Consider the following 56,683-nt stretch of genomic DNA (forward strand, 5'->3'; position numbering starts at 1 on the left):
CCCCCCCCCCCCCCCCCCCCCCCCCCCCCCCCCTGGGCCGGAGGCCCGAACAGCACGAAGGCCGGATACTCAGGAATTTCTTCCTACGTATCCGGCCTTCGAGAAACCTCAACTGAAGACAGCGTCAAGCCGTCAGCAATTTCGGGTGGCGATCCTTTTAGGGGATCAGATAGCGCGAACGCCTGTGGCCTGGGGGCCCTTCTGGCCCTGGCCGACCTCGAACTCCACGCGCTGACCCTCGTCGAGTGACTTGAAGCCAGTTCCCTGGATCTCCGAGTAGTGAACGAACACGTCAGGTCCGCCACCGTCCTGCTCGATGAAGCCGAAGCCCTTTTCGCCGTTGAACCACTTAACACTGCCCTGCGTCATACCGTAAACCTTCTGTAGCGAGCTGGACCTTCACGTCGAAGCTCCAATCTCATTTCCTGATCATGCCATCCAAACGCTCAATGCGATACGTCGGGGGCAAAAAAAATCGATAGCTCGGTTTTTCGGGCGGCGCGATAGCCTGTTCGAGGTGGATTCACATCATCACGACATCATCCGCCTCGCGTGGTCGCGGCGCCTCGGCCTGGAGGATTCGGCACTACGCCCCTCCCACCGCCACATCGAGATCGACGACAATGCGACGTCCGTCACATTCGTTCGTCTCGGCGACGCGAGCGCCCTCATCGGACCCGAAAGCGTGGTGTCCGCATCGCCGAACTCGTGGGCATCGAAGTACACGGACGACGAACTGTCCGAGCGCGGAGTACTCGGAGCGGTGGGCGCCGGACGCAGCCACGGCCCGATAATTCTGTACTTCGCCGGCGACATCGGCACGAGCATCGACCGTCACGACCCGCTGATCTCGCACGAACTGTCCCACGTGCTCGCGCTCGAAGCCCTGTGCGCTCCCGACGACGTCATTGCAGCCGAACTGACCCGCAAGCGATCGTGGTTCACGGTGCTCGGCGACGACGAACCAGCCGACACCGCTGCGCCGCTCGCGACCGCTGCCTACCTGGAATGGGAGGGCGTGCTCGCCGATCTCGGCGTGCTGACTGCGCCCGGTGCCCGACGGCAGGGCAACGGTCAGGTGGTCGCGCGCCTGGCCACCAACGACGCCTTCGACGAGGGCATGATTCCGCAGTGGCGCACCAACTCCGAGAACGGAACGTCCCGACGCCTCGCCGCACGGCTGGGTTACGAGGAATGGGGCGTGTTCGTGTCGGTCGAGCTCTCCGGTACGTAGGTTGAAGGTATGACGTATGTCGAGAACGGTGAGGAATTCACGCGCGACACCAACTACATCGAAACGCGCATCACCGCGGACGGTCGCGACGGCTATCCCGTCGAGCCCGGCCGCTACCGGCTGATCGCCGCGCGTGCGTGCCCGTGGGCGCATCGGTCGATCATCGTGCGGCGGCTACTCGGCCTGGAAAGTGCCATCTCACTGGGCATTCCGGGCCCGACCCACGACCCCCGCAGCTGGAACTTCGAGGAAGAACCGGGCGGAGTCGATGCGGTGCTGCAGATCCCGCGATTGCAGGACGCCTACTTCGCCCGCTTCCCCGACTATCCGCGCGGCATCACCGTGCCCGCGTTCGTCGAGATCGAGACGGGCAAGGTAGTCACCAACAACTACCCACAGATGACGCTCGACATGTCGACCGAGTGGACGCAGTACCACCGCGACGGCGCTCCCGCCCTATACCCCGAAGCGCTGCGCGGAGAGATCGACGAGGTCGCGGAAAGAGTGTTCCGCGAGGTGAACAATGGCGTCTACCGATGCGGGTTCGCCGGATCACAGAAGGCATACGACGAGGCCTACGACCGTCTGTTCACTGCCATGGACTGGCTCGTCGAGCGACTCACGAACCAGCGCTATCTCGTCGGCGACACGATCACCGAGGCCGACGTGAGACTCTTCACGACGCTCGTGCGATTCGACGCCGTCTACCACGGCCATTTCAAATGCAACCGCAGCAAACTGACCGAGATCCCGGTGCTGTGGAACTACGCCCGCGACCTGTTTCAGACACCGGGCTTCGGCGACACCGTCGACTTCGAACACATCAAGCGGCACTACTACGAGGTCCACACCGACATCAACCCCACCGGCATCGTCCCCCAAGGTCCGGACCTGCACGGGTGGCTGGAACCGCACGGTCGGGAACTACTGGGCGGCCGACCGTTCGGCGACGGCACTCCCCCGCCTCCGCCGCGGGCCGACGAGCTCGTTCCCGCCGATCACTGGGTGCCTGCGTAGGTTCCGAAGCTCCAGTGGACTCCCTCGGCGTCTCGGCAGGTGAAGCCGCGACTGCCGTAGTCCTCCTCGCGTAGCCCCCGGGTGAGCCGTGCACCGGCGGCCACGACGCGATCGTGAAGGGCGTCGGGGTCGGCGGTGACGACGTAGACGCAGCCCACTCCGGCGGGCAGGCCTGCGATCGCGCTGTCGGGCCGGACGCTGCCGAGCATCACCCCGCCGCCCTCCGGCCAGCGCAACTCGGCGTGGTCGACCTGTGCACCCTCGCCGTGCACAGCCACCTCCTCGAAGCCGAGCACATCGACGATGAATCGGATCGCGGCGTGCGCGTCCGAGTAGCTCAAGCACGGCCAGATGTTCGTTCTCGTATCGTTCATGCCCGCAATGCTGCCCGCGTCACTCGACCTGGTCTTGGACGAATGGGAACTGCTCGTTTCGACGCCAGCGCGAAGGCGACAACCCGGCTAGATCACGCCACTCCCGAGCCATGTGCGCCTGGTCGTAGTACCCGCATTGCGCGGCGACGTCGGCGAGCGGTGGGATGTCCAGGCGTCTGAGCACCTGGTGTGACCTGTCGAATCGGGCGATCCGCGCCGAGTCCTTCGGCCCGACGCCGAACTCTGCGGTGAAGCGGTTGACCAGATGCCGGCGGCTCCACCCGATCTGCGACGCCACATCACCGACGCGGGCCGTTCCACCCGTGTGCACCAACAGCCTCCACACCTCGGCGAGAGTCGGATCGAGCTCGCGCTCACCGAGGGACCGACACAGAATGTCGTCGACGATGTCGAATCGGCCACTCCACGAATCCTCTGCGGAGATCCGATCCGTCAACTCCCGCGCGTCGGGCAGCACTTCGCCCAGGTCGACCATCCAGTCACCCAGCGCCGACGTCGGTATGCCGAACAGCGCCCGCGCGCCGGCGGGCGTGAAGGACAGTTGAATGCCGTGTTGGGTACCGTCGTGCGCTATGGTCACCGGTTCGACCGAGATCCCGCTCGCGAGCGATTCGAACGCACACGCTCCTTGACGGGGTGAATCCGCGATGTCCAGCTGCGAATCGACAGTCAGGATCACGGTCAGGTTCGGACTCGGCAGGCCAACGTGAATTCCAGGTTCGAACCCCGACAGCCGGTAGCCGTCGTACGACGTCACATACGGACGCAGGCGTGCGGTGGGCAACCGCCGGGCACCGTCGGAGTGACCCAGCTGGACCTTGTCAGCCATGATCGCAGCGTAGAACCGTGAGCGAACGGGTAGCAATGGCTTCGAGGGCTTCGAAAGCCGGTACGACGAAACGAACGGGGACGGCCGATGGCTAAGAACAAGAAGGACGAGGTCGAGGTCATCAAGGAGGGCGGGCGGCTGGAGAAATCACTCGTCGCCATACTCGACAACGCCAGCCGTCTGCAGGGGCCTGCCGTCGAGAAGTACGTCGCATACATGCGTCGGGCACACCCGAACGACACACCTGCTCAGCTGATCGAGCGGTTGGAGAACCGATTCATCCTCGCCGTGACGGGAAGCGGAAGTGCCGTCGGCGGTGCTGCCGCCATTCCTGGGCTCGGTACCGTCGCCTCCCTCGCTGCGGTCGGCGCCGAAACCGCGTTCTTCATCGAGTCCTCGGCCCTTCTCACGCTGTCGGTGGCGTCCGTGCACGGCATCCCGGTGCATGACCACCAGCAGCGCCGCGCGCTCGTCCTGGCGGTCGCGCTGGGCGAATCGGGGATGCAGATCGTGCAGAAGACCGTGGGCAGCTCAGCGAAGAATTGGGGACCGTTGGTCATGTCGCGGATACCCGGCGGCGCGATGACGAACATGAACAAGTCGCTGGTCAAGAAGTTCGTCCAGAAGTACCTCGCGAAACGCAGCGCACTTCTGTTCGGCAAACTCCTGCCCGCAGGAATCGGCGCCGTCATCGGCGGGGCGGGCAACCGAGTCATCGGCAAGGGCGTCGTCCGCAATTCACGGGAAGCGTTCGGACCCGCTCCGAGGTCGTGGCCCGAAAGCCGAATCATCGAACCCGATCCCGATGGAATTCTCGAGCAACGTCGAGACGTTGAGTGAAGCCATGACCACCGACACACCTGACCTCGGCACGTTCGGCATCTGGCGACACTTCTCGGGCATCCCACCCGAGCTGGCTCGTCTGATCGAAACCTCCGGTTACGGCACTATCTGGCTCGGAGGCTCACCCCCGGAAGATCTCACCTCGGTAGAAGAGGTGCTCGACGCGACCGAGTCCGTGGTCGTCGCTACCGGCATCGTCAACATCTGGTCGGCAGCGGCACCCGCGGTTGCCGAGTCGTTCCACCGCATCGACAAGAAGCATCCAGGCAGGTTCCTCCTCGGAATCGGCGCCGGACACCCCGAGGCGACGCAGGAATATCAGAAGCCGTACGACGCCCTGGTGAGCTACCTCGACGCATTGGACGACGGCGGTGTCCCCGTCGAACGACGCGTTCTCGCTGCCCTGGGACCGAAGGTGCTGAAGCTGTCCGCCGATCGCAGTGCAGGTGCACACCCGTATCTGACGACGCCCGAACACACCGCCGAAGCACACGCAATCCTCGGCCCTGACAAGATTCTGGCGCCCGAGCACAAGGTCGTCCTCGAATCGGATCCGGTGAAGGCCCGAGAAATCGGCCGTCCGCCGGTGAACAATCCGTACCTGCACTTGCGGAACTACACGAACAACTTGAAGCGCCTCGGCTACTCCGAAGAAGAGATCGCAGACGGTGGCAGCGACCGACTGATCGACGCCCTCGTCGCCCACGGCGACGCCGATTCCATCGCCCGCCGGCTTCGCCAGCATCTCGACGCGGGCGCTTCGCACGTGACGCTGCACTCGCTGCCCGACGGCGACGACCCGTCACGGACCTATCGAGAAGTCGCAGCGGCGCTCCACTAGCCCGACAACTTCGGCAAAGCCGTAATCTCGTACCGAGCCGGTTCATCCGGCTCGGTACGAGTCGACATTCACGGTCCGCGGGGGGAATCGCTCATATGACGTACGGCTTCGGCGGTCACGCACTCGAAACGCACGGTCTCACCAAAAGTTTCGGAACGGTGCGCGCGGTCTCGGACCTGACGTTCGCCGTTCCCCGCGGCTCGATCACCGGGTTCCTCGGGCCGAACGGTTCGGGCAAGACCACCACGCTGCGGTTGATTCTGGGGTTGGCCAAGCCCACTGCCGGCGTCGGGCTGATCGCGGGTGCCCCGTTCTCGGCGCTGACCCACCCTGCGCGCACAGTCGGCGCAGTCCTCGACTCGCGAAGTCTTCACCCCAAGCGAACCGCCATCGGACATCTCGGTATCTTCGCCTCGGCGATCGGCGTTCCGGATTCCCGCGCGGACGAAGTACTCGGCCTGGTCGGACTCGCCGACGCCGCGAGACGCCATGTCGGCGCGTTCTCGCTGGGCATGCGGCAACGCCTGGCCCTGGCGACCGCACTGCTCGGTGATCCCGAAATTCTGGTGCTCGACGAGCCCGCCAACGGCCTCGACCCGGAAGGCATCGCCTGGCTGCGCGACTTCCTGAAGTCGTTCGCTGCGGGCGGTCGGACCGTGTTGATCTCGAGCCACCTGCTTCGCGAGATCGAAGCAACCGTCGACAACCTCGTGATCGTGAGCGCCGGATCTCTCGTCTACCAGGGATCCATCGAGCAGCTCCGCGCGTCGCGTCCCAGCCGAATTCTCGTCACCGTGTCGGATCCGGCTGCACTCGCCCTGGCGCTGGCATCCAATGGGGTCACCAACAGTCAGCTTCTTCCCGACGGCCGACTCGGGGTCGCCGGCAGCGACGCCGACACCATTGCGCGCGTCGCGAAAGAAGCCGACGTAACCGTGTTCGGAACCAGCCACGAACACGTCGACCTCGAACAGGTCTTCCTGTCGATGACGGCCGGCCAGTTCGCGGCACCACCACCCGGCCAGATGAGGCCCGGCCCGGCCTATCCCGGTCCCGTCGGCCCGGGCCAGCCCTACGGCCCTCCCCCCGCATACGGACAGCCGAGTTACGGACAGGCGAGCTACGGACCCCCACCCGGGTACGCGCCGGCCCCCAACTACGGACAACCGAACTACGGCCCACCGCCCGGGTACGGGCCACCACCGAATTACGGTCCACCGCCGGGGTACGCACCGCAACCTGGACAATCGACGTGGGACGGAGATCGACGATGACCACGGTGCTGACGTCGGAAATCCGCAAAGTAACCACGTTGAAGTTCTGGTGGGCGCTGGCCCTGCCTCCCGTCTTCGTCGGTATCTGTGCGAGTGCCATCTCCTCGGCCGTTGCCACCGGTGCAGACGAGATCACCAACGGGGACGTCGACGAGATCGTCGTTGTCGGATTGTTCGTGGCTCTCGGCTTCGCCATGCTGTTCGCCGCGGTGTTCTCGGCCGTCAACACGGGTACCGAGTTCCGTCACGACACGATCACCACGTCGTTCTTGACCACGTCCGGTCGCGATCGGGTCATCGGAGCGAAAGTCCTCGTGACGGCATTGTTTGCTCTCGGCTACGGGTTGGTCGTCTCGATCTGCAGCATTGCGTGCCTACTCCTGTTCACGGCCGGAACATTTTCGCTCACCGGCGACACCATGGCCTACGTCGCGGCCGGTCTGTTCGCGGTGGTCCTGTGGTCGCTGATCGGCTCCGGCCTCGGGTTGCTCTTCGGATCTCCGACGTGGCCGTCGATCGTCATCGTCGCGTGGTTCCCAGTCGGCGAGCTGATCACGCTCGGCATCTTGTCCGGCCTGGGTTTCGAGGGTGCCTGGCACATCACCCCGGCGTCGTTGACCATGTCGGTCACGGCAGCCGGCAACCTCGACGACGCCGGCGCGTTCGCCACGTGGCCGTGGGCCCCGATCGGTCTGACGGCGTGGGCTGCGTCCGCGCTCGCGGCAGGCTGGCTCAGAACACGGGAACGCGACATCAACTGATTTCGTGTCGGTAGCGCGGACTACCGTGAAAAAACGATGGTGACCAACGGTAACGACCAACGCGCGGCGGGGTGGATCCGTCGACTCTTCGCTCAGTGTTGGGTGCATCGCCGGACGGCTTCGGGAGCGCTCGCGGTCACGATGATCGCCGCAGTCATCGACATCTCGTTCCCCCTCTTGACGCGCGTTGCCATCGACGATGCGTCGGCAGGTGAAAGTGGCGCGATCCTCACCGTCGCGGCGGCCATCGGCGCTCTCGCCATTGTTCGATTCGGATGCCAGTTCGGCCGTCGACTACTTGCGGGCAGGCTGTCCATCGATGTCCAGCACGACCTTCGGCTCGGGCTTCTAGGTTCTCTACAGCGGCTCGACGGTCGGCGTCAGGACGAGATAAGGACCGGTCAGGTCGTCTCTCGGTCCATCACCGACCTGCAGTTGGTGCAGGGTCTGTTGGCGATGGTTCCACTGTCTGCGGGCGCGCTGCTGCAGTTCGTGCTGGCACTCGGCGTCATGGCCTACCTGTCACCATTGCTCACCGTCGTCGCGCTGCTGATCGTTCCTGGTGTGTCCCTCGTGGTGTACCGCATCCGGCCGAAGCTGTACGCCGCCACGTGGTCCGCCCAGCAACGCGCGGCCGACCTGGCGCAACACGTCGAGGAGACCGTCACCGGAGTTCGCGTCGTCAAAGGATTCGGCCAGGAGTCACGAGTCGTCGACAGGCTGGAGTCGCTTGGCCGCACGCTGTTCTCGGAGCGCATGCGGGCAGCGAGAATCAACTCCCGGTTCGCGCCATCGATGGCCGTTATCCCTCAGCTCGGTCTCGTGGGAGTCATCGCATTGGGCGGCTACCTCGCGATGCACGGTCACATCACCGTCGGGACCTTCCTTGCCTTCGCCACCTACGTCGCGACGCTGTCGGCGCTCACCCGCACGTTGTCGTCCGTCGTCATCATGGCGCAGCTATCGCGTGCCGCGATCGAGCGTGTGTACGACGTCATCGACACCGATCCGTCGGTGCCGGAGCCGGCACACCCGCTTCATCTACCCGACGGGCCACTCGGCCTCGATCTCGCCGCGGTCACCTTCGGTTTCGAACCCGATCGCGACATACTGCGCTCGTTCGATCTGACTGTCGCGCCCGGGGAAAGCGTCGCGATAGTCGGCCATGCAGGCGCAGGCAAGACCGCCCTGTCCCTGCTCCTTCCGCGGTTCTACAGCGCGCGCGAAGGGTCGGTCGCACTCACCTCGGACGGACAGCGATTCGACGTCGACCGAGTGAGCGCCGAGCAGCTGCGTGAGGCCGTGGGCCTCGTGTTCGACGAACCGTTTCTGTTCTCCGACACCATCGCCGCCAATATCGCACTCGGGCGTCCCGATGCTACCGCCGAGGAGATCGCCGACGCTGCCACGCTCGCCGAGGCCGCCGAATTCATCCAGGCCCTTCCCGAGGGATACGACTCGATCGTCGGCGAGCGAGGACTCACGCTCTCGGGCGGTCAGCGGCAACGCATCGCCCTTGCCCGCGCCCTACTGACCGACCCCCGAGTTCTGGTCCTCGACGACGCCACCTCGGCCGTCGACGCCGAAACGGAAGCCAAGATCTTCGATGCGCTTCGTCGCCTCCGCGAACGCACGACCATCGTCCTCGCACATCGCCGTTCGACCTTGACTCTCGCGGATCGCGTTGCAGTACTCGACAACGGCAAGATCCTCGACATCGGAACGGTGGACGAACTCGACCGTCGATGTCCTCTGTTCAGGACATTGCTCGCAACGGGAGACGTCGACGAGCCCGTGAAGTCCGCCGGCCCGAGCGTCCCCGAACCTCCCGGCACGGCTCTGTGGCCGGACACCGAACAGCAGTCGGACGATCAGCGGTCTGCCCCGCAGGCGGCGGGGAGCGGCGGACCCGTCTCGGGGGCGCTCGGCAACGTGGCGTCGACGCCTCAGATGCGGGCAGCCGTGGCCGCGCTTCCGCTGGCCGACGAGGATCCCACGTTCTCGGGGCCCGCCCTCCGCGCCGCGGACCCCCAGTTCCGGCTTGTCCGCCTGCTTTCACCAGTCGCACCGTTGCTTCTTGCGGTCGTCGTCCTGCTTGCGCTCGATTCCCTCGCGTCGATCGCGTTCCCGTCGATCGTCCGCTACGCCGTCGACGACGGCGTCTCTCGGGGCGACGCCGGTGCACTGTGGACGGCCACGACCATCGGAGTCGTTCTCGCGGTGGCAGGGTGGTTCGTCATAGCGGCGACGACCACCATCACTGCCCGCGCAGGCGAACGGGTGCTGTTCGGCCTCCGGGTGAGGAGCTATGCGCACATCCAGCGGCTCGGACTCGACTACTACGAACGTGAACTGTCCGGCCGGATCATGACACGGATGACTACGGACGTCGACGCGTTGTCCTCGTTCATTCAGACCGGTGCCTCGACCGCGGTGATCAGTCTGATCACCGTTCTCGGCATCTCGGCGGCACTGCTGTGGACCGACTTCTCGCTCGGCCTCGTCGCACTCGCCGTCGTGCCACCGCTGATCGTCGCAACCTTCGTGTTCAGAAGAATTTCCTCCGCCGCGTACTCGGAGTCGCGGGAACGAATATCGGCGGTCAATGCGGACTTCCAGGAGAACATCGCCGGGCTTCGGTCGGCACAGGCGTATCGGCGCGAGCAGTTCGCCGCAGATCGATTCGCCGAACGCGCAGACCGCTACCGAGTCAGCCGAATGCGGTCACAACGCGCGATCTCGGTGTTCTTCCCCTTCATCACGTTCCTGTCCGACCTCGCCCTGGCGCTCGTCGTCTTCGTCGGCGCCCATCAGGTCGCGGGCGGATCGACCTCGGCGGGAACCCTCGTCGCCTTCGTGCTGTATCTCGGTTTGTTGTTCGGCCCGATCCAGCAGCTCTCGCAGGTGTTCGACGGCTATCAGCAGGCGAGGGTGGGAGTAAGCCGAATCGGCGACCTGCTCCGCACACCGAGTTCGATCGAGGTGGCCTCGAATTCAGACACCGTGACGATCCCCGACGGTCATCTCCGGGGCGACGTTCGCTTCGAACGTGTCGGGTTTCGTTATGCCGGATCCGACACCGATGCGCTCAGTGAGGTCAATCTCACAATCCCCAGCGGCACTACCGTCGCCCTCGTCGGACAAACCGGTGCGGGCAAGTCCACGGTCGTGAAGCTGCTTGCGCGTTTCTACGATCCGACGTCCGGATCCGTGCGTGTCGACGGCACCGATCTTCGCGATTACCGACTGTCGGACTATCGCCGACGACTCGGTGTCGTGCCGCAGGAGGCCCACTTGTTCACCGGCGATATCGCCTCCAACATCGCCTTCGGAAAACCCGATGCGTCGCGCTCCGAGATCGAGGCTGCAGCGCGCGCAGTCGGCGCATTGGAGACCATCGCTGCACTTCGGGGCGGTATGCGGCAACCGGTGGGTGAACGCGGGCAGGGTCTGTCCGCAGGTCAGCGACAGCTGATCGCGCTGGCGAGGGCCGAACTCGTCGACCCCGATCTATTGCTGCTCGACGAGGCAACCGCCACACTCGACCCCGCGACCGAACGCAAGGTACTCGCAGCGAGCGAGAGACTGCTGCGCACACGCACCGCCGTGGTCGTTGCACACCGGTTGGCAACCGCGGCCAACGCCGACATGATCGTCGTCGTCGATCACGGACGTATCGTCGAAACCGGAACTCACGACGAATTGAGGGTCCGCGGCGGCTACTACGCCCGGCTGTGGGATGCGGCCGAAACGCGCGGCGGGAATAATTCGATAGTCCAAGGAGTAGTCAGCAATGAGGCCGATAGTTACTCGTGAGTACATACCACAGTCACGTCCCGGACGATCGCACTCCCTGCCTGAGGTCTAGCCTGGGTGTGTACGCGCGTTTGATCGGGAACGAAGAGAAGAATCGAGGCGAACTACTGCCGTGAGCAGCAGCTCCACTACCCAATTCGGACAAAATCAATGGCTGGTCGACGAGATGTACCAGCGTTTCAAGGTCGACCCGTCATCGGTCGATGCCAGCTGGCACGAATTCCTCACCGACTACAACCCGGACGCGCCGGCGGGTGACGAGACCGCGTCCGTTCCGAACGGCAGTACGCCTCCTTCCAACGGGAATTCCGCGCCGAAGGCCGCTGCGCCGAAAGCTGCAGCTCCGAAGGCCGCTGCGCCGAAAGCTGCAGCTCCGAAGGCCGCTGAGCCCAAGGCTTCAGCTCCTAAGGCTGCCGAGTCGAAGGTCTCTGCACCGAAGCCCGCCGAGACCAAGCCAGCTGAGAAGCCGGCGCCTACGTCCAAGCCTGCGACATCGAAGGCCGCGGGTGCCAATCCGTCCGCAACGGCCGCGAAGCCCGCTGTCGCCGCGTCCGCTGCGGAGGAATCCACCAAGGTTCTGCGTGGCGCCGCTGCTGCCGTCGCGAAGAACATGTCGGCGTCGCTGCAGATTCCGACCGCAACGAGTGTTCGCGCGATCCCGGCCAAGCTCATGGTCGACAACCGGCTCGTGATCAACAACCATCTCGCTCGTACGCGTGGTGGCAAGATCTCGTTTACTCACTTGCTCGGTTATGCCATCGTGCAGGCCGTCAAGGCGTTCCCCAACATGAACCGCCACTTCGCCGAGATCGACGGCAAGCCGAACGCAGTTACACCGGCCGCCACGAACCTCGGCCTGGCCATCGACTTGAAGGGCAAGGACGGAAGCCGCAACCTCGTCGTCGCCGCGATCAAGAACACGCAGGACTACTCGTTCACGCAGTTCTACAACGCATACGAGGACATCGTTCGCCGCGCACGCGACGGCAAGCTGACCGGCGAGGATTTCCAGGGCGTCACGCTGTCACTGACCAACCCGGGCGGAATCGGCACGGTGCACTCGGTGCCCCGTCTGATGAACGGTCAGGGCGCCATCATCGGTGCAGGCGCCATGGAGTACCCGGCCGAGTTCCAGGGCGCGAGCGACGAGCGGCTCGCTGAACTGGGCGTCGGCAAACTCATGACGCTGACCTCGACGTACGACCACCGCATCATCCAGGGTGCCGAGTCGGGCGACTTCCTTCGCACGATCCACAACCTGCTGATCAGCGACGAGTTCTACGACGAGATCTTCCATTCGCTGAAGATTCCGTACGAGCCGATCAGATGGCGCAAGGATCTTCCCGAAGGCATCGTCGACAAGAACACCCGCGTCCTCGAACTCATCGCCGCGTACCGCAACCGCGGCCACCTGATGGCCGACACGGATCCGTTGCAGTTCACCAAGGACAAGTTCCGGATGCATCCGGACCTCGACGTGATCAGCCACGACCTGACGTTGTGGGATCTCGACCGCGAATTCAAGGTCGGCGGATTCCACGGCAAGGACAAGATGCGTCTGCGGGACGTGCTCAGCGTTCTCCGTGACTCGTACTGCCGCCACGTCGGCGTCGAGTACACCCACATTCTCGAGACCGATCAGGTCGCGTGGCTGCAGGAACGCGTCGAAGCCACTCACGTCAAACCGACTGTGGCACAGCAGAAGTACATCCTCAGCAAGCTCAATGCCGCTGAGGCGTTCGAGACGTTCTTGCAGACGAAGTACGTCGGCCAGAAGCGCTTCTCGCTCGAAGGCGCCGAGTCCGTCATCCCGATGATGGATGCCGTCATCGACCAGAGTGCCGAGCATGCGCTCGACGAGGTCGTCATCGGCATGCCGCACCGTGGTCGCCTGAACGTTCTGGCGAACATCGTCGGCAAGCCCTACTCGAAGATCTTCACCGAGTTCGAGGGCAACATGAACCCGGCTGCCGCACACGGCTCCGGCGACGTGAAGTACCACCTCGGGGCCGAAGGCACCTACATCCAGATGTTCGGCGAGAACGACATCGCAGTCTCGTTGACCGCGAACCCGTCGCATCTGGAAGCCGTCGATCCGGTCCTGGAGGGACTCGTTCGCGCGAAGCAGGATCTGCTCGACAAGGGTGCAGGCGAGGGCGGATTCTCCGTTCTGCCCCTGATGCTCCACGGTGACGCGGCATTCGCGGGCCAGGGCGTCGTCGCGGAAACGTTGAACCTCGCGCTGCTGCGCGGCTACCGCACTGGCGGCACCGTGCACATCGTGGTCAACAACCAGGTCGGTTTCACCACCGCGCCGGAGCATTCGCGCTCCTCGGAGTACTGCACCGACGTCGCCAAGATGATCGGCGCGCCGATCTTCCACGTCAACGGTGACGACCCGGAAGCATGCGTTCGCGTCGCTCAGCTCGCCGTCGACTTCCGTGAGAAGTTCAACAAGGACGTCGTCATCGACATGATCTGCTACCGCAGGCGTGGACACAACGAGGGCGACGACCCCTCGATGACGCAGCCGGCGATGTACGACGTCATCGACACCAAGCGCAGCGTCCGCAAGAGCTACACCGAGTCCCTCATCGGCCGCGGCGACATCTCCCTCAAAGAGGCAGAGGACGCTCTTCGCGACTACCAGGGACAGCTCGAACGGGTCTTCAACGAGGTGCGCGAGCTCGAGAAGTACACCCCGGAGCCCAGCGAGTCGGTCGAACTCGACCAGCAGCTGCCCGCCAAGCTCACCACGGCGGTCGACAAGTCGGTTCTACACCGCATCGGCGACGCCTTCCTCGAGGTTCCCGACGGCTTCAACGTGCACCCGCGCGTCAAGCCCGTTCTGGAAAAGCGTCGGGAAATGGCGTACGAGGGCAAGGTCGACTGGGCCTTCGGCGAGCTGCTCGCGCTCGGTTCCCTCGTGGACGAGGGACGCAATATCCGTTTCTCAGGGCAGGACACCCGCCGCGGCACGTTCACCCAGCGTCACTCGGTCATCATCGACCGCAAGACGGGCGCCGAGTACACGCCGTTGCACAACCTCGGCAGCAAGAACCCCGGCAAGTTCATGGTCTACGACTCCGCTTTGAGCGAGTTCGCGGCCGTCGGGTTCGAGTACGGCTACTCCGTGGGCAACCCGGACGCACTCGTGCTGTGGGAGGCGCAGTTCGGTGACTTCGTCAACGGTGCGCAGTCCATCATCGACGAGTTCATCTCGTCCGGTGAAGCGAAGTGGGGTCAGCTCTCCGATGTCGTGCTGCTGCTGCCACACGGCCACGAGGGCCAGGGACCGGATCACACGTCCGGGCGTATCGAGCGCTTCCTGACGCTGTGCGCCGAGGGTTCCATGACGGTTGCCCTTCCGTCGACTCCGGCGAACTACTTCCACCTGCTGCGTCGTCACGCACGCGATGGCATCCGCCGGCCGCTCATCGTCTTCACACCGAAGTCGATGCTGCGGAACAAGGCTGCGGTGTCCAACATCGAGGACTTCACCGATGGCAAGTTCCACTCGGTGTTCGACGAGCCGACCTACGACACCGGCACCGGTGACCGCAGCAAGGTCAAGCGTGTCCTGATGGTGAGCGGCAAGCTCTACTACGAGCTTCTTGCCCGCAAGCAGAAGGACAACCGCGAAGATGTTGCCATCGTGCGCATCGAGCAGCTGTACCCGATTCCGACCCGTCGGATCACCGAGGCGATCAACAGCTACCCGAACGCCACCGAGTTTCGCTGGGTCCAGGAGGAGCCGGCAAACCAGGGTGCGTGGCCGTTGTTCGGGCTGGCATTCCCGGAGCTCATGCCCGACGTCCTGAGCGGAATCAAGCGAGTCTCGCGTCGTGCGATGTCCGCTCCGTCCTCGGGCTCGAGCAAGGTCCACGCCGTCGAGCAGCTCGAAATCATCGACGAGGCGTTCTCCGGCGTCGGCGAGTAGTTACACCCGCCAATCTCTGCAGCGAACGGCGCATTCAGTCACCTCACGGGGTGATCGAATGCGCCGTTCGCTGTTTTTTGTGTGGCCCACCATCGCTTGAATGGTCCACCCATACGATCAGATAGCTAGCCGGTGACATTCAAGCGGACCGGGCGACCAGCGGACCGGGCGACCAGCGGACCGGGGCGGCCGACCTCAGTCCGCCGCTGCACCTGTCCCGAGGAGCCCCGCGATCATGCTCGGCGCGAGGGCCAGGGCGGGGAGGGCTCCGACGTTGAGTTCGATGAGATCGTCCCTGCTGATCTGAGGGTTGCGCAGCCACGAGATGGTGGCCTCCTCGACGAATGCGATCCAGCCTCGTACTGCTAGTTCCGTGGTTGGGTTGGCCTCGACGTTCAGCGTGTACAGGTTCGCGACGGTTCGGTCGGCCATGGTCGTGCGGGTCTGTTCGAATACCTGGCGCATGTCGGGGTCTCCCGTCGCCGATCCACGGAGCAGTGAGATGAACGTTTCACGATTTTCGGTGACGTAGTCGACGTAGTTCGCAATCGAATCCCGCAGAGTTTCGTAGGGTTCGAGGGTCATATCCGGTGCTGTGCGCTCGAGCATCGTCTTGCTTGCTTCGCGGACGATCGCGAGGTGAAAGTCCTGCTTCGACGAGAAGTAGTGGAACAGCAACCCACGCGAGACTCCGGCCTGATCGGCGATGTCTTCGACGGATACTTGCTCCAGTGGGCGGTCCGCCAGCATTTCCGTGCCGAGTTCGATCAGCTGGGCACGCCGCTCTTCCGGGCTCATCCGCGTTCGCTTGGCAGCTGGGTTGTTCACGATCGCCATGCAACCAGCTTACTGAATGTTAGTCAATAACTATTGACTCACACTCAGTAAGCTCCTATTCTCGTTTGCATGAGTCTTTCCGTAACAGATACTTCGGAGCGCGTGACGGCCCCGCGCCAGGTCGACACAATCATCATCGGCAGCGGTTTCGCCGGCCTCGGGGCAGCGATCAAGCTGACCCAGAAAGGCAAGAACAACTTCCTCGTACTCGAACGAGGCAGCGATGTCGGCGGAACGTGGCGCGACAACACGTACCCGGGCGCAGCGTGCGACGTGCCGTCTCACCTGTACTCGTATTCGTTCGCGCTCAACCCGGACTGGACTCGGTCGTTCTCGACTCAGCCGGAGATCCAGAAGTACATCTCCTCTGTTGCACGCAAGTACAACGTCCTGGGCAAGCACGTCTTCAACTCCGACGTCACGTCAGTGATCTGGGACGAGAACACGCACCGCTGGAACATCGTCGCGAGCACCGGCGAGTACACGGCCAAGGTCGTCGTCACCGCCGTCGGCGCTCTGTGCGAGCCGAACCTCCCCCCTATCAAGGGCATCGAAGGATTCGAAGGCGACGTCTTCCACTCTGCACAGTGGAACCACGATGTCTCACTTGCAGGCAAGCGTGTCGCGATCATCGGCACGGGTGCGTCGGCGATCCAGATCGTGCCCGCCATCGCGGACAAGGTGGAGCGTCTCGACGTGTACCAGCGCACCGCACCGTGGATCCTCCCCCGCTTCGATCGCGAATACACCGGCATCGAGAAGTTCGCCTTCAAGCGCATTCCCGGTTTCCAGCGACTGTCCCGCACCGCAATCTATGCGGCTCGCGAAACTCAGGTCGTCGGCCTGGCGAAGAAGCCCGCCCTGATGCGGATCTTCGAGGTCATCGCCAAGCAGCAGATCAGCAAGGGCATCAAGGACAAGTCGCTGCGCAAGAAGGTCACGCCGAACTTCCGCATCGGTTGCAAGCGCATGCTGATCTCGAATGCGTACTACCCCGCACTCGATCGATCCAACGTCGACCTCGTCACCGACGGCATCGCCGAGGTCAAGGCGAACTCCATCGTCTCCGCCGATGGCACCGAACGACAGATCGACGCACTCATCGTCGCCACCGGTTTCCACGTCACGGATTCGCCCGCTTACCAGGGCATTTACGGCAAGGGCGGAAAGACGCTCGCGCAGACCTTCGAAGAAGAAGGACAGCAGGGATACAAGGGCGCCGCAGTCGCGGGCTTCCCGAACATGTTCTTCCTCGTCGGGCCGAACACCGGACTCGGGCACACCTCGATGGTGTTCATGATCGAGTCGCAGCTCAACTACGTCATCGACGCCCTCGACACGATCGAGAAGCACGACATCGGCGTCATCGAGGTCCGCAAGGACGTTCAGGACGACTACAACGCCGACCTGCAGGATCGCATGGCGGACAGCGTCTGGATGAACGGCGGCTGCGCCAGCTGGTACCTCGACAAGCACGGAAACAACACCACCCTGTGGCCGGACTTCACGTTCCGATTCCGCAGCATCACCAGAAAGTTCGACCTCGCGGCGTACCGTAGCGTCGCAGCATCCGATCTACCCATCGCAGGCAGCGAAGTTGCTGCCCTTTCCGACAGCAAGGTCGTCGCCAAATGAACGCTTTCGCAGGCAAGGTTGCCGTAGTCACCGGCGCGGGCTCCGGTATCGGACGCGCCCTCGCGCTCAATCTCGCCGAACGCGGTGCCAAGCTGGCGCTGTCGGACGTCGACATGAACGGTCTGGAAGAAACTGTCCGCCAGGTCGAAGCACTCGGCGGTGAGGTTGCCTCACAGTTCCTCGACGTGTCGCAGCGCGAGACTGTCCTCGACTACGCGGACACGGTGAAGGCGCGGTTCGGCAAGATCAATCAGATCTACAACAATGCGGGCATCGCGTACCACGGCGACGTCGAGGCGTCCTCGTTCAAGGACATCGAGCGGATCGTCGACGTCGACTTCTGGGGAGTCGTCAACGGCACCAAGGCTTTCCTTCCGCACCTGCAGGAATCCGGCGACGGACACATCGTCAACATCTCCAGTCTCTTCGGACTGCTGGCGATGCCGTCGCAGGCTGCCTACAACGCTGCCAAGTTCGCCGTCCGCGGCTTCAGCGAGGCACTTCGGATGGAGCTGCTGATCTCGAAGGCCCCGGTCAAGATGACCGTCGTGCACCCCGGCGGCATCAAGACCGCCATTGCACGCAACGCCACCGTCGCCGAGAACTACGACCAGCAGTCGGTTGCCAAATTCTTCGACGCGAAGCTCGCCAAGACGACCCCTGATCAGGCTGCCAAGACAATCCTCAAGGGCGTCGAGAAGGGCAAGGGCCGCGTGCTCATCGGCTCCGACGCAATCGCACTCGACCTGTTTCAGCGCATCACCGGATCGAAGTACCAGCGCGTGATCGCAGTCGTCGCGAACCGCGTCATGCCGCGAAAGAAGTAGCGATGAAATCCTTCTACCTGCCACTTCCACTGGTCAGAACGGCTCTGAAGCCTTTCTACCGGTTCGCGCTCGATGCTCGGCTCCCCATCGGGGTTCAGCGCAAGATCCTCGACCTCGGCGCTCCGATCCAGACAATGCCGGACGGCGCGGTGGTTCAGTCGTTGACGTTGGCCGGACGTAGAGCGGAACGGGTCACCGTCGGTGCTACCGAACGAGACACCGCGGTGCTGTATCTGCACGGCGGTGCGTACACCATCGGATCGATGGCTACCCATCGCTCGCTGGCAGCGCATCTCGCCCGCGAATCTGCAAGCGCTGTATATGTTCTCGACTATCGACTGGCCCCCGAGAACCCGTACCCGGCCGGTTTGAACGACGCCGTCGCTGCCTACCGCGAACTGCTGAAGTTGCACGGCTACACCGCGGATCGTGTTGCAATCGCCGGTGATTCGGCGGGCGGAGGGCTCACGGTCGCAACCGCACGCCATCTCGTCGACGACGGCGTGAATCCTGCTGCACTCGGCTTGATCTCACCATGGGTGGATCCGGCCGCTCGGGACGCGATGTTCGATCGGGATCTCGTCGTCAACACTGCCTGGTCGTTCGCGGCGGCCGTTGCGTACCTCGGCGACGGCGATCCGCTGGACCAGGGGTACGCCCCGCTGCAGGGCGATCTCACCGGCTTGCCGCCGATCGTCATGCATGTCGGGACGTCCGAGGTTCTCTACCCGCAGATCGTGGCTTTTCACGACAAGCTGCTGCTGTCGAGCGTCGAGGTCGAGTACGTCGAATACGAAAAGCTCTGGCACGTAGCGCATCTGCAGGCTTCGATCCTGCGTGAAGCCGCCCAGGCCGTGCACCACATGGGGGCATTCCTCGGGGCGCGGGTCCGGACGTCAGAGGTTGTGCTCGCCGAGCCATCGAGCAGCGACATCGCCTGAGTTCTCACCACTGCGGACCTCGCCGATCATCTCGGCGAGGTCCGCAGTGGTCAGCTCACCTGCAACGACACTGAGCGTCGCGAACGCAGCATCGTCGAGCGCACCGTCGCGCATGAGCGGGACGACATTCTGCGCGGCAAATGCCGACTCGTCGTCGTCCAGGGTCGACAGGCCGGCTGCGAGTGGCCCGAACGACGCCGTCCTCAGCGCCAACGCATCGATTTCACCGGAGTCCAGACCGCTGACCGCCGATTCCGAGTCCGGGTAGACCATGAACTCCGTGAACGAACATCCGTACACGGGTCCCAGCCGCATTCCGATATCCAACGGCTCGGTGCCGGCCGACGCGTCGTTCGAGTTCTCGACGATTCCGACGACAGCATCGCTACAACTCGGCGCGAAGTCCGACAGTGACGACGCCTCCGCGAACGGTCCGCTGGGCGACACGGCGATGGCGATCCGGTCTTCGGCGAGTGCGTAGTCCCCCACCGACAGTCCCTCGGGCAGCGACCTGTTCAGGTCGACGAAGACGTCCTCGGCTTCGGTAGCACCGGACAGAGAGTCGAACGTGTGCAGAAGCTCCCCGGTGAAGTCCGGCACGAGCGATACCTCTCCGCCGTCGAGTGCGGCAAGGTAATCGCTGCGTTCGCCCAGATCTTCCTTCACTGCGACCGTGACTCCAGCAGAGCGAACCGCACCTGCGTAGATGTGCGCCAGCACTACCCCGGTGACGTTCTCGCCCGCCCCGACGACGACCGTCGCGCGCTCCTGGGTGTCCGCGGCACACCCGGCCAACGTCAGAGCAACGATCGCCGCTGTGAGCACTCTCGGCGCCGACCCGATCACAGAAACTCCATTCCACCTGCTCACGCAGCAGGTTTACCGATTGCGATCGCCGGGAACAGAAGCGAACGAGATAGTCATCGCACCAACCCTATGACTATGCTCGTAGACCCGGTTCGACCACACCCCAGCGAGCCCCGCCGGAAGGGATTCACTTGAACATCACCAGAACTGTGCGAGCCGTCGCTGCACTTTCCGTCACTGCAGTAGTCCTGACCGCGTGCGGCGGCAACAGTGATCCTCTGTCTTCCGGCGGCGGCGAGACCGACAGCGATCCCAATTCGATCGTGATCGGTTCGGCCAACTTCCCCGAATCCGAGACCGTGGCGAACATCTACGCCGAAGCCCTGCGCGCCAACGGCTTCGAGGTGAGCACCAAGCTCAACATCGGCAGCCGTGAAGCCTACATCCCGGCAGTGCGCGACGGATCGATCGACCTGATCCCCGACTACACCGGCAACCTCCTGCAGTACTTGGACGAGTCCGCGACCGCGACCTCCTCCGAGGACGTCCTCGCGGCACTGCCCGACGCACTCGGCTCGGATCTGACTGTCACGGCGCAAGCCCCCGGCGAGGACAAGGATGCCGTCGTCGTGACCAGGGCTACGGCAACCGACCGCAACCTGACCACTATCGGCGACCTCGCTCCCTTCTCCGCGGACGTCACCTTCGCGGGCACGCCGGAGTTCCAGGAGCGCGTCGGCGGACTCCCCGGATTGAAGGCCAAGTACGGCTTGGACATCGCCCCCGGAAACTACGTTCCGATCTCCGACGGTGGCGGGCCTGCCACTGTCGAGGCGCTGGTGTCCGGACAGGTTGTCGCCGCCGACATCTTCACCACTGCACCATCGATTGCAGCGAACGACCTCGTGGTGCTCGAAGATCCGGAGAACAACTTCGCCGCCCAGAACATCATCCCGGTGCTCAACACGTCCAAGCAGTCGGACAAGCTCACACAGGTTCTCGATGCGGTCTCCGCTCAGATCACCACCGAGGAATTGATCGCTCTCAACACTTCCGTGTCCGGTGACGCGAAGGTCGAACCAGCCGCAGCCGCCAAGGCCTGGGTGGCGGACAAGGGATTGGACCAACCGGTCAGCTGATGATCACATTCGACGGAGTCGGCAAGACCTATCCGGACGGCACCACCGCGGTCGACAGTCTGGACCTGGTGATCGAGCCCGAATCGTTCACCGTGTTCGTCGGGCCCTCCGGATGCGGCAAGACCACCTCGATGCGCATGATCAATCGGATGATCACCCCCACCTCGGGAGTGATCACCGTCGACGGCCGCAACATCGCCGAGACCGACGCCGTGAAGCTGCGGCGCGGAATCGGCTACGTCATTCAAAGTGCGGGGCTGTTGCCTCACCGCACCGTCGTGGACAACGTCGCGACGGTGCCGGTGCTGCGTGGCGAATCCAGGCGCGCCGCACGCAAAGCCGCGCTCGGCGTACTCGAAAGAGTCGGACTCGATCCGGCATTCGCATCGCGGTATCCGGCGCAGCTGTCGGGCGGCCAACAGCAGCGGGTCGGGGTTGCGCGCGCTCTCGCTGCCGATCCGCCGATCTTGTTGATGGACGAGCCGTTCAGCGCAGTCGATCCGGTGGTTCGTGAGGACCTGCAGACCGAGATGCTTCGTCTGCAAGCAGATTTGAAGAAGACCATCGTATTCGTCACCCACGACATCGACGAAGCCGTCCGTCTCGGAGACAACATCGCCGTCTTCGGACCTCAGGGACGCCTACAGCAGTACGACAAGCCTGCAACGATACTCTCTGCTCCCGCAACATCTTTCGTGGCTTCGTTCGTCGGCCGTGACCGAGGCTATCGAGGGCTGTCGTTCCGCTCGGCCCACTCGGTCACGATGCATCCGATCGACACGGCAACGGAAAGCGACGTCCGCAGTCTTCGCCTGGAACAGAGACAATGGGTCCTCGTGGTCGATTCCGAGCGTCGTCCACTCGGCTGGATCGACGCCACCGGGGTCGAGAAGGTCCGAGACGGTCGCCCCCTCGACGACAGCACCGCAGCGGGTGGTTCGCTCTTCACTGAAGGTGGCGACCTACGCCAAGCACTCGACTCGGCCATCTCGTCTCCGTCGGGAATCGGTGTCGCGATCGATTCCACCGGAGCCGCCGTCGGAGGCGTCGACGCCGCAGAGATTCTCGAACACCTTGCCGTGCAACGTAGATCCGAGGACGAAGAGCGCAATCGGCATCACTTCAGCAACGAGGACACCCCACAGTGACGTGGCTCGTCGACAATTTCGACGTCGTCCTCGGGTACACCAAGACACACCTGTACCTTTCGCTCGTTCCGTTGCTCATCGGACTGATCATCGCGATTCCGGTGGGCACCGTCATCCGAAATGCGCACTGGGTCCGAAAAGTCACGATGACGGTGGCCAGCATCGCGTTCACGATCCCGTCGCTGGCTCTGTTCGTCACCATTCCTGCTGTTGTCGGCCTACCGGTGCTCGATCCGCTCAACGTCGTCATCGCGCTGGCGGTGTACTCGACTGCGCTGCTCATCAGGGCTGTCCCCGAGGCGTTGGACTCGGTACCGTTCGCGGTCGTCGATTCCGCCGAGGCCATGGGGTATTCGTCGTTGCGTCGAGCCGTGGCCGTCGAACTGCCACTGTCGCTTCCGGTTCTGATCGCGAACATCAGAGTAGTCGCGGTCACCAACATCTCTCTCGTGTCGGTGGGTTCGGTGATCGGCATCGGCGGTCTCGGCCAGTTGTTCACGCAGGGATATCAGCGTGACTACCCCGATCAGATCGTCGCGGGCATCATCTCCATCGTCTTTCTGGCCCTGGTGTTCGACGCGGGCCTGTATCTGCTCGGCCGAAAGCTGACACCGTGGACTCGCCTGGGGACGGTCTCGACGAAGAAGGCGCGGGCATGAATCTGTTCTCGGAGGCGTTCTCCTACATCGTCGACGGCGCAAACTGGGCCGGGCCCACGGGAATCGGCGCCCGAATCATCGAACACGTCTGGTACAGCCTGCTCGCCATCGTGCTGTCGGCCATCATCGCGATTCCGATCGGGTTGCTCATCGGTCACCTGCGCAAAGGTGAAGCGGTCATCGTCGGGCTCGTCAATGCACTTCGATCGCTACCGACTCTCGGCATCCTGGTGTTTCTGGTGCTCGTCATCGGTCTCGGTCTCGTGCCCCCGATCATCGCATTGGTGCTCCTCGGCATTCCGCCTCTGCTCGCCGGGACTTACTCCGGCATCGCACACGTCGACGACAACGTGGTCGATGCCGCCAGGGCGATGGGAATGACCGAATTGCAAGTGCTCTTTCGCGTCGAGATTCCGAATGCGTTGCCACTGATAATCGGCGGATTGCGAAACACCACTCTGCAGATCATCGCCACTGCTACCGTCGCGGCGTACGTCAACCTCGGTGGCCTCGGTCGCTACATCTTCGACGGTCTCGCGCTGTACGACTACGGACGTGTGCTGGTCGGAGCGATCCTCGTTGCGCTGCTGACCCTGATCATCGACGGCCTACTCGCCCTTGCGGTCTGGGCCTCGGTCCCCGGCACTGGTCGGCTCAGGGCAAAGATCAAGGTGTAGTCGCTCCCGGACTGGAAACCCGAAACGCCCCGAACCACAGCCCGTTGAGGCTCAGGTTCGGGGCGGTTCTTTCCCTGTGTCCTACGCGACGCCCTCGGCTCGCGCTGCTGCCGCAACTGCGTCCGCAACGGCTGGGGCGACACGAGGATCGAGCGGGCTCGGCACAATTTTGTCCGCAGCCAGCTCATCGCCGAGAACCGAGAGGATCGCCTCGGCAGCGGCGAGTTTCATGCCTTCGGTGATGCGACGTGCGCCGGCGTCGAGTGCGCCTTTGAACACGCCGGGGAAGGCGAGAACATTGTTGATCTGATTGGGGAAGTCGCTTCGCCCGGTCGCCACGATCGATGCGTACTTGGCGGCCGCTTCCGGATGGATCTCGGGATCGGGATTCGAGAGCGCGAACACGATGGACTCGGGGGCCATCGACGCGATGTAGCTTTCGTCGATCTTGCCCGCTGACACGCCGAGGAACACGTCGGCCCCTGCAAGCGCGTCTACGGCACCGCCGGACAGTCCGCGAGGGTTGGTACGCGCAGCAAGTTCGATTTTGACGGAGTTGAGATCACCACGATCGGCGGAGACGATCCCCTTGGAATCGAGCACGACCACGTCCGGAATTCCGGCGGCGAGAAGAATGTTCGCGCACGCGACGCCTGCAGCTCCGGCACCGGAGATGACGACCTTCAGACCCGAGGTGCTCCGGCCTTGGAATTTCGCGGCGCCGTTGAGTGCGGCGAGTACGACGATGGCCGTCCCGTGCTGGTCGTCGTGCATGACCGGGCAGTCGAGTGCCTCGATGACGCGTCGTTCGATCTCGAAGCAACGCGGAGCCGAGATGTCCTCGAGGTTGACGGCTCCGAAGCTGTACCGCAGTCGCACGATCGTGTCCACGATCTCGTCGACATCATGTGTGTCCAGCACGATGGGAATCGAGTTGAGACCCGCGAAATTCTTGAAGAGTGCAGCTTTTCCTTCCATGACAGGAAGGGATGCGCGCGGGCCGATATCCCCGAGTCCGAGCACCGCCGAGCCGTCCGTGATGACTGCGACGAGCCGGTCGGTCCACGTGTACTGCTTGACGAGCGAAGCGTCCTGCGCGATAGCTCGGCTCACCTGTGCAACACCCGGCGTGTAGGCAATCGACAGATCACGCTGAGTTTCGAGTGGTGCTGTCAGCTCGACGGACAGCTTGCCACCGACGTGTCCGAGGAAGATCTCCTCGTCGGTGATGGCGGCCAGATCGGCGGTGTTATTTGTCGGTTCGGTCACGATTGTCACGTTATAGCCCCCAGGAAACATTCCGATGAAGCACCGGCAGGTAATTCGAAGAAGATGTCTCCGGAGCGCGCCCTTAGTGGCTGCGTCTGCCGTGAAACCACATGATCACGTGAGGCGGGTGAGCCGTCACATTCGAGCCTGGCGCTGTGGCGTCCGAGGCTGCACTGGTTGCTAAGTGTGCCACCGGAACAGCGAAACGCGCAAACCTCAACCCCACCATTGCGTCCACAACAGAACGCCGGCGACGACGACGACCGACAACGAGGCCAGCACCGACACTGCTCGACGCCGGTGGTCGGCGAAATGCTGGATCACGATCGCCACGATCGCAGCACCGAGGTGCGCGGCAACGGACACCGTCCCGGGTCCGGGGAAGCCGCGCTGGCTTCCGAGATACTGCGCCCCTGCAACGACGACAGCGAGTACGACGAGACCTGCGGTGACGGCCCCACTCAAACCCCGTAGCAAACCGTCAGCCTCCTGTGATGAATCCGCGGACGGAGTCCGCAATGAGCTGGACCGCAATCGCGGCCAGCAGTAGACCTGCGATCCGGGCAAGCAGCGTGATACCGCCTTCACCCAGGATGCGTATCAACACTGTCGAGAACCTGAGAACGAGAAAGAACACCAGGTGGATCGTCACGATCGCGAGTGCGACAGAGACGAGAGAACCCACGTTGCCGTCGGCCTGGCTCACGTAGACGATGACGGCAGCGATAGCGCCGGGGCCTGCCATCAGCGGCGTGCCGAGTGGAACGAGAGCGACGTTGACGTCTTCCGCCTCGGACCCACCACCGGCTCCGCGTCCCGTCAGCAACGACAGCGCGATGATGAGCAGCAGCAGTCCGCCCGCACCCTGCAGGGCGGGGATGCCGATGTGCAGGTAGTTCAGGATCGCCTGACCGCCGATCGCGAACACCGAGATGACCGTCAGGGATACCGCTGGCGCCTGCCAGGCGGCCCGGTTCCGCTCTTCCTTGCTCTTGCGTCCGACGAGCGAGAGGAACACCGGAATCGCGCCCGGCGGATCCATGATCACGAACAGCGTGATCAGGACGGTCAGGTACAGCGTCGTGTCGAAGCTCACGACAGGCTCGAAACAGCAGCCGGTACACCCGTCGCCGCGGCCAAGATCCGCTCGTACTGCTCGACGGCGGTGGTGTGCTCACCGAGCCGCAAGTTCTTGTTCCCGCCGTGGTAGTCCGAGGATCCGGTGGCGATCAGATCGAGTTCGTCGGCGAGCTCGCGCATGAATCGAGTGTCCGCAGGGTTGTGGTCGGCATGGTCGACTTCGACGCCGTTCAGACCGTGTCCGACGAGTTCGCGGATGTGCTGCGGGTCCAGCAGCCTGCCTCGGGTGCGAGCGCGAGCATGGGCGACGACGCTCACTCCACCGGCAGTGCGGATCATCTCGATCGCACGGTCGAGCGGGGTGTCCACCTTCGCCACGTAGTACGGGCTTTCCGTCGCCAGGTAACCATCGAACGCCTCCTGCACGCTGCCGACGGCACCGATCTCGACCAGCGCACGAGCGAGGTGCGGGCGTCCCGCGGACTCCCCCGTCGCGGCCAGGATCTCGTCGGGAACGATTTCCGGATGGTCGACCGCGAGCAACTCCGCCATCGATCGAATCCTTTCTGTCCGCTCGTCGCGCAGCCGCTCGAGTTCGACCGCGAACACCTCGTCCGTCGGGTCGAAGAGATACGCGAGCAGATGTACCGGCACCGGGTCACCGTCCACGCCGCGGCCTACGCACGACATCTCCATCCCTCGCACGACGGTGAGCCCTGCGGGAGCTGCTCGAACCGCGTCGTCCCATCCGGCTGTGGTGTCGTGATCGGTGATCGCCACGACGTCCAAGCCTGCTCGGTGAGCGGCACGCACCAACTCTGCCGGGCTGTCCGTGCCGTCGGAGACCGAGGAGTGGGTGTGGAGGTCGATGAGCACGAGAGCCAGTGTCTCAGGCTCACCGATGCGTTCGTATCGCAGGCGTACGATTCGCGCCATGCCGTCTCTGCCACCGAGGCCGTCGCTTCCGTCACTGCACTCTCTGCGACCGTCGAACCGCGGACACGCCGTCGGTCCGAAGGTCCCCGTCCCCACCGCTCGCGCCATCGTCGACTGTGCCGTCTACGTCGACGGGGTGAGACTGCCGGGCAAGTACACGCATTCGGCCGCGATCAGCGAGGTACGTAAGCGCGGCGAAGGATTCGTCTGGCTCGGACTGCATGCCCCGGACGAAGGTCAGATGAACGGGGTCGCCGAGTGCTACGGCCTGCACGAGCTGATGGTCGAGGACGCGGTGCACGCTCATCAGCGCCCGAAACTCGAACGGTACGACGATGTCGCATTCCTCGTCCTGAGGACCGTCAGTTACGTCGAGCACGAATCGGTGACAACGGCCAACGAAATCGTCGAGAGCGGCGAGATCATGGTGTTCCTCGCCCGCGACTTCGTCATCACCGTCCGACACGGCGAACACTCCGGCCTGGCGGGCGTGCGCCACCGTTTGGAGGCGAACACCGAACGCCTCGCCCTTGGTCCATCGGCGGTTCTGCATGCCGTCGCCGACCACGTCGTCGACGAATACCTGGCGGTGACGGGTTCGATCGAACGAGACGTCGACGTCATGGAGGAGGAGGTGTTCTCCCCCAACCACCACGTGCCGATCGAGAACATCTACCTGCTCAAGCGCGAAGTCGTCGAGCTTCGACGGTCGGTCACCCCGCTGTCGACGCCGCTGAACCAGTTGGTGCAGGGCGCCGACACCCCGATCCCCAAGGCCGTGCGGCGCTACCTACGGGACGTGCAGGACCATCACACGACGGTCGCCGAACGGGTTGCGGAGTTCGACGAAGTACTCAGCTCGCTCGTCGACGCAGCTCTGGCGCGCGTGACGATGCAGCAGAACATGGACATGAGGAAGATCTCGGCGTGGGTTGCGATCGCGGCAGTGCCGACGATGGTCGCGGGTATCTACGGAATGAACTTCGACAACATCCCCGAGCTGCACTGGCAGTACGGCTATTACATCGTGGTCGGGATCGTGGCTTCGGTGTGCATCGGCTTGTTCGCCACGTTCCGGCGCAACAACTGGCTCTAGAGGTTGACCGCGGACCTGCTCGGGTCCCTGACATCGATGCCGGCTTCGTTCCATGCGTCGCGGAGCGCGTCGGCACCGCGTAACCGTACCCAGGCCGCTTCGGTGCCCGTGATCGGCACGACCTGCAAGAACTTGACCGGGTCGGCCGGCTCGGGCAGCTGTAGATCAGGAATGTCACTGTCGCCGAGCAGCACAGCCGTGAACGGCGACCCCACCCACAGCGGCTCACCCAGATCGAGCAACGCATCAGTCACCAGAACGACACCTTCGACCGCAGGTGATGCAGCCAATACGGCCAATTTCGTGTGCACACCCGACGCGACTCCGGCGCCACCGCGCAGTGTCAGAATCAGCTCCGCGCGCGGTCCCCGGGACTGATCGGCCACCATCTCGTTGGGATCCGCCATCGGATGACGAGAACAGCCGAGTGTGACGTATCGGACCAGATCTTCCTCGCCCGCCGCGAATCGAAGCACGTCGAGCGGCTCGAGCCCGAGGAAAGTCACCGACGCCGACGAAGGGTTCTCGTCCCCGATCTCGGCGATCAGATGCGCCCGGACCCGAGCAATTACACTGCCGATGACACTGTCGCTCACGAAGTCCATCCAACACCACCGCCGCCCGGTAGCGTCGTCCGAGTGGTCTCTGTCCTTGCTGTTGCCGACGAAACGATCGAAAGCCTGTGGAGTTCCCAGGTCCGGTCCTTGGACGTGGACCTGATCCTCGGCGCGGGGGATCTTCCGTTCGATTACATCGAGTATCTGACGGATGCCCTGAACGCACCGTGCGTGTTCGTTCCTGGCAATCACGACGCGGACCTGACGGGCTATTCCGCCGGCCGTGCAGGATGGATGCGAGCCGGTCTACCGAGCACATGGCCCGGCCCGGTCGGTGCCGTCAACGCCGACCGCAAGATCGTGACCGCGGCCGGACTCAGGATCGCGGGTCTCGGCGGATCGATCCGGTACAACGATGGACCGAATCAGTGGACGCAACGGCAACAACGCCGACGCGCCCGCACGCTGACTCGAACCAAGAACTGGGCCGAGAAGGTTCGTGGCGACCGACGAGGCGTCGACGTGCTGTTGACGCACAGCCCTCCGTTCGGCGTCGGTGACGACACCGATCCGGCCCATATCGGGTTCGAGTGCCTCGACGACGTGGTCCGATCATTGAGCCCTCAGGTTCTCCTGCACGGTCACATCCATCCGCACGGCCGGACGCCGGAGGACTTCGAGTTGTACGGTTCGGCCATCATCAACACCGTCGGCTACACACTTCTCCAGATCGAACCCGGCGGAGGCGACCGGGACGTCACTGCTCCCACCATCCTGAGGCGACGCCATGGCACGTGACACCGGCTTTCCCGTAGCCGATGCGGAGAACGACTTCACCCGTCAGCGCCGGCGCGCAGACATCGCACGTCTCGTGGGCTGGCTCCGTCGCCAACCGGACGACGTCAACACGATCCTGCCCTTCGACGAGGTCGTGGCAGCCCTCGGCAAAGTCGGCGAGCGGCAGTTGGGAATTCAGGTGATCCGGGTCGAATCGATCGTCGGAAGCGTGGACCGCACAAGGGATTTCGACAGGTACTTCCGGCCCACATCGGCTCGTATCCGCGAACGGTGGCAGCGATTGGCAGCTGCACAGAGGCGAGGCGAGGCGATGCCGCCGATCCAGGTCTATCGCATCGGGTCGATGCATTTCGTGCTCGACGGCCACCACCGAGTGTCGATTGCTTTCGCGATGCATCGCGCGACGATCGACGCACTCGTCACCGAGATCATCACCCGAATCTCCCCCGAAGGAATCACCCGCAGGGGCGATCTGCTGATCAAGGATCATCGGCGGATATTCCTGTCCCGAGTCCCCCTCGTCGGCAAGGCTCGGGAAGCGGTCACGGTGACGGATCCGTTCGAGTACGCCGAGCTCAGCGAATGCGTCGAAGCATGGGGATTTCGGTTGATGCAGGAGTTGTGCGAGTTCGTCGATCGCGCAACGGTTGCCCGGCGCTGGTTCGGCGAGGAATTCCTGCCCGTCGTCAGGATGGTGCGCGCCGCCGACATCCTCGAAGGCCAGACCGACGCCGAGGCGTACCTGTGGATGATCCGCGAGCGCTATCGCCTTGTCCGCGAACATGTCTGGAACGACGAGATCGTCTCGGAACTGAGGGAAAGGGCCCGCGCTACACGACCTCGACGAACGTGACCTCGTGCTCGGCAGCGTCAGGAGCAGCGAACTTCGACATCCGACGGGCCTCCGCCGCGACGGACGCCTGATGCGCTTTCGACAACCGCCGGTACGGGACGACCGAGATCAGTGACCGAGCCCTCTCCCGCGTCAGCTTCACTTCGCCCGCCACTCGACCGTCGACGAGCACCACTGGTGGAAACACCCCGTTGCGGGTGAACAACTTCGCGCGGGAATCGACGGAGATCACTCTCGATCGATCGGCGTGCGACAGGAGCAGATTGTCGAACGCTGCCACGATCCGGACCGGCATCCGCATGTCCGGTTCTGGCCTCGGCGCGTCGGGCAGGTCGAACAGTTCAGCGCCCGACTCCGAGGTGAAAGTGACCAACTGCGGTCGTATCCGCTCCATCACCTCACCCAATCTCGTCAATCCGGACCAGCTTTGGGCGTCGGCGACCGAAGCGGGGCCGAACGCCGCGAGATAGCGCAGCAGCATCCTCTCCAGCGAGGGATTCGTCTCGACGCCGACTCCGGTCCACGTCTCCAGCGGCAGCAGGCGAACGTGTCCCGACTGTCCCCACACCGCTCTCGGTGGAACCTGCACCAGCGGAATCAGATTCCTGGCGGCATGAACGAGCGACGACGGTGAGGTGCCGGGAAATTCACGTGCGAGGCGCTCGCCGAGTTCGGAGTGCCACAGCGGACCGTCGGCGAACAATCCCCGTCCGATGGTGGCAACAGCTGCAGGGTCGACGCCTGCCAGCGCTTGCCGGTGCTGGGTGTTGGTTCGAAGATCCGTGTCCATGACCGGTTGCACCAGCGGGCGCAGGAATGCAGCGTCCGTTGCTGTCACCAGATGCACGGTTCCGCGCATGAGCACGATCCGCACAACGCGCGCATTTTCGATCGACTCGGCAAGTTCCTCGGCTCGAAACGCGGCGATCCGCGACCACAGCCCGAAGTACGGCGGGAACGGTGCCTGAGCCTGCATCCCGAGCAGATGACGGATCATCGACTCGGCGGGCATCTCCGCCCGTTCGAGCAAGTGTTGCCGAGCGAGGGTGGCGACGCCCACAGCGCGGTTCGTCAGTGCAGGTGAGCGTCCATTCACCACTCCGACCTTCCCCGATCGCCGGAAACCTGATAAGTACTTAGATGCATACATCAAATTTTTTGATTTCTTCGCTTTGAAATGTAACGAGGTTTTACCGAATGTCGACCCCCGCTCGCGCCGAAGAGCCCCGGCCCGGACGTTTGCTCCTACCCGGCCTCTGTTTCGTGGTCATGACCCTTGCCGTGCTGCAGACGATGGTCATCCCTATCGTCGGGACGATCGGGGCCCAACTCGAGGTCAGCACGACCGCCGCCGGCTGGGTACTCACTGCAAACCTTCTCGCCGCTGTCGTCGCGACGCCCGTCATCGGGCGGCTTGCGGACCTGCACGGTAAGCGACCGGTGCTGATTGCGGTACTCGTCGTCGTCCTCGTCGGATCCCTCCTCGCTGCGCTCACCCACTCGCTGCCGCTCTTGCTCGCGGGCCGGGTGTTGCAGGGTGTCTCCTATGCGTTGTTCCCTATCGCGCTGGCAATCCTTCGCGACGAATTGCCGCCGAGGAAGCTCGTCGGCGCGATGGCGATCCTGTCCGGCACGCTGGGCGTCGGCGGCGGTTTCGGGCTCGTCCTGACCGGATTGCTGACCGCCGACGGCGCCGACTACCACCGAGTGTTCTGGCTGACGGTGGCCTTCGTCCTGCTGGCGATGGCACTTGCGTGGTTCGGCGTTCCCCGGCGCCCGCGACACGTCGTCGGGTCGGTGGACTGGTGGGGCGCCGTACTGCTCGCAGTGGCACTGGTATTGCTGTTCCTCGCGCTGACGCAGGGCCGATCCTGGGGTTGGGGATCAGCGGCGACGCTCGGGTGCGCCCTCGTCGGGGCTGTGGTCCTCGCGATCTGGTGGATCTTCGAGAACCGGATCGAAGCTCCTCTCGTCGCACCGAGGATGCTCACTCATGGACCGCTGCTCGCCACCAATCTCGCAACCGTGTTCGTCGGGATCGGGATGTTCGTGAACTTTCTCGCGTGCTCGTATTTCGTACAGACACCCCGGGAAGTCGCGGGCTACGGCTTCGGTGCAGACGTTCTCTCCGCCAGTGTCGTGTACCTGCTGCCCGGTGCTGTGACAGGCGTCGTCGTGGCGACTCTGAGCGGCGGACTCATCCGGAGCTACGGCCCACGTCGAGTCCTGATCGCGGGTGGCGTCATCGGCGGCGCCGGTTTCGTGTTCTTCGCCTTCTTCCACGCCGTCACCTGGCAGGTGATCGTTGCTTCGGCGGTGATCAACATCTTCGTTTCGCTGGCCTTCGCCGCCATTCCCAATCTGCTGATCGCCGAGGTATCCGCCGCCGACACCGGCGTCGCGAACAGCGTCAATTCCATCGTGAGGACCGTCGGAACCTCGATTGCAAGCGCCGTTCTGACGACGATGCTCGCCACGTACACCATCGCCGGGACCTCCGTGCCCCGTGAGGTCGTGTACACCGCGGCCTTCGTGGTCGGAGCACTCGCCTGCGCGATAGTGACGTTGTCCGCCTTGGCAATTCGGGTACCCTTGCCGCCTGCCAGCACCCTCACAGGAGGCTCCACGGATCGGCCCACGTCGGTTCAGGCGAAACACCAAGAAAGCGCAGGTAGAGAGATGCTGGCAAACGACTGCTGAGGTTCTGGGAAGGTCTGCATTTGCCTTTCGCCGCGCTGATTACGTCCATAGGTTCGTGGATGTACACCAGTTACTTCGAAAGGGAAGAAAACAATGAACGCACGCAAGATCGTCACCCGCACTGCAGTCACGTGCGCTCTGGTTGCAGTTCCGCTCGTCGCCGTCGTCGGAACCGCCTCTGCGGACCCGATTCACGACAACAGAGGACCTCAGCAGAATCAGCCGAACTTTCAGAACCCGCAGTTCCAGCTGCCGAATTTCGGACCATCGCAGCCGGCACCGGCACCTCAGCCCGGGCCCGCGCCGACGACGTACCCGAACTACACGCCGAACTTCTTCCAGGGTCTCTCGACCGGTTCCGCCGGGTAGTCCCAGCGCCCCTCAGCGCTCAGTGGCTCAGCGCTCAGTGGCTCAGCGCTCAGTGGCTCAGCGCTCAGTGGCACGGTTGAGTGCATCGGAATGCACTCAACCGTGCCACTGGGCCGAAGGCCTACAGCGTCAGATTGTCGCCCGACGCCTGGTCGAACACCGAGATCTTCGCCGGATCGAACCACAACTCGACGTCGCTGCCTGCGGCCGCCTTGGACTCCGCAGCCAACCGTGCAACCACCTGGGCACCGGCTTCGCCCAGTCCGGCATCCGCTGCGAGTTCCTGTAGTTCCGCGGACTGCACCTTGTTGCCCTTGGACTCGAAGTAGACGTACTTGTCGCTACCCATCGACTCCATGACGTCGACCTTCGCAGTGAACGTTGCGCCGCTGAGCTTCTGGTACGAGTCGATGAGCGCGGCATCCTCGAAGTGCTCGGGGCGGATACCCACCACGACTTCGTTGCCCGGATTCTTCTTCTGAATCGCCGCTCGCCGCTCCCTCGGGAGTTCGAAGTTGCCGAGTTCGGTGGCAACGCCGTCTGCGGTCAAGGTTCCCGGCACGAAGTTCATCGACGGCGAACCGATGAAGCCCGCCACGAACAGGTTTCGCGGCTTGTCGTATAGCTCCTGCGGCGAACCGATCTGCTGCACGAGGCCGCCACGCAGCACCACCACTCGGTCACCGAGTGTCATCGCCTCGGTCTGATCGTGCGTCACGTACACGGTCGTCGTACCCAGTCGCTTCTGTAGCCGCGAGATCTCTGCGCGAGTCTGCACGCGCAGTTTGGCGTCGAGGTTGGACAGCGGCTCGTCCATCAGAAACGCCTTGGGTGTACGGACGATGGCTCGCCCCATGGCAACTCGCTGACGCTGACCACCGGACAGGTTCGCCGGTTTGCGATCGAGATGCTGAGTCAGGTCGAGGATCTTCGCAGCCTCCTCCACCTTCGCGTTGATCTCGTTCTTGCTGAGCTTCGCAAGCGTCAGCGGGAATGCGATGTTCTGTCGGACGGTCATGTGCGGGTACAGCGCGTACGACTGGAACACCATCGCGATGTCACGGTCCTTGGGGGCGCGCTCGTTGACGCGTTCACCCGCGATGCGCAGTTCTCCCGACGAGATGTCCTCCAACCCGGCGATCATGTTGAGCGTCGTGGACTTTCCGCATCCCGAGGGTCCGACGAGAATGATGAACTCGCCATCGGCGATGGTGATGTCCACGTTGCTGACCGCAGCAGCACCGTCGGGGTAGAGCTTGGTGACTTTGTCGAGAACGATTTCGGCCATGACGGTTATCCCTTCACTGCGCCGGACGTCAAGCCCGCCACGATGCGTCGTTGGAAGAAGAGCACGAAGATGATGATCGGAATGGTGATGACCACGGCGGCCGCGGCAATCGACCCAGTGGGCTCTTCGAATTGCGAACTGCCGGTGAACTGCGAGATCGCGGCAGGCACCGTGATCGACCGTTCCGTCGCCGTCAACGAGATGGCGAGCAGAAGGTCGTTCCAGGCGAAGATGAACACAAGAATCGCGGCGGTGACGATTCCGGGCGCCGCGAGCGGTGCGATCACCTTTCGGAATGCTTGTGCCGGTGTGGCGCCGTCCATCTTGGCCGCCTTTTCCAGCTCCCACGGAATCTCACGGAAGAAAGCCGACAGCGTGTAGATCGCCAGCGGTAGAGCGAACGTGATGTACGGGATGATCAGGCCGGGCCACGTGTCGAACAACCCGAGCTTGCGTTCGATGTCGAACAACGGTGTCACGAGCGAGATCTGCGGGAACATTGCAATCAGAAGAGCCGCTCCGACGAGCAATTTCTTGCCCGGGAAGTCCAGCCGTGCAACGGCATACGCCGCCATCGTGCCGATGACGACAGCGATGACCGTGGTGATCAGTCCGATACCGATCGAGTTGATCAGCGCCGAGGTGAACTGATTGGTGCTGAAGATGCCCTTGTAGTTGTCGAAGGTGATCGAACTCGGAATGAACTTGCCGTCGGCGATGGTAGCCGTCGATTTGAACGACAGGCTGATGATCCAGGCCAGCGGAACGAGCGCGTACAGCAGTACGAGCGCGTTGATGACGGTCCAACCGACCTTCTTGCGAGGCGTCACGGTCGTCATTACTTACGGCCTCCGTCGTCCGAGCCCGGCGCCGACGCACCGAACAGCTTGATGAACACGAACGCGATGATGGCGACGCAGAAGAAGATCAGAACGCTGATCGCCGAGCCGAGTCCGAGATTGAATGCGCCGAACAGGTTGTCGTAACCGAGGATCGACACCGAGCCAGTGCCGTTGCTGCCCTTGGTCAACACGTAGATGTTGTCGAAGATGCGGAACGCATCGAGGGTGCGGAAGAGAACCGCTACCAGAATTGCCGGCTTCATCAACGGAATCGTGATGCGTATCAGACGAGTCCAGGCACCTGCACCGTCGACCTGAGCTGCTTTGAGCAGGTCGTCCGGTACGAGAGCAAGTCCGGCAAGAAGCAGCAAAGCCATGAACGGGGTGGTCTTCCACACCTCGGCGAGCACGACGATAGCCAGCGACGGTATCTGCTCTGTCAGCGGAGCACTGCCGTCTGGAAGCAGATTGGCGAGATATCCTGTGCCTGGCGTCCACGCGTAGTACCAGCTGTAGGCGGCCGCGACGGTGACGATGCCGTACGGGATCAACACCACGGTGCGGACAAGTCCGCGGCCGAAGATGGTGCGATGCATGATGAGTGCAACGGCGAGGCCGAGTACGAACTCGATGATCACCGACACGATCGTGATTCCGAGGGTCACGGTGAAGGCCGTCCACCAGTAACTGTCGCTCAGCACCGTCACGTAGTTCGACAGTCCGACGAATTCACGATCGTCGGGGAACGCCAGATTGTATTTCTGCAAACTGAGCCAGAAGGCGTAGACGATTGGGTATCCGGTGACGGCAAGCATCATGATCGCGGCAGGAGTGATCAGGATCAACCCGAGTCTGCGTTCGGCTTTCTTGCCGTCGGACAGATTCTTCAGGACTGCCTCTTTGTCAGGCGTTTCGCTCATGGAATCAGCCCTTCGGAATTGACTGCCTTGGAAACGAGATCGGCGAGCTTGTCCACATCGGCGACCGGATCGATGTTCTGCGGTGGATTCAGCGCGTCCGCGAGAAGGATCGAAATGCTCTGGTACGCAGGCGAGACCGGTCGTACTGCGGCGTTCTCGATGGCGTCGAGCACACCCTCCCACGCGGGGTACACCGCTTGGAATTCAGGATCCCGGTAGAGCTGCGCGAGCACCGGCGGGACGCCGCCGTCGACTGCGTTGTTGCGCTGGTTGTCTTCGTTGGTCAAGCACGCGACAGCTTCCCACGCGAGATCTTCGTGTTTGGTGGTCTTCGCGACGCCGATGTTGAATCCGCCGATCGTGACCTTCGCCGGCGTATCGGGAATGACGGCCGGGTACGGCGCACTGCGGAACACCTCGGCGACGGCTGCATCCTGTTGATCCGCCGGAACGTTGGTGAGGTCCAGGAACGGAACTGCGCCGGCCGCCGCGTTCTCCTTGATACCGGGCAGCACGAACGGATAGTTCACCTGGAAGGCAGAGTTGCCTGCTTCCATACCCAAGCGGGCAGTCGCCTCGTCGGTCTGCGAGATCGACGGGTCATGACCGTCCGCGGTGGCGACGCGCTTCATGATTTCGAGCGTCTTCTCGGTGGCCGCACGGTGCTCGGGGGTGTCGTTCAGCTCGACGGTGGTGCCGTCCTCGCCGACGACTTGACCACCGGCACTGACGAGCAGGCTGTTGAACCAGACCATCAGGCCCTCGTATTGCTTGGCTTGAACGCCGATGTACGCCGGTTTTCCTTCGGCCGCGTTGGATTCGGCCATGTCGATCATTTCGTCCCACGTCTGCGGCGGTTGTCCGCCGGGGACCACGTCGGGGCGATACCACAGCAGCTGCGTGTTCGAGTTGAGCGGAACCGCGTAGAGCTGGTCTTGCCATTCCGCAGTCGCCAGTGGACCTTCGAGGGTCGACCCGTCCCGCAGCGACGCCGCCAGATCGTCCGGCACCGGCAACGCCCAACCCGCCTCGGCGAATTCGGCCGTCCAGACCACGTCCAGCGTCATGAGATCGAGTGAGTCGTCGTTGCCCGCCAGGCGACGTGCCAGCTGAAGTCGCTGATCGTTCGCACTCTTGGGAAGTGTTCTTTGTTCGACCTTGTAGCGGCCACCCGACGCGGCAGAGCAGGCTTCCGCAGCGGCGGCATACTGTTCCGCGCCGTCTGCCGCGGTATAGAAGCTCAGCACGGGTGTGCTGTCGTCGGATGATCCGCACGCCGCCAGCAACGGGCTGGCGACCAAGGCCGCGGCGGCCAACACACCTATCCTGGTTGCGTTTCTCGGCCTCGGACCTCTTTGTCTGGGCACTTTCAGCCTCCGTATTTTCGAGTACGTGCGCAGGGCTGCTTCATGACACTGCCCTACACGTGAAGAAACGTAACCGAACTACACGGACCAATGGGGATATTGGGACTAATCCGTAATGTGCACGAGCTCAGATCGACAACTTGGCGAGCATGTCGCGAGCCTTCTCTGCACTCTTCGGCTCGCAGAGGACGTCGTATCGACCGGCCACCAACTGCATGCTCGACGCGAAATCTCGCTGACCCTTCGTTGCCGCATACGGGATGGCCGCTGAGATGAGCCCGAAGATGACGCCGCCGATGATGCCGATGATCAGCGCGCCGAGAATGTTCCCGTTGGTGAAGATCCCCAGCACCAAACCGAGGAACAGGCCCAGCCATGCACCCGAAACAACGCCGCCACCAATGACTTTGGGCCATGTCAGCCGACCGAGCACGCGCTCGACCTGCATGAGGTCGACGCCGACGATCGTGACGTCCTGAACGGAGAACTCCTGATCGGACAGGTAGTCGACCGCCTTCTGCGCCTCGGCGTAAGTCGGGTAGGAGCCGATCGGCCAACCGGACGGCGGCGTCGGGAGCCCCTGGCCTGCGCGTCCGGGTTGCGAAAGTGGGTTCGTCATTTCTCTATTGTGCCCGGTTCCGCCCGTCAGGGAAACGGACAGCTGGTCGAACTCTTCGCCCAGTCAGCTCACGAACCGGTCCGGACCATTCCCGCTGCCCGCCCCTTGGCCGAGATGACCAACGCCATTTTCCGTGAGGCCTCGTCGATCATCTCCTCGCCCAGCATCACTGCACCCCGTGCGCCGCCGGCAGCAGAGGTGTGAAAGTCGTAGGCCTCCAGAATGTCCTCGGCCTTGTCGAAATCAGCCTGGCGAGGACTGAAGATCTCGTTGGCCGCATCGATCTGGGTGGGATGCAGTACCCATTTGCCGTCGAACCCGAGTCCGGCAGTGCGTCCCGCTGCGCGCCGAAAAGCATCGAGGTCGCGGATGTGCAAGTACGGACCGTCGATCGCCTGGAGTCCATGAGTGCGTGCAGCGAGAAGAATAGTCATCAGAATGTGGTGATAGGCGTCACCGGTGTCGTACCCCTCGGGCTGCTCGCCGACGACGAGGGTGCGCATGTTCACGCTCGCCATCAAGTCCGCTGGGCCGAACACGAGAGTCTGCACGCGTGCACTCGCAGTGGCGATCTCGTCGATGTTTCGCAGACTGCGCGCGCTCTCGATCTGCGGCTCGATTCCGATGGAGCCGACCTCGAGTCCGCTCGTCTTCTCGACCTGGGTCAGCAGAAGATCGAGCGCGCTCACGTGCGCGGCAGTCTCGACCTTCGGCAGCAGAATGGCATCGAGGTTCGCGCCGGCACCGGAGACCACGTCGATGACATCCCCATATGTCCAGGGCGTGGTCCAGTCGTTGACGCGGACCACCTTGAGCTGAGTACCCCACCCGCCCGAGTTGAGCGCTTCCACGATGCGCCCCCGCGCTTCGACCTTGGCGATCGGTGCGACGGCGTCCTCCAGATCGAGAAAGACGGCGTCCGCGGGAAGACCCTTGGCCTTGTCGATCATCTTCGCGGAACTGCCGGGAACGGCCAGCACCGATCGGCGGGGACGGCTGTGGTGCACCGAAGTCATGGGGGTCGTGTTCTCCTTCTCGCTTCGCTTGCCGGTCCAATTCTCTGATTGGTCCCCGCAGGCTCTAACCTTGCCATCATGGCAGCTCTGAGCAAGGTATTCGCGGCCAGGCTGGCTGGTCTGGTCGTCCTCGGGCCCGATGGCGAATCCATCGGCCGTGTCCGCGATCTCGTGGTGACGATGCGCGTTGGCCGCGCGCAACCCCGCGTCTTGGGCCTGGTCGTCGAACTTGCCACGCGCCGAAGGATTTTCGTGCCGATGCTGAGGGTGACGAGCATCGAGCCGAACTCGGTTCAGCTGACCACCGGCAACGTCAGTCTCAGGCGGTTCTCGCAGCGCGCAAACGAAATCCTGGTGTTCGCGCAGATACTCGACTCCAAGGTTCGCGTCGACGATCCGGAGCTCGAGGAGCTGCACGACGCCGACTCCGTCGTCGTCGACCTGGGCATCGAACTCACCCGCACTCGCGACTGGCTCGTTGTGCGCGTCGCGGTGCGTCGTCAACGCGGCAGGCTCGCCCGGCGCGGCGCAATTCACGTCGTCGACTGGCAGCACGTGCAGGGAATCACCCAGAACGAACTGTCGATGCCCGGGCAGGGCGTCGCACAGCTGTTGATGCAGTTCGAGGATCTCCGCGCAGCCGATGTGGCCAACGCTATGCGCGAACTTCCCGTCAAACGACGCATGGAGGTGGCACTGGCTCTCGATGACGAGCGGCTCGCCGACGTCGTCCAGGAACTGCCCGACGACGATCAGGTCGAGATGATGCACTACCTCGGCGTCGACCGAGGCGCCGATGTGCTCGAGGCCATGGATCCCGACGACGCTGCCGACCTTCTCGGGGAGCTCCCCGAGACGGAGGCCGAATCGCTGCTTCGCCTGATGGACCCCGAGGACTCCGCGCCGGTTCGTCGTCTGCTCGAACACTCCCCCGACACTGCGGGCGGTCTGATGACGACCGAACCCGTGGTTCTGAGCGCATCCACGACGGTCGCCGAAGCTCTCGCCCGCGCGCGCAACCCCGATCTGACGCCTGCCCTGGCGTCGCTGGTGTTCGTCGTCCGTCCACCCACTGCCACTCCGACCGGGGCGTACCTCGGCTGTGTCCACCTACAGCAGCTCCTTCGTGAACCGCCCGCCAGCCTGGTCGGCGGAATCATCGACAAGGCGTTGCCCAAGCTCGGCCCTGAGGACAGCCTGACGGCCGTGACCAGGTACTTCGCGACGTACAACCTCGTCTGCGGACCGGTCGTCGACGACGAGGAGCATCTCGTCGGCGCGGTGACGGTCGACGACGTGCTCGACCATCTTCTTCCCGAGGACTGGCGTGATCAGGAGGTGGCAGGACAGTGAAGGAATCAGCCCGTCAGCGCATGGACACCCCGCGGGGGTCACGGCTGGTCAACTTTCGCCTCGACGTCGACCTCGGCAGGTCCGGAGAACGCGCCGCCAGATTTCTCGGCACGGGCCGCTACTTGGCCATCCAGACGGGCATCGTCATCGTGTGGATCTTCATCAATGTCGCAGCGGTCAACCTGCGGTGGGATCCATACCCGTTCATCCTGCTCAACCTCGCGTTCTCGACGCAGGCTGCGTACGCGGCGCCGCTGATCCTGCTCGCGCAGAACCGTCAGGACGACCGTGACCGGGTCTCGCTCGAAGAGGACCGCGCGCGAGCACAGCAGACGAAAGCAGACACCGAGTTCCTCGCGCGCGAGCTCGCATCGCTACGTATTGCAGTCGGCGAAGTGGCAACGCGTGACTATCTGCGCCGCGAACTCGAAGAAATTCGCGAGATGATCGAGCAGCTCGGCGCCGATCCGACGACACCGCAGAAGAAGTCCCGAAAGAAGCAGCAGAGCCGCAAACGCGAAGAGCCCGCGGATACCGTCGAACCTGCGGTGAACGCCGAGGACGCGCCCTGACGTCATTCGGTCGAGGCGGCGGACCTGCCACACCCGATGTTCGGTGGAGTGTCGGCCGAACTTGATAACAGCCCGATAACAGAAGCGTCTCGAATCAGGTACCATCGACTGCGGATCATATACAAGCAGGAGGTATCAAGGCGTGGGACGTCACAGAAAAGCATCGAATTCCACTGTTCGCCGGAATTCGGTGATTGCTCTGACCGGTCTCGTGCCTGCCGGGCTCATCACCGCTACCAGCAGCGCGGGTGCGGCCGAGTACATCCCGTTCATGAACGCGAACTCGACATCCCAGGAAGCCGACCAGGTCATCGAGACGCCGGAGCCGTTGCCCGATGCAGGCGAAGCCCAGCCGGTCGCCGAGGCCGAAGCGCCGGTACCGCAGACTGCACCTGCGCCCGCTCCGGTGCCCGAGGTCCCAGCGACGCCGGAACTTCCCACCAACCTCGCGGCAAGCCCGATCGCGATTCCGACCGTCAACGTCTCCGCATACAAGAACGCAGAGAAGATCCTCGCCGAGGTGCAGCCTGCCTGCGGCATCAGCTGGACATTGATCGCCGGTATCGGTCGCGTCGAGTCCACCCACGCCAACAACGGCAAGGCCGACCCCCTCGGACAGCTGCTCGAGCCCATCCTCGGCCCGCGGCTCGACGGCAGCCTCGCGGGTAACAACGTCATTGCCGACACCGACGGCGGAGCACTCGACGGTGATCCGAACTTCGACCGCGCGGTCGGACCGATGCAGTTCCTCCCCGAAACCTGGAACCGCTACAAGGCCGACGGCAACGGCGACGGAATTTCCGATCCACAGAACCTCTACGACGCCGCCCTGGCCACCGGCGATTACCTGTGCGACGGAGGGTTGAACCTGCGCGACCTCGGTCAGACCACCAAGGCGATTCTGCGTTACAACAACTCGATGGCCTACGTCGCGAACGTGCTCGCCTGGTCCACCGGTTACGCCACCGGCATCGTCCCTACCTCCGACCAGCTTCCCCGCATTCACTGACCGTTTCGGCCTGCATCTAGCATGGGTACATGGCAGTACTGACGGAATCCGACGTTCGAAGCGCACTATCGAAGGTCATCGATCCGGAAATTCGCAAACCGATCACCGACCTGGGAATGGTCAAGAGCATCGGCATCGGTGACGACGGTTCCGTCGACGTAGGTATCTACCTCACCACGGCCGGATGCCCGATGAAGACCGAGATCAGCGACCGAGTCACCAAGGCCGTCGCCGACGTCGCTGGCGTAGGCGCTATCAGTGTCGAACTCGACGTCATGAACGACGAGCAGCGCACCGAGCTTCGCAAGTCCCTTCGTGGTGACTCCAGTGAGCCCATCATTCCGTTCGCCCAACCCGGTTCGCTGACGCGTGTGTACGCGGTCGCGTCGGGCAAGGGCGGCGTCGGCAAGTCGTCCGTCACGGTGAATCTCGCTGCCTCGCTGGCCAAACGTGGTCTGTCCGTCGGTGTGCTCGACGCCGACATCTACGGTCACTCCGTCCCGCGCATGCTCGGCAACGATGCGAAGCCGACGCAGGTCGAGAAGATGATCATGCCGCCGCAGGCGTACGGAGTGAAGTTCATCTCGATCGCTCAGTTCACGTCCGGCAATACCCCGGTCGTGTGGCGCGGACCGATGCTGCACCGTGCGCTTCAACAGTTCCTCGCCGACGTGTTCTGGGGCGACCTCGACGTCCTGCTCCTGGATCTGCCGCCCGGCACGGGCGACATCGCGATCTCCGTCGCACAGTTGATACCTGGCGCCGAAATCCTCGTCGTCACAACGCCGCAGCAGGCCGCAGCGGAGGTCGCCGAACGTGCAGGTGCGATTGCGCTGCAGACACGGCAGCGCATCGCGGGCGTCGTGGAGAACATGTCCTGGCTCGAACTCCCCGACGGCACGCGCATGGACATCTTCGGATCCGGTGGCGGCCAAGATGTCTCGGATCGGCTGACGAAGGCCGTGGGCGCGAGTGTCCCTCTGCTGGGCCAGATTCCGTTGGACACCGCGGTTCGTGAGGGCGGTGACGCCGGCACACCGATCGTGCTCAGCCATCCAGAAACCCCTGCAGCACAGGCTCTCGAGTCCGTGGCGCAGAAGTTGGCCGTTCGAGAACGTGGGCTGGTCGGTATGTCGCTCAGCATCGATACCACCCGGAGGTAAGTGTGTCGAGGGTTGGAGTCTTATGATTCGTCAAGAATCCTTCCCGTCGATAGAGAGTGGCCTGCATGACGAAGCCGCATCGGAGCAGGCCGGTACTCGTACCGATCCTGCTCGCACTGTTCGTAACCCTGCTGGGATCGATGCTGGGCCCAGCTCTGGCGTCCGCTCAACCGGCGCCGCCGGCCCAGAACTACTCCATCGCAACAGACACCACGTTCGCTCCGTTCGAATTTCAGGACGAAAGCGGCAATCTGGTCGGCATCGACATGGACTTGCTCGCTGCGATCGCGGTCGATCAGAACTTCGAGTACACCGTCGAACAGGTCGGATTCGACACCGCCCTGCAAGGCGTCACCAGTGGACAGTTCAACGGCATGATCGCCGGAATGTCCATCACGGACGCACGCAAGGCGACGTTCGATTTCTCGGATCCGTATTTCGATTCCGGTGTTCAGATGGCAATTCTGGACAGCAACAACGACATCGAAGGGTACGAGGATCTGCGCGGCAAGTCCGTTGCCGTCAAGAACGGCACCGAGGGCGCAACGTTCGCAGCGTCCATCGCCGACCAGTACGGCTTCACGATCCGCAGTTTCGACGACTCGGCGACGATGTTCGAGGAGGTCAAGACCGGCAACTCGGCCGCAGCCTTCGAGGACTATCCGGTGCTCGCCTACGGCATCAAGCAGGGCAACGGATTCAAGACCGTCACCGACAAAGAGTCCGGCGCCAGTTACGGTTTCGCCGTCGCGAAGGGCACCAACGCCCAGCTGCTGGATCAGTTCAACACCGGATTGGCAAACCTGCGTGCGAGCGGACAGTACGACGAGATTCTCGATACGTACCTCAGCGCCGATGCGTCGACGTCGGACACCTCGATCCCCGGCCTCATTGCCAGTAGCTGGCAGCTGCTGCTGAAGGGCCTATGGCTGACGATCGTGCTGACCGTCATCTCCATCGCGATCGCCCTCGTACTCGGTGCCATCTTCGGGCTCTTCCGAGTGTCGACCAACATCGTGCTTCGCGGCATCGGCACCACCTATGTCGACATCTTCCGTGGCACACCACTTCTGGTGCAGGCGTTCTTCATCTACTTCGGTGTTCCGGCGGCCCTCGGCTTCCAGATGTCCGCCTTCACAGCCGGCATCATCACGCTGTCGCTGAACGCGGGTGCGTACATGGCCGAGATCGTCCGAGGCGGCATCCTCGCCGTCGACAAGGGACAGATGGAGGCCTCACGCAGCCTCGGTATCAGCTATCTCAAGTCGATGCGACGCGTCGTCATGCCGCAGGCCATTCGTACAATGATCCCGTCGTACATCAACCAATTCGTCATCACGTTGAAGGACACGTCACTGCTGTCGGTCATCGGTCTCGCCGAACTGACCCAGACGGGTCGCCTGATCATTGCTCGCAACTTCGAGTCGTTCAACATGTGGCTGATCATCGGTGTCATGTACTTCATCATCATCATGGCTCTCACCAAACTGTCGAACCGGCTCGAGAAGAGGATCAACAAGTGAGCAGTCCAAGCACCGATACCAAGATTTCGATCAAGGCGCTCGAGAAGGCATTCGGCGACAATACGGTCCTCAAGGGCATCGACGCCGAGATCGCCAACGGTGAAGTCGTATGCGTCATCGGCCCTTCGGGATCCGGCAAGAGCACGTTCCTTCGCTGCCTCAACAAGCTCGAGGACATCACGGCCGGACATGTCGTCGTGGACGGTATCGACCTGACGGGCAAGAGCGTCGACCTCGACAAGGTTCGCCAGAACATCGGCATGGTGTTCCAGCACTTCAACCTCTTCCCGCACATGACGGCGCTGGAGAACGTCATGCTCGCCCCCGTCGAGACGAAGAAGATGTCGAAGGCGCAGGCGAAGGAGGCGGGGCTGAAGCTGCTCGAGCAGGTCGGCCTGTCCGACCGCGCGAACTACAAGCCCGCCAATCTGTCCGGTGGACAGAAGCAGCGTGTCGCCATCGCCCGGGCACTCGCAATGAACCCGTCGATCATGCTGTTCGACGAGGCAACATCTGCGCTCGACCCCGAGATGGTCGGCGAGGTACTGCAAGTATTGCGCGATCTCGCGAAGGGCGGCATGACGATGGTCGTCGTGACGCACGAGATGGGCTTCGCTCGCGAGGTGTCGGACCGCGTCATCTTCATGGCCGAGGGCGTCATCGTCGAAGAAGGAACACCGGACCAGCTGTTCGGCAATCCGCAGAACCCGCGGACTCAGGACTTCCTGAACAAGGTGCTGTAACCGCACTTCGCTTGGGTGGTCCGTTCATGCTGCTCGACCGTATGGACGGACCATCCAAGCGGTCCGACGAGTGCCTACGTCGCGTCGGAATCGATCGGCGGCGTCTGGCCGGCAGGTAGCTTCTTATCGAGCGACGGCTTGTTCGCCGACAGATTGTTCGACGATGGCCTGTTCGACGACGGCTTGTTGTCGAACGGCTTTCCGTCGAACGGCTTTCCGTCGAACGTGCTCTTGAACAACGAGTCGTCGCCGTCGAGGAGGTGCTTGGTGATCACCGCGCGCGGAGTCATTCCACGCAGCTGATTGAGATCGGCGAGCGGCTTACGCAGGTCCTCGAAGTCCGTGCCGAGCTCGTCCTTGAGTTGCTGGCTCGCGCCGTTGGCGTAGTCCTTGACCTGCCGAATCGACTTGGTGACCCAGGTTATGGCGCTGGGAAGCCGGTCAGGTCCGAGGATGACGAGTGCTGCTACCAGGAGAATAACGAGCTCTCCCCAGCCTATGTTGGCGAACACGTAGGCCAGCCTAGTCCGAAACCGGGGTGACGGAGACATCGACGAGTCGGCCCGATCGCACGAGCTGCACGGGCGTCGACTGTCCGATTTCACTCGACTGCACTGCGACGACGAGTTCGTCGGCGCTCGTCACCGTCCGGTCGCCGACTTTCGTGATCACGTCTCCCTCGACGATGCCTGCCGCCTGCGCCGGCCCGCCGGACCGCACGTTGGCCACCTCAGCACCGGAGGTGGCATCGTTGATCACCGAACGCGCGTTGATTCCGATGTCCGGATGCTTCATTTCGCCGGTGTTGATGAGGGATTGTGCGACCTCGGTGACGTCGTCGATCGGGATGGCGAATCCGAGACCGACGGATCCACCGCTTTCGCTTCGTATCGCAGAGTTGATGCCGATGACACGGCCTTCGGCGTCGATGAGCGGACCGCCCGAGTTGCCCGGGTTGATCGCGGCGTCGGTCTGCACCGCGTCGATGACAGCGTCGGTGTCGGTGCCCTCGCCGGACAAGCGAACGGGACGATCGAGTGCGCTGACGATGCCCCGCGTGACGGTCTTGCTCAGGCCGAGCGGTGAACCTACTGCGACGACGTCCTCGCCTACCTGCACGTCCGCCGAATTACCGAGTTGGGCTTCGGTGAGGTTGCCGACGTCGGTCTTCAACACCGCGAGATCGGTCTTTGTGTCGCGGCCGACGATGTCCGCGGGAACCTTGGTTCCGTCGGAGAACGTCACCTGCAGAGTCGCGGTGTCCGGGTTGGTCGCAGCCATCGAGATGACGTGGTTGTTGGTGACGATGTATCCGTCCCCGTCGAAGACGACTCCCGATCCGGTGCCCGCGTTGTCTCCGAGCGTGACCTGAATCGACACCACCGACGGCAGCACCGCATCGGCGACTCGCGCCACCTGCCCTTGGGGCAGATCCTCTCCCGTCGACTGAGTCAGTTTCACTTTCTGACTGGTCAAAGCACCAGAAAACTCGGCCGTCTCACGACCGATCAGCCCACCGACGAGCCCGATCGCCAATGCCAACGCACCGAGGACGACGAGAGTCTTGGGAGCGACCCGCTCACCGAACAGAACTTCCCGAACACCGAGCTTCGGGCCGACCGGAGGTATCGCGGGCACAGGTGTCTCGGCCGCCGCCGGACCGAGTCGTACGGTCGACGTCGGATCGCGCCACGGATCCTCGGGTTCGGGATCCGGCTCCGGTGGACCGGTCGGGGCGTCGGGATCACGCTGCAGCGATTCAGCAGCGTCGGAGGGCCTACCGAAGGCCTCGGCGAGGACTGGATCCGGAACACGTGAGGCGATGCCGGGCGACGGTTCGGCACGTTTCGCGGCCGGCGAGAACGAACCGTCCACGTCGCTAGGCCGACCGAATGCAGCAGCAGACGCGGGGTCGACGTCCGGCCGATACACGGGCCTCGGAGGCAGACGCGGTGCCTCAGGATCTGTAGAAGTGCTCACGTGTTCCCGGTACCCCTCGCTAACGTCGGTCACAGCGGCCAAGGTTACACAGCGCGTAACTACCGGCGCCGTCTGCGAAGGCTCGCGACCGACGTGACGATGACTCGTCGCCGACGTTCCGCGTCGTTCTTCGCCTCGCCCGGCGCACAGGCCGGGGGCTCGCACATCGGTATCTGGCTGAGAAGTCCGAGGAGGGAACCGGGCATCGACATCTCACCGGAATCCTTCAATGCGGTACGCGCTTGCTGCTGGGCGTCGACTTCGGCAGCGCACTCGGGGCACTCGGCGATATGGCGAGCGGCGCGGAGATACGCGGCCATTCGCAGTTCCCCGTCGGCGAAAGCTGCCACGGCCTCGCTGGCCAAGTGCTCGGTAGAGCTGAACCGCCGTGGCTCTTGCGCCTGCGCCATCCAACCCTCCTGGTAGCTACTGGACACGTTCGTGACCCGAGTCGACCTTCCCGCTAACTCGAAGGTACTCGCGAAGCGCCGCGCGTCCACGGTGGATCCGGCTACGAACCGTTCCCAACTTCACGCCCAGTGTGGCACCGATCTCCTCGTACGACAGTCCTTCGATGTCACACAGCACGATCGCCGCGCGAAACTCGGGCGCGAGCGAGTCGAGCGCGGACTGAAGATCGGGGTCGAGCCGTGCGTCGTGATAGATCTGCTCAGGGTTCGGCAGCTCGGAGGGGACACGGTCATAGTCCTCGGGAAGCGCTTCCATGCGGATGCGGTTGCGACGCCGAACCATGTCGAGAAAGAGGTTGGTCGTGATGCGGTGCAGCCAGCCTTCGAAAGTTCCCGGCTGGTAGTTCGACAGCGATCGGAAGACTCGAATGAATGTGTCCTGAGTCAGATCTTCGGCATCCTGCGCATTGCCGGAGAGTCGGTACGCCAGTCGGTACACACGATCGCCATGCTCGCGAACGAGCTCGTCCCAGGACGGCATCGTGTTCTGTTCGCCGGTGGCATCGAAGACTGCGGTGCCGCTCAAGTCCTCGGTCGCGGATTCAGGCAGCAGAGCGGTGTCGAGATCTCCGTTGATCTTGTAGATGGCTGGATCCTCCTGCTCAGGAACACGTGTCGGTGCGGCCCACGCTGCCGTGTTCAACCAACGGCACCGACGAGTTGTTCCTCTTCGTGTTGCTTGTCGATCAAGCGATCCCCCGTAGCTTCTCGTACCCGCGTGTGGCGGACGTGTGAATAAGCTGAGGCGCTGCTGAGAATGTGACGGGCAGCGAAGACCGCGTCGCTCCGCAGGCTTCGCTCGAGCCGCGATAACCTGCACTTGTGCCGACCAACGCCGAGAGATCACTGTCGTATGCCGAGGAGTCCGTTCAGGAGGACGAGGTGTTGGTCTCGGCCCGAGAGCGGGCCGAGGAATTGGGTGCTGCACCCATCCCTCCATCGGTCGGCGCGGTGCTCAGCATCTTCACCCAGATGCTCGGCGCCAAGACCGTCGTCGAAATCGGCACCGGAGCCGGAATCAGCGGACTGTGGTTGCTCGACGGGATGCGCGACGACGGGGTCCTCACGACAATCGATACCGAGCCCGAACACCAGCGCGCAGCCAAGGAAGCGTTTCGCTCCGGTGGTATCGCGCCGTCGCGGACGCGGTTGATCAACGGGTGGGCACTCGATGTGCTACCGCGTCTTGCCGACGACACCTACGACCTGGTGTTCATCGACGCGAGCCCCGTGGATCAGCTGCACTTCGTGCAGGAAAGCGTCCGCCTGCTGCGGCCGGGCGGCGTATTGGTCCTGCACAACGCGCTTCTCGGCGGTCGAGTCCCCGACAGCACGCAGCGCGACGCCACCACGGTGGCGGTCCGGGCAGCAGCGCGCGCGATCGCCGAGGACGAACGACTGACGACGGTTCTGCTCCCGCTGGGCGACGGCCTCATCTGCGCCTCGCGCAGCTGAGGCGCTCCGCGCCCAGTGGCGCGGTTGAGTGCACCGGAGTGCACTCAACCGTGCCACTGGCGGCGGAGCCGCCAAACCCACTGCGGCGGAACCGCTAGATCCACACGCCCTTGCCCACGGAGACGACGCCCCCGGCAGAGACGTTGAACCGCTCCTTGTCACGCTCGAGGTCGACCCCGATGATCTCACCGGGACCGACGACGACGTTCTTGTCCAGGATCGCGCGCCGAACCACGGCGCCCTTTCCGATCTTGACGCCCGGCATCAGCACACTGCCCTCGACGGTCGCTCCGTCGTCGATCATGACGTTCGACGACAACACGGAGTTACGGACGGTGGCGGCCGACAGGATGCAACCGGCGCCGACGACGGATTCTTGTGCGAGTCCACCCTGGACGAACTTGGCAGGGGGCAGATTCTCGGCGGCGCCGCGGATGGGCCAACGGCGGTTGTAGAGGTTGAAGATCGGGTGCACGGACACCAGATCCATGTGGGCGTCGTAGAACGCATCGATGGTGCCGACGTCACGCCAATACCCGCGGTCGCGTTCGGTCGCACCGGGCACCACGTTGTCGTTGAAGTCGTACACCGACGCGACTCCGGCCTTCACGAGAGCCGGGATGATGTCTCCACCCATGTCGTGATCGGAATCGGAGTTCTCCGCGTCCGCCTTGATCGCGTCGATCAGCACCTTCGTCGTGAAGACGTAGTTACCCATCGACGCATAGGTGACGTTCGGGTCATCCGGAGTGCCGGGCGGCTGTGCCGGCTTCTCCAGGAACTGAGTGATGTTGCCGTTCTCGTCGCTGTCGATGCAACCGAACGCGAAGGCCTCACTCCGCGGCACTCGGATACCGGCGACCGTGACGCCTGCACCGGAATCGATGTGCTGCTGCACCATCTGTTCCGGATCCATGCGGTACACGTGGTCGGCGCCGAACACCACGATGTACTCGGGGTCTTCGTCGTATACGAGGTTGAGCGATTGGAAGATGGCGTCGGCGCTGCCGGTGTACCAGCGCGGACCGAGTCGCTGCTGTGCCGGCACCGGAGTGATGTACTCCCCCGCGAACCCGGACAGGCGCCAGGTCTGCGAGATGTGCCGGTCGAGTGAGTGCGACTTGTACTGGGTCAACACGCAGAGCCGGAGGTAACCGGCATTGACGAGGTTGCTCAGAACGAAGTCGATCAGTCGATATGCGCCGCCGAATGGGACGGCAGGCTTAGCTCGATCCGCGGTCATCGGGTAAAGCCGCTTACCCTCACCGCCGGCAAGCACGATCCCTAGTACGTGCGGTTGTGTCCTCACGCAACCAACCTATCCGTAGCGGATGAACCTTGCTAGCAGTACACGCGTTTCGCCCGATGAATGTAAGTTGACAGGTGTGCGCGTTGCAATGATGACAAGGGAATATCCGCCTGAGGTCTACGGCGGGGCAGGTGTACACGTCACCGAATTGGCGGCGCAACTGAAAGCGCTGTGCGAGGTCGACATCCACTGTATGGGAGCGCCGCGAGACACTGCGCAGGTTCACGATCCCGACCCCGCCATTCGTGGAGCGAATGCCGCCCTGACCACTCTGTCAGCCGAGCTACGGATGGCCAACGCGGCTGCAGGTGCCGATGTCGTGCACTCGCACACCTGGTACACCGGACTCGCCGGGCACTTGGCCGCGGAGCTGTACGGCGTGCCGCACATCCTCACTGCCCACTCACTCGAACCTCGTCGACCGTGGAAGGCCGAACAGTTGGGCGGCGGCTATCGCATTTCGTCGTGGTCGGAGAAGAACGCCGTCGAGTACGCAGACGCCGTCATCGCGGTCAGCGAGGGCATGGCGAAAGATGTGCTCGACGCCTATCCCCGACTCGACCCGAGCCGAGTTCATGTGGTGCGCAATGGAATCGACACGGAGAACTGGCATGCCGGCCCCGCAGCCGATGCCAACGATTCGGCCCTCGACGCAATCGGTGTCGATCCGAACAGACCGATCGTCGCCTTCGTCGGACGCATCACCCGGCAGAAGGGCGTCGGACATCTGATTGCCGCGGCACACCATTTCGATCCGTCGATTCAACTCGTGCTGTGCGCGGGCGCACCGGACACACCGGAGATCGCCGCCGAAACCGAGCGCGCAGTCGAAGAGCTCCAACGGACTCGTTCCGGCGTATTCTGGGTCCGCGAAATGCTACCGACCGAGAAGATCCGCGAGATACTCTCTGCTGCACAAGTTTTCGTGTGCCCATCAGTGTACGAGCCCCTCGGCATCGTCAACCTCGAAGCGATGGCGACCGAGACCGCAGTGGTCGCATCCGACGTCGGAGGCATCCCCGAGGTTGTCGACGACGGTGTCACCGGACGCCTGGTTCACTACAACTCGTACGAGCCTGCAGCATTCGAGCGCACCCTGGCACAGACGGTGAACGAGGTGGCCCTCGATCCGCAGACGGCCGCGACGATGGGCACGGCAGGCAGAGCACGAGCCGTCGCCGAATTCTCCTGGGGTGCCATCGCTCAGCAGACGGTCGAGGTCTACGAGGCCGCACTCGCCCGGCGGGCATAAACTCCGACCACGACGGACACCGTCACCTCGACGATGTCCGGCAGGGCCGCGATCGACTCCCGCCGCGACGCGTGCGTCGTGTGGCGCGCCGAGGGGCCCATCGCAACGAGGCTTTCGACGTCGATGTGGCCCAGGTGCATTTGGTACTCGACGCTCCGGCGGTCGAGCAGATCGAATTTCCCGGCGAGTGAATCACCGAGCCGTCGGGCCTTGTCCTCGTCGACGCCGATGAGGCCGAGAGTGCCGATCAATTCCTGCTGATGCCGGGCCGTCGGGGTCACGACAACCAACACCCCGTCAGGTTCGAGTACCCGCCTGAGCTCCACCGCATTTCGTGGCGAGAAGACACAGGTGACTGCCCCTGTCGATCCCGTGCGCACTGGCAGCCCCTGCCATACATCGGCAACGACCGATCCGATCGCAGGGTGTGCTTGCGCGGCACGACGAGCCGCCGCCTTGGACACGTCGATGCCGACGCCTCGTCCACCGGTTCGCTCGAGTACCGATGCAAGATAGTGCCCGCTGCCGACGCCGACTTCGAGGACTGTCTCGCGCTGACCGACGGCGTCGACCACCGCCTCCGACACAGGAGCGAAGTGCCCGCCGTCGAGAAACTGCGATCGCGCAGCGATCATCTCCGCCGAGTCTCCGGCGATCTTGCCCGCACTCCCGGGCAGGAGACTGACGTATCCCTGCCTCGCGACGTCGAAGGTATGTCCCCGGTCGCACAGGACAGTGCGGTCCTCCAGGTCGAGGTCGGCACCGCAGTGGGGGCAGATCAGTACGTCTATTACGTCGGACAGCATGCACCCGACCCCATCACGAAGCCCCGCCTACCGGATCGGCAAGCGGGGCTAGGCACAGAAACAGACGAGCAGTTAACCGGTGACGCCTTTCAGCTCTTCACCGAGTGCGGCTGCTTCGTCAGGGGTGAGTTCGACGACAAGACGTCCACCACCTTCAAGCGGCACCCTCATCACGATCCCTCGTCCCTCTTTGGTTGCTTCGAGGGGACCGTCCCCGGTCCGGGGCTTCATCGCCGCCATCCTCTGCTCCCTCCAGATCTGCGCCATCCTGCTCTGCGCGTCGGTCAAAAAAGATGTTCTCGCCGTGAGCGGCGATGTTCTCGAGTCCTATTCTTCCCTATGCAGGGCCATACCGGGAACCGGAGTCGGTATTCGGCGGTGTCACGAGGCAATCGGACAGGTGATCGTCCACCATTCCGGTGGCCTGCATCAACGCGTAGGCCGTCGTCGGCCCGAAGAATCGCAGCCCGCGGCGCTTGAGTTCCTTGGCCATCGACGTCGATTCCTCGGTCACTGCCGGCACATCCGATGCCGAAACGAGACGTCGAGGTCGGGGCGGTGGCGCGAAAGACCACAGTAACGAGTCCAAGTCGGTGTCGCGTAGATCGAGAATGACTCTGGCATTGCCGATGGCCGCCACGATCTTCGCGCGGTTCCGCACAATCGATCGGTCGGTCATCAATCGTTCGACGTGGTCCGCTCCGAACGAGGCGACCTTCTCGACGTCGAATCCCTCGAAGGCCGCACGGAAGTTCTCCCGCTTGCGCAGAATCGTGATCCAGGAGAGCCCCGATTGAAATGCCTCCAAGCACAACCGCTCGTAGAGTGCGTCACGGCCATGGAGCTCACGGCCCCATTCGGTGTCGTGATAGTCCCGGTACAGCTCGTCGTCGACGGCACCCCACGGGCATCGGAGTTTGCCGTCGGGTCCTTCGATCGCCGTCATCGTTCGTCGGCAGCGGCCGGCGCTTCGGCTGTGATCGGCGCTTCGGCTGTGATCGGCGCTTCGGCTGTGATCGGCGCTTCGATGGCGGCGAGCCTGGATCTGAGTAGGTCGATCTCAGCGCCCAATCTATCGAGCGCCCAATCGACCTCGCTCTGCTTGTATCCGCGCAGTGTCTGCTGAAATTTCAGCATCCGGACGTCATCCCCGGTCACCCCTTCGGCGGGCAGAACCGTCGCCGTCGTCCCTTCCGGGAGTGGCTCCAGTTCCTCACCGCGCCCGAATACGGCGCTCGCCGAGAAGAAGAGCAGGGCCGCGATGACGGCAATGATGACGACGTACATCAGGAGCGTCAGCATTGCTGAATGCTCTCATGCGGCCCTGCCCGTCACACGTGCAAGGTGTTGATGGCCGGTCGATCCGCCAGCGACACCTCGGTGGTGAACGGCACGAACGAGTCGCCGTCGACGCGGAACTGCATGAGACCGGCTCCCGAATCCACCATCCCGCACCGGTTCAGCATGGTCCCTACGATCTGTCGGCTCATCGCACCGAGTTCGACCAGAGGACGGTTGCGGTGCTTGCGTACACCGAGGTTGACCTGACCGATGGCGCTGAGGCCCAGCCGATCGTACGTGTCGAGCAGCAGCCCGATCTCCACGCCGTAGCCAGGCGCAAACGGTACCGAGGACAGCAATTCCCGCGTCCCGGCGTACTCGCCACCGAGAGGTTGGATGACGCCGGTCAGTTCGGGCCGGAGCGCGGCGAGCATCGGTCGCGCGACCAGCTCGGTGACTCGTCCTCCACCATTGGCGTCCTCGGTGCCGCTCGTGCGCAGCGGCCGGCGGTAATAGCCCTTCACGAGATGAATGCCGTCACGCATCAGAAGCGGACCCAGGAGCTTCGGTACGAACGCCGGATCCGGGTTGATGAGATCGGAGTCGACGAACGCAATGAGATCTCCGGTCGACGCCGCGACCGAACGCCACAGCACCTCGCCCTTTCCCCGGACCGGATCCAGCCCGGGAATTGCTTCCTCGCGGCTGATGACTCGCGCACCCGCCGCCGTTGCCCGCTCTGCGGTGGCATCGGTCGAACCGGAGTCCAGCACGATCAACTCGTCGACGAGACCGCCGAGCAGTGGATGGATCGTGTCCACCACCGCGGCGACGGTGTCTTCCTCGTTGAGCGCGGGCAACACGACCGAGACGGTGCGGCCAGCCTTGGCCGCCTCCAACTCCGCCAGCGACCACGACGGGGAATCCCAGCCGTTGGTGTCAGCCCACGATGTCGTCACGGTGGTTCGGTCGGCAAGCGTCATGCGAGACCCCTCACTGTCCGAGCCGGAATTCTCGTTCCCTGGATCGCCGCAACCATGTCTACGACTCTTCTGGTCGACGCAACCTCGTGCACCCGGAACATTCGGGCGCCGCCTGCTGCGGCCAATGCTGTCGCTGCCAATGTTCCCTCCAACCGGTCGGCGAGTTCTACACCTAGAGTCTCCCCGATGAAGTCCTTGTTGCTCAGCGCCATGAGCACAGGCCACCCGGTGTTTACAAGAACGTCCACGCGACGCAACAACTCGAGCCCGTGGAAGGTGTTTTTTCCGAAATCGTGCGTCGGATCGATCAGAATCGAGTCCTTCCGAACCCCCGCCGCGACAGCTTTTTCGGCCGCAGCCGCCACCTCTGAGACCACATCGGCAACCACATCGGTGTATCGAACACGATGGGGACGGGTTCTCGGCGTCGCGCCGCCGGTATGAGAACAGACGATGCCGACGCGTTCTTCGGCAGCAACGGCAACGAGGTCCGGATCGGCGCCCGCCCATGTGTCGTTGATCAGGTCGGCACCGACACCGCACGCGAGTCGAGCGACTTCGCTGCGCCACGTGTCGACGCTGATGAGCAGATCCGGGTACTCACCGCGGATCGCCTCGACGAACGGCACGACGCGTCGGATCTCCTCGGCGGCGTCCACTCCTGCACCGGGACCGGCTTTGACGCCTCCGATGTCGACCATGTCCGCGCCCTCTGCGACAGCCCGATGCACCGACGCCATCGCCGCGTCATCGGTGAAGTTCGCTCCCTTGTCGTAGAACGAGTCGGGAGTGCGGTTGACGATCGCCATGACCAGTGCGCGATCGTCGGGCACCGACTTGCCGCAGAGAAGGCTCATTCATCCATAGTGGCATTTCGGCGGATGTGCCCGAGTGCGATGGTGTCGGCTCCCACATTGGCCCAATGCCGGGCACCACGTCCGTCGTCGTCGAGTTCGATGACATGGAACTGCTCGATGGACACCGGTTCGCCGGAGGCGGGGACGCCGAACAGCGGCGAACCCGTGTGGGTGCCGCGCATCTCGACTCGCGCGGCGACGCGATCGCCTTCCCCGAACAGGTCTCCGATCGTGACGTCGAGGTCCGGCATCGCCGACCGGAACATCGCAATCGCCCCTTTCAGGTGTGCCGCCATGTTCGGTTCATCGGGGCCGAAGGCGTGCCGATCGACCGCAGTCGGCGCGAGAGCCGCGTCGACGGAAGAGAGATCACCCCGTCCGAATCCGTCCTCGAAAACACGACCCACTCGGGCTTTGGCCTGCTGAATATCCATGACGCCCCAATTCGTTCATGTGACACTCGGATGAATACGCATATACTCCGTCCGATGACCGAGAACGTCAAGAGGAACTACAACTCCGCGGTGCGACGGGAGCATGCCGAAGCCACTCGGTTACGCATCATCGAGGCGGCACGCACGCTCTTCCTCGCGAACG

General features: G+C 63.6%; 58 protein-coding genes (1 of these 58 cut by a window edge). 29 read left to right on the forward strand and 29 right to left on the reverse strand.

Annotated features, from left to right (window positions below; genetic code table 11):
• Positions 1–165: 165 nt before the first annotated feature.
• Positions 166–369, reverse strand: a complete 204-nt coding sequence (locus ACODSO_RS22190; RefSeq protein ID WP_068369974.1) for a cold-shock protein — start codon at positions 367–369, stop codon at positions 166–168.
• A gap of 148 nt (positions 370–517) precedes the next feature.
• Between ACODSO_RS22190 and ACODSO_RS22195 the strand changes: the two genes are divergently transcribed.
• Together ACODSO_RS22195 and ACODSO_RS22200 are read left to right on the forward strand one after the other, a co-directional pair.
• Positions 518–1,234 carry a GNAT family N-acetyltransferase gene (locus tag ACODSO_RS22195; RefSeq protein WP_489038836.1) on the forward strand — a complete coding sequence of 239 codons (717 nt, stop codon included), beginning with the start codon at positions 518–520 and terminating at the stop codon, positions 1,232–1,234.
• A 9-nt stretch (positions 1,235–1,243) separates the two neighbouring features.
• Positions 1,244–2,251 carry a glutathione S-transferase family protein gene (locus tag ACODSO_RS22200; protein ID WP_489038837.1) on the forward strand — a complete coding sequence of 336 codons (1,008 nt, stop codon included), beginning with the start codon at positions 1,244–1,246 and terminating at the stop codon, positions 2,249–2,251.
• Here ACODSO_RS22200 and ACODSO_RS22205 read toward each other — a convergent pair.
• Together ACODSO_RS22205 and ACODSO_RS22210 are read right to left on the reverse strand one after the other, a co-directional pair.
• On the reverse strand, positions 2,233–2,625 hold the full coding sequence (locus ACODSO_RS22205; protein ID WP_489038838.1) for a VOC family protein: 393 nt from the start codon (positions 2,623–2,625) through the stop codon (positions 2,233–2,235). The two genes, ACODSO_RS22200 and ACODSO_RS22205, sit on opposite strands and share 19 nt — an antisense overlap.
• A gap of 19 nt (positions 2,626–2,644) precedes the next feature.
• Complete coding sequence (locus ACODSO_RS22210; protein ID WP_489038839.1) at positions 2,645–3,475, reverse strand: helix-turn-helix domain-containing protein; 831 nt, start codon at positions 3,473–3,475, stop codon at positions 2,645–2,647.
• An 87-nt stretch (positions 3,476–3,562) separates the two neighbouring features.
• Between ACODSO_RS22210 and ACODSO_RS22215 the strand changes: the two genes are divergently transcribed.
• The 6 genes from ACODSO_RS22215 to ACODSO_RS22240 all read left to right on the forward strand — a co-directional run bounded on the left by ACODSO_RS22215 (position 3,563) and on the right by ACODSO_RS22240 (position 14,950).
• Positions 3,563–4,315, forward strand: a complete 753-nt coding sequence (locus tag ACODSO_RS22215; RefSeq protein ID WP_068369987.1) for a hypothetical protein — start codon at positions 3,563–3,565, stop codon at positions 4,313–4,315.
• 4 nt (positions 4,316–4,319) lie between these two features.
• A complete protein-coding gene (locus ACODSO_RS22220; protein WP_489038840.1) occupies positions 4,320–5,159 on the forward strand; it encodes an LLM class F420-dependent oxidoreductase in 840 nt (279 codons plus the stop codon).
• Positions 5,160–5,254: 95 nt separating this feature from the next.
• Positions 5,255–6,433, forward strand: coding sequence for an ABC transporter ATP-binding protein (locus ACODSO_RS22225; protein WP_489038841.1), 1,179 nt, complete (start codon positions 5,255–5,257; stop codon positions 6,431–6,433).
• Positions 6,430–7,194 carry an ABC transporter permease gene (locus ACODSO_RS22230; protein ID WP_489038842.1) on the forward strand — a complete coding sequence of 255 codons (765 nt, stop codon included), beginning with the start codon at positions 6,430–6,432 and terminating at the stop codon, positions 7,192–7,194. The genes ACODSO_RS22225 and ACODSO_RS22230 overlap by 4 nt, the downstream gene beginning before the upstream one ends.
• A 36-nt stretch (positions 7,195–7,230) precedes the next feature.
• Positions 7,231–11,010 carry an ABC transporter ATP-binding protein gene (locus ACODSO_RS22235; protein ID WP_489038843.1) on the forward strand — a complete coding sequence of 1,260 codons (3,780 nt, stop codon included), beginning with the start codon at positions 7,231–7,233 and terminating at the stop codon, positions 11,008–11,010.
• Positions 11,011–11,122: 112 nt separating this feature from the next.
• Positions 11,123–14,950: a multifunctional oxoglutarate decarboxylase/oxoglutarate dehydrogenase thiamine pyrophosphate-binding subunit/dihydrolipoyllysine-residue succinyltransferase subunit gene (locus tag ACODSO_RS22240; RefSeq protein WP_489038844.1), complete on the forward strand. Its 3,828-nt coding sequence runs from the start codon at positions 11,123–11,125 to the stop codon at positions 14,948–14,950.
• A 195-nt stretch (positions 14,951–15,145) separates the two neighbouring features.
• On the opposite strand, the gene ACODSO_RS22245 is transcribed toward ACODSO_RS22240, so the two are convergent.
• Positions 15,146–15,787 carry a TetR/AcrR family transcriptional regulator gene (locus ACODSO_RS22245; RefSeq protein ID WP_489038845.1) on the reverse strand — a complete coding sequence of 214 codons (642 nt, stop codon included), beginning with the start codon at positions 15,785–15,787 and terminating at the stop codon, positions 15,146–15,148.
• A gap of 69 nt (positions 15,788–15,856) precedes the next feature.
• Here ACODSO_RS22245 and ACODSO_RS22250 point away from each other — a divergent pair, with 69 nt between their 5' ends.
• From ACODSO_RS22250 to ACODSO_RS22260, 3 genes are read left to right on the forward strand one after another with little or no spacing between them, the layout of a single operon-like run.
• Entirely contained in the window at positions 15,857–17,422 is a 1,566-nt protein-coding gene (locus ACODSO_RS22250; protein WP_489038846.1) for a flavin-containing monooxygenase, read from the forward strand.
• Positions 17,419–18,249 carry an SDR family NAD(P)-dependent oxidoreductase gene (locus ACODSO_RS22255; protein ID WP_489038847.1) on the forward strand — a complete coding sequence of 277 codons (831 nt, stop codon included), beginning with the start codon at positions 17,419–17,421 and terminating at the stop codon, positions 18,247–18,249. The genes ACODSO_RS22250 and ACODSO_RS22255 overlap by 4 nt, the downstream gene beginning before the upstream one ends.
• Before the next feature lie 2 nt (positions 18,250–18,251).
• On the forward strand, positions 18,252–19,190 hold the full coding sequence (locus ACODSO_RS22260; RefSeq protein ID WP_489038848.1) for an alpha/beta hydrolase: 939 nt from the start codon (positions 18,252–18,254) through the stop codon (positions 19,188–19,190).
• Here ACODSO_RS22260 and ACODSO_RS22265 read toward each other — a convergent pair.
• The gene (locus ACODSO_RS22265) at positions 19,146–20,060 is read right to left on the reverse strand and encodes a glycine betaine ABC transporter substrate-binding protein (protein WP_489038849.1); all 915 of its coding nucleotides are present in this window, start codon (positions 20,058–20,060) and stop codon (positions 19,146–19,148) included. The two genes, ACODSO_RS22260 and ACODSO_RS22265, sit on opposite strands and share 45 nt — an antisense overlap.
• Positions 20,061–20,188: 128 nt before the next feature.
• Between ACODSO_RS22265 and ACODSO_RS22270 the strand changes: the two genes are divergently transcribed.
• From ACODSO_RS22270 to ACODSO_RS22285, 4 genes are read left to right on the forward strand one after another with little or no spacing between them, the layout of a single operon-like run.
• Entirely contained in the window at positions 20,189–21,136 is a 948-nt protein-coding gene (locus tag ACODSO_RS22270) for an ABC transporter substrate-binding protein (protein ID WP_489038850.1), read from the forward strand.
• On the forward strand, positions 21,136–22,284 hold the full coding sequence (locus ACODSO_RS22275) for an ABC transporter ATP-binding protein (RefSeq protein ID WP_489038851.1): 1,149 nt from the start codon (positions 21,136–21,138) through the stop codon (positions 22,282–22,284). The genes ACODSO_RS22270 and ACODSO_RS22275 overlap by 1 nt, the downstream gene beginning before the upstream one ends.
• Positions 22,281–22,943: an ABC transporter permease gene (locus tag ACODSO_RS22280; protein WP_489038852.1), complete on the forward strand. Its 663-nt coding sequence runs from the start codon at positions 22,281–22,283 to the stop codon at positions 22,941–22,943. Before ACODSO_RS22275 ends, ACODSO_RS22280 begins: the two co-directional genes overlap by 4 nt.
• A complete protein-coding gene (locus ACODSO_RS22285; protein ID WP_489038895.1) occupies positions 22,940–23,620 on the forward strand; it encodes an ABC transporter permease in 681 nt (226 codons plus the stop codon). Before ACODSO_RS22280 ends, ACODSO_RS22285 begins: the two co-directional genes overlap by 4 nt.
• A gap of 81 nt (positions 23,621–23,701) precedes the next feature.
• On the opposite strand, the gene ACODSO_RS22290 is transcribed toward ACODSO_RS22285, so the two are convergent.
• The 4 genes from ACODSO_RS22290 to ACODSO_RS22305 all read right to left on the reverse strand — a co-directional run bounded on the left by ACODSO_RS22290 (position 23,702) and on the right by ACODSO_RS22305 (position 26,845).
• Positions 23,702–24,898, reverse strand: a complete 1,197-nt coding sequence (locus ACODSO_RS22290; RefSeq protein ID WP_489038853.1) for an NAD(P)-dependent malic enzyme — start codon at positions 24,896–24,898, stop codon at positions 23,702–23,704.
• A 207-nt stretch (positions 24,899–25,105) separates the two neighbouring features.
• Positions 25,106–25,354, reverse strand: a complete 249-nt coding sequence (locus ACODSO_RS22295; RefSeq protein ID WP_489038854.1) for a hypothetical protein — start codon at positions 25,352–25,354, stop codon at positions 25,106–25,108.
• A gap of 16 nt (positions 25,355–25,370) precedes the next feature.
• Positions 25,371–25,985, reverse strand: coding sequence for a MarC family protein (locus tag ACODSO_RS22300; RefSeq protein WP_489038855.1), 615 nt, complete (start codon positions 25,983–25,985; stop codon positions 25,371–25,373).
• A complete protein-coding gene (locus ACODSO_RS22305) occupies positions 25,982–26,845 on the reverse strand; it encodes a PHP domain-containing protein (protein ID WP_489038896.1) in 864 nt (287 codons plus the stop codon). The genes ACODSO_RS22300 and ACODSO_RS22305 overlap by 4 nt, the downstream gene beginning before the upstream one ends.
• Before the next feature lie 58 nt (positions 26,846–26,903).
• Between ACODSO_RS22305 and ACODSO_RS22310 the strand changes: the two genes are divergently transcribed.
• Complete coding sequence (locus ACODSO_RS22310; RefSeq protein ID WP_068370043.1) at positions 26,904–28,001, forward strand: magnesium and cobalt transport protein CorA; 1,098 nt, start codon at positions 26,904–26,906, stop codon at positions 27,999–28,001.
• On the opposite strand, the gene ACODSO_RS22315 is transcribed toward ACODSO_RS22310, so the two are convergent.
• A complete protein-coding gene (locus ACODSO_RS22315) occupies positions 27,998–28,606 on the reverse strand; it encodes a suppressor of fused domain protein (protein ID WP_489038856.1) in 609 nt (202 codons plus the stop codon). The two genes, ACODSO_RS22310 and ACODSO_RS22315, sit on opposite strands and share 4 nt — an antisense overlap.
• Positions 28,607–28,639: 33 nt before the next feature.
• Between ACODSO_RS22315 and ACODSO_RS22320 the strand changes: the two genes are divergently transcribed.
• Positions 28,640–29,356: a metallophosphoesterase family protein gene (locus tag ACODSO_RS22320; protein WP_489038858.1), complete on the forward strand. Its 717-nt coding sequence runs from the start codon at positions 28,640–28,642 to the stop codon at positions 29,354–29,356.
• Complete coding sequence (locus ACODSO_RS22325; protein ID WP_489038859.1) at positions 29,346–30,209, forward strand: chromosome partitioning protein ParB; 864 nt, start codon at positions 29,346–29,348, stop codon at positions 30,207–30,209. Before ACODSO_RS22320 ends, ACODSO_RS22325 begins: the two co-directional genes overlap by 11 nt.
• Here the strand turns inward: ACODSO_RS22325 and ACODSO_RS22330 are convergent.
• Entirely contained in the window at positions 30,187–31,305 is a 1,119-nt protein-coding gene (locus tag ACODSO_RS22330) for a winged helix DNA-binding domain-containing protein (RefSeq protein ID WP_489038860.1), read from the reverse strand. The two genes, ACODSO_RS22325 and ACODSO_RS22330, sit on opposite strands and share 23 nt — an antisense overlap.
• 101 nt (positions 31,306–31,406) lie before the next feature.
• On the opposite strand from ACODSO_RS22330, the gene ACODSO_RS22335 reads away from it, so the two are divergent.
• Together ACODSO_RS22335 and ACODSO_RS22340 are read left to right on the forward strand one after the other, a co-directional pair.
• On the forward strand, positions 31,407–32,909 hold the full coding sequence (locus ACODSO_RS22335; RefSeq protein WP_489038861.1) for an MFS transporter: 1,503 nt from the start codon (positions 31,407–31,409) through the stop codon (positions 32,907–32,909).
• Positions 32,910–33,002: 93 nt separating this feature from the next.
• Entirely contained in the window at positions 33,003–33,278 is a 276-nt protein-coding gene (locus tag ACODSO_RS22340) for a hypothetical protein (protein WP_489038862.1), read from the forward strand.
• A gap of 121 nt (positions 33,279–33,399) precedes the next feature.
• Here ACODSO_RS22340 and ACODSO_RS22345 read toward each other — a convergent pair whose 3' ends face one another.
• From ACODSO_RS22345 to ACODSO_RS22370, 6 genes are all read right to left on the reverse strand, one after another.
• On the reverse strand, positions 33,400–34,566 hold the full coding sequence (locus ACODSO_RS22345; protein WP_489038863.1) for an ABC transporter ATP-binding protein: 1,167 nt from the start codon (positions 34,564–34,566) through the stop codon (positions 33,400–33,402).
• A gap of 5 nt (positions 34,567–34,571) precedes the next feature.
• Entirely contained in the window at positions 34,572–35,405 is an 834-nt protein-coding gene (locus ACODSO_RS22350; RefSeq protein WP_338886184.1) for a carbohydrate ABC transporter permease, read from the reverse strand.
• Entirely contained in the window at positions 35,405–36,328 is a 924-nt protein-coding gene (locus ACODSO_RS22355) for a carbohydrate ABC transporter permease (RefSeq protein WP_489038864.1), read from the reverse strand. The genes ACODSO_RS22350 and ACODSO_RS22355 overlap by 1 nt, the downstream gene beginning before the upstream one ends.
• Complete coding sequence (locus tag ACODSO_RS22360; RefSeq protein ID WP_489038865.1) at positions 36,325–37,647, reverse strand: ABC transporter substrate-binding protein; 1,323 nt, start codon at positions 37,645–37,647, stop codon at positions 36,325–36,327. Before ACODSO_RS22360 ends, ACODSO_RS22355 begins: the two co-directional genes overlap by 4 nt.
• A 175-nt stretch (positions 37,648–37,822) precedes the next feature.
• A complete protein-coding gene (locus ACODSO_RS22365) occupies positions 37,823–38,314 on the reverse strand; it encodes a YflT domain-containing protein (protein WP_068369769.1) in 492 nt (163 codons plus the stop codon).
• A 68-nt stretch (positions 38,315–38,382) separates the two neighbouring features.
• Positions 38,383–39,330 (reverse strand): HpcH/HpaI aldolase/citrate lyase family protein, encoded by a 948-nt coding sequence (locus ACODSO_RS22370; RefSeq protein WP_489038867.1) that lies wholly within the window; start codon positions 39,328–39,330, stop codon positions 38,383–38,385.
• Positions 39,331–39,408: 78 nt separating this feature from the next.
• Here ACODSO_RS22370 and ACODSO_RS22375 point away from each other — a divergent pair, with 78 nt between their 5' ends.
• The 6 genes from ACODSO_RS22375 to ACODSO_RS22400 all read left to right on the forward strand — a co-directional run bounded on the left by ACODSO_RS22375 (position 39,409) and on the right by ACODSO_RS22400 (position 45,693).
• A complete protein-coding gene (locus ACODSO_RS22375) occupies positions 39,409–40,683 on the forward strand; it encodes a magnesium transporter MgtE N-terminal domain-containing protein (RefSeq protein ID WP_489038868.1) in 1,275 nt (424 codons plus the stop codon).
• Positions 40,684–40,703: 20 nt separating this feature from the next.
• Positions 40,704–41,255, forward strand: coding sequence for a DUF1003 domain-containing protein (locus ACODSO_RS22380; protein ID WP_156520182.1), 552 nt, complete (start codon positions 40,704–40,706; stop codon positions 41,253–41,255).
• A gap of 142 nt (positions 41,256–41,397) precedes the next feature.
• Positions 41,398–42,264: a lytic transglycosylase domain-containing protein gene (locus ACODSO_RS22385; RefSeq protein WP_489038869.1), complete on the forward strand. Its 867-nt coding sequence runs from the start codon at positions 41,398–41,400 to the stop codon at positions 42,262–42,264.
• A gap of 29 nt (positions 42,265–42,293) precedes the next feature.
• On the forward strand, positions 42,294–43,427 hold the full coding sequence (locus ACODSO_RS22390; protein WP_068369789.1) for an Mrp/NBP35 family ATP-binding protein: 1,134 nt from the start codon (positions 42,294–42,296) through the stop codon (positions 43,425–43,427).
• Positions 43,428–43,492: 65 nt separating this feature from the next.
• Positions 43,493–44,950, forward strand: coding sequence for an amino acid ABC transporter substrate-binding protein/permease (locus tag ACODSO_RS22395; RefSeq protein WP_489038870.1), 1,458 nt, complete (start codon positions 43,493–43,495; stop codon positions 44,948–44,950).
• Positions 44,947–45,693, forward strand: coding sequence for an amino acid ABC transporter ATP-binding protein (locus ACODSO_RS22400; protein ID WP_489038871.1), 747 nt, complete (start codon positions 44,947–44,949; stop codon positions 45,691–45,693). The genes ACODSO_RS22395 and ACODSO_RS22400 overlap by 4 nt, the downstream gene beginning before the upstream one ends.
• Before the next feature lie 74 nt (positions 45,694–45,767).
• On the opposite strand, the gene tatB is transcribed toward ACODSO_RS22400, so the two are convergent.
• The 4 genes from tatB to sigE are packed head-to-tail and all read right to left on the reverse strand — an operon-like array spanning position 45,768 to position 48,729.
• The gene (gene tatB, locus ACODSO_RS22405; protein WP_489038872.1) at positions 45,768–46,205 is read right to left on the reverse strand and encodes a Sec-independent protein translocase protein TatB; all 438 of its coding nucleotides are present in this window, start codon (positions 46,203–46,205) and stop codon (positions 45,768–45,770) included.
• A 10-nt stretch (positions 46,206–46,215) separates the two neighbouring features.
• A complete protein-coding gene (locus ACODSO_RS22410; protein ID WP_489038873.1) occupies positions 46,216–47,673 on the reverse strand; it encodes a S1C family serine protease in 1,458 nt (485 codons plus the stop codon).
• Between the two features lie 59 nt (positions 47,674–47,732).
• Complete coding sequence (locus ACODSO_RS22415; protein ID WP_068369801.1) at positions 47,733–48,083, reverse strand: anti-sigma factor; 351 nt, start codon at positions 48,081–48,083, stop codon at positions 47,733–47,735.
• Between the two features lie 16 nt (positions 48,084–48,099).
• Positions 48,100–48,729, reverse strand: coding sequence for an RNA polymerase sigma factor SigE (gene sigE / locus ACODSO_RS22420; protein ID WP_422395835.1), 630 nt, complete (start codon positions 48,727–48,729; stop codon positions 48,100–48,102).
• 236 nt (positions 48,730–48,965) lie between these two features.
• Between sigE and ACODSO_RS22425 the strand changes: the two genes are divergently transcribed.
• The gene (locus ACODSO_RS22425; RefSeq protein ID WP_489038874.1) at positions 48,966–49,598 is read left to right on the forward strand and encodes an O-methyltransferase; all 633 of its coding nucleotides are present in this window, start codon (positions 48,966–48,968) and stop codon (positions 49,596–49,598) included.
• Between the two features lie 94 nt (positions 49,599–49,692).
• Here ACODSO_RS22425 and glgC read toward each other — a convergent pair whose 3' ends face one another.
• On the reverse strand, positions 49,693–50,907 hold the full coding sequence (glgC, locus tag ACODSO_RS22430; protein WP_068369807.1) for a glucose-1-phosphate adenylyltransferase: 1,215 nt from the start codon (positions 50,905–50,907) through the stop codon (positions 49,693–49,695).
• Between the two features lie 76 nt (positions 50,908–50,983).
• Here glgC and glgA point away from each other — a divergent pair, with 76 nt between their 5' ends.
• A complete protein-coding gene (gene glgA, locus ACODSO_RS22435) occupies positions 50,984–52,159 on the forward strand; it encodes a glycogen synthase (protein WP_489038875.1) in 1,176 nt (391 codons plus the stop codon).
• Here the strand turns inward: glgA and ACODSO_RS22440 are convergent.
• The 7 genes from ACODSO_RS22440 to ACODSO_RS22470 form a co-directional block, all read right to left on the reverse strand.
• A complete protein-coding gene (locus ACODSO_RS22440; protein WP_489038876.1) occupies positions 52,129–52,965 on the reverse strand; it encodes a putative RNA methyltransferase in 837 nt (278 codons plus the stop codon). The two genes, glgA and ACODSO_RS22440, sit on opposite strands and share 31 nt — an antisense overlap.
• A gap of 72 nt (positions 52,966–53,037) precedes the next feature.
• Positions 53,038–53,205 (reverse strand): DUF3117 domain-containing protein, encoded by a 168-nt coding sequence (locus ACODSO_RS22445; protein WP_068369835.1) that lies wholly within the window; start codon positions 53,203–53,205, stop codon positions 53,038–53,040.
• 97 nt (positions 53,206–53,302) lie between these two features.
• The gene (locus ACODSO_RS22450; RefSeq protein WP_489038877.1) at positions 53,303–53,911 is read right to left on the reverse strand and encodes a DNA-3-methyladenine glycosylase I; all 609 of its coding nucleotides are present in this window, start codon (positions 53,909–53,911) and stop codon (positions 53,303–53,305) included.
• On the reverse strand, positions 53,908–54,267 hold the full coding sequence (locus ACODSO_RS22455; RefSeq protein ID WP_489038878.1) for a DivIVA domain-containing protein: 360 nt from the start codon (positions 54,265–54,267) through the stop codon (positions 53,908–53,910). The genes ACODSO_RS22450 and ACODSO_RS22455 overlap by 4 nt, the downstream gene beginning before the upstream one ends.
• A 29-nt stretch (positions 54,268–54,296) precedes the next feature.
• Entirely contained in the window at positions 54,297–55,229 is a 933-nt protein-coding gene (locus ACODSO_RS22460) for a glucosyl-3-phosphoglycerate synthase (protein ID WP_489038879.1), read from the reverse strand.
• Complete coding sequence (folP, locus tag ACODSO_RS22465; RefSeq protein ID WP_489038880.1) at positions 55,226–56,086, reverse strand: dihydropteroate synthase; 861 nt, start codon at positions 56,084–56,086, stop codon at positions 55,226–55,228. Before folP ends, ACODSO_RS22460 begins: the two co-directional genes overlap by 4 nt.
• Complete coding sequence (locus ACODSO_RS22470) at positions 56,083–56,520, reverse strand: ester cyclase (protein WP_489038881.1); 438 nt, start codon at positions 56,518–56,520, stop codon at positions 56,083–56,085. Before ACODSO_RS22470 ends, folP begins: the two co-directional genes overlap by 4 nt.
• A 54-nt stretch (positions 56,521–56,574) precedes the next feature.
• On the opposite strand from ACODSO_RS22470, the gene ACODSO_RS22475 reads away from it, so the two are divergent.
• Positions 56,575–56,683: the 5' portion of a TetR/AcrR family transcriptional regulator gene (locus ACODSO_RS22475; RefSeq protein ID WP_489038882.1), read on the forward strand. The gene runs 536 nt beyond the window's last position; the window shows 109 of its 645 coding nt (coding positions 1–109); the start codon lies at positions 56,575–56,577; its stop codon lies beyond the right edge, outside the window.

It is taken from the genome of Rhodococcus sp. FG69 (genome assembly GCF_057808915.1).

What these genes read in the sequence shown, in the direction of transcription:
- ACODSO_RS22190 (WP_068369974.1), bottom strand. Translation starts at nt 369, where the DNA reads ATGACGCAGGGCAGTGTTAAGTGGTTCAACGGCGAAAAGGGCTTCGGC.
- ACODSO_RS22200 (WP_489038837.1), top strand. Translation starts at nt 1,244, where the DNA reads ATGACGTATGTCGAGAACGGTGAGGAATTCACGCGCGACACCAACTAC.
- ACODSO_RS22205 (WP_489038838.1), bottom strand. Translation starts at nt 2,625, where the DNA reads ATGAACGATACGAGAACGAACATCTGGCCGTGCTTGAGCTACTCGGAC.
- ACODSO_RS22210 (WP_489038839.1), bottom strand. Translation starts at nt 3,475, where the DNA reads ATGGCTGACAAGGTCCAGCTGGGTCACTCCGACGGTGCCCGGCGGTTG.
- ACODSO_RS22215 (WP_068369987.1), top strand. Translation starts at nt 3,563, where the DNA reads ATGGCTAAGAACAAGAAGGACGAGGTCGAGGTCATCAAGGAGGGCGGG.
- ACODSO_RS22220 (WP_489038840.1), top strand. Translation starts at nt 4,320, where the DNA reads ATGACCACCGACACACCTGACCTCGGCACGTTCGGCATCTGGCGACAC.
- ACODSO_RS22225 (WP_489038841.1), top strand. Translation starts at nt 5,255, where the DNA reads ATGACGTACGGCTTCGGCGGTCACGCACTCGAAACGCACGGTCTCACC.
- ACODSO_RS22230 (WP_489038842.1), top strand. Translation starts at nt 6,430, where the DNA reads ATGACCACGGTGCTGACGTCGGAAATCCGCAAAGTAACCACGTTGAAG.
- ACODSO_RS22235 (WP_489038843.1), top strand. Translation starts at nt 7,231, where the DNA reads ATGGTGACCAACGGTAACGACCAACGCGCGGCGGGGTGGATCCGTCGA.
- ACODSO_RS22245 (WP_489038845.1), bottom strand. Translation starts at nt 15,787, where the DNA reads ATGGCGATCGTGAACAACCCAGCTGCCAAGCGAACGCGGATGAGCCCG.
- ACODSO_RS22250 (WP_489038846.1), top strand. Translation starts at nt 15,857, where the DNA reads ATGAGTCTTTCCGTAACAGATACTTCGGAGCGCGTGACGGCCCCGCGC.
- ACODSO_RS22255 (WP_489038847.1), top strand. Translation starts at nt 17,419, where the DNA reads ATGAACGCTTTCGCAGGCAAGGTTGCCGTAGTCACCGGCGCGGGCTCC.
- ACODSO_RS22260 (WP_489038848.1), top strand. Translation starts at nt 18,252, where the DNA reads ATGAAATCCTTCTACCTGCCACTTCCACTGGTCAGAACGGCTCTGAAG.
- ACODSO_RS22275 (WP_489038851.1), top strand. Translation starts at nt 21,136, where the DNA reads ATGATCACATTCGACGGAGTCGGCAAGACCTATCCGGACGGCACCACC.
- ACODSO_RS22285 (WP_489038895.1), top strand. Translation starts at nt 22,940, where the DNA reads ATGAATCTGTTCTCGGAGGCGTTCTCCTACATCGTCGACGGCGCAAAC.
- ACODSO_RS22310 (WP_068370043.1), top strand. Translation starts at nt 26,904, where the DNA reads ATGCCGTCTCTGCCACCGAGGCCGTCGCTTCCGTCACTGCACTCTCTG.
- ACODSO_RS22315 (WP_489038856.1), bottom strand. Translation starts at nt 28,606, where the DNA reads ATGGACTTCGTGAGCGACAGTGTCATCGGCAGTGTAATTGCTCGGGTC.
- ACODSO_RS22325 (WP_489038859.1), top strand. Translation starts at nt 29,346, where the DNA reads ATGGCACGTGACACCGGCTTTCCCGTAGCCGATGCGGAGAACGACTTC.
- ACODSO_RS22335 (WP_489038861.1), top strand. Translation starts at nt 31,407, where the DNA reads ATGTCGACCCCCGCTCGCGCCGAAGAGCCCCGGCCCGGACGTTTGCTC.
- ACODSO_RS22340 (WP_489038862.1), top strand. Translation starts at nt 33,003, where the DNA reads ATGAACGCACGCAAGATCGTCACCCGCACTGCAGTCACGTGCGCTCTG.
- ACODSO_RS22345 (WP_489038863.1), bottom strand. Translation starts at nt 34,566, where the DNA reads ATGGCCGAAATCGTTCTCGACAAAGTCACCAAGCTCTACCCCGACGGT.
- ACODSO_RS22350 (WP_338886184.1), bottom strand. Translation starts at nt 35,405, where the DNA reads ATGACGACCGTGACGCCTCGCAAGAAGGTCGGTTGGACCGTCATCAAC.
- ACODSO_RS22355 (WP_489038864.1), bottom strand. Translation starts at nt 36,328, where the DNA reads ATGAGCGAAACGCCTGACAAAGAGGCAGTCCTGAAGAATCTGTCCGAC.
- ACODSO_RS22365 (WP_068369769.1), bottom strand. Translation starts at nt 38,314, where the DNA reads ATGACGAACCCACTTTCGCAACCCGGACGCGCAGGCCAGGGGCTCCCG.
- ACODSO_RS22370 (WP_489038867.1), bottom strand. Translation starts at nt 39,330, where the DNA reads ATGACTTCGGTGCACCACAGCCGTCCCCGCCGATCGGTGCTGGCCGTT.
- ACODSO_RS22375 (WP_489038868.1), top strand. Translation starts at nt 39,409, where the DNA reads ATGGCAGCTCTGAGCAAGGTATTCGCGGCCAGGCTGGCTGGTCTGGTC.
- ACODSO_RS22380 (WP_156520182.1), top strand. Translation starts at nt 40,704, where the DNA reads ATGGACACCCCGCGGGGGTCACGGCTGGTCAACTTTCGCCTCGACGTC.
- ACODSO_RS22390 (WP_068369789.1), top strand. Translation starts at nt 42,294, where the DNA reads ATGGCAGTACTGACGGAATCCGACGTTCGAAGCGCACTATCGAAGGTC.
- ACODSO_RS22395 (WP_489038870.1), top strand. Translation starts at nt 43,493, where the DNA reads ATGACGAAGCCGCATCGGAGCAGGCCGGTACTCGTACCGATCCTGCTC.
- ACODSO_RS22415 (WP_068369801.1), bottom strand. Translation starts at nt 48,083, where the DNA reads ATGGCGCAGGCGCAAGAGCCACGGCGGTTCAGCTCTACCGAGCACTTG.
- ACODSO_RS22440 (WP_489038876.1), bottom strand. Translation starts at nt 52,965, where the DNA reads ATGCTGTCCGACGTAATAGACGTACTGATCTGCCCCCACTGCGGTGCC.
- ACODSO_RS22445 (WP_068369835.1), bottom strand. Translation starts at nt 53,205, where the DNA reads ATGGCGGCGATGAAGCCCCGGACCGGGGACGGTCCCCTCGAAGCAACC.
- ACODSO_RS22450 (WP_489038877.1), bottom strand. Translation starts at nt 53,911, where the DNA reads ATGACGGCGATCGAAGGACCCGACGGCAAACTCCGATGCCCGTGGGGT.
- ACODSO_RS22455 (WP_489038878.1), bottom strand. Translation starts at nt 54,267, where the DNA reads ATGCTGACGCTCCTGATGTACGTCGTCATCATTGCCGTCATCGCGGCC.
- ACODSO_RS22460 (WP_489038879.1), bottom strand. Translation starts at nt 55,229, where the DNA reads ATGACGCTTGCCGACCGAACCACCGTGACGACATCGTGGGCTGACACC.
- folP (WP_489038880.1), bottom strand. Translation starts at nt 56,086, where the DNA reads ATGAGCCTTCTCTGCGGCAAGTCGGTGCCCGACGATCGCGCACTGGTC.
- ACODSO_RS22470 (WP_489038881.1), bottom strand. Translation starts at nt 56,520, where the DNA reads ATGGATATTCAGCAGGCCAAAGCCCGAGTGGGTCGTGTTTTCGAGGAC.